This is a genomic window from Pseudomonas sp. (assembly GCF_002796985.1).
Lineage (GTDB): Bacteria > Pseudomonadota > Gammaproteobacteria > Pseudomonadales > Pseudomonadaceae > Pseudomonas.
The window spans coordinates 1-56,570 of sequence record NZ_PEKX01000003.1; the positions used below are offsets into that span (position 1 = coordinate 1).

The 56,570-nt window shown below is 64.3% G+C and carries 51 protein-coding genes (1 of these 51 running past the window's edge); 18 read left to right on the forward strand and 33 right to left on the reverse strand.

Going from position 1 to position 56,570, the window contains the following annotated elements:
• The first annotated feature begins 1,506 nt into the window (after positions 1 to 1,506).
• Positions 1,507 to 2,505, forward strand: a complete 999-nt coding sequence (locus CTR55_RS02495; RefSeq protein WP_296283968.1) for a nitronate monooxygenase — start codon at positions 1,507 to 1,509, stop codon at positions 2,503 to 2,505.
• Between the two features lie 86 nt (positions 2,506 to 2,591).
• Here the strand turns inward: CTR55_RS02495 and CTR55_RS02500 are convergent, their stop codons facing one another.
• From CTR55_RS02500 to CTR55_RS02525, 6 genes are all read right to left on the reverse strand, one after another.
• Complete coding sequence (locus CTR55_RS02500) at positions 2,592 to 3,011, reverse strand: hypothetical protein (protein ID WP_296283969.1); 420 nt, start codon at positions 3,009 to 3,011, stop codon at positions 2,592 to 2,594.
• 416 nt (positions 3,012 to 3,427) lie between these two features.
• Positions 3,428 to 4,660: an MFS transporter gene (locus CTR55_RS02505; RefSeq protein ID WP_296283970.1), complete on the reverse strand. Its 1,233-nt coding sequence runs from the start codon at positions 4,658 to 4,660 to the stop codon at positions 3,428 to 3,430.
• A gap of 71 nt (positions 4,661 to 4,731) precedes the next feature.
• The gene (locus CTR55_RS02510) at positions 4,732 to 6,042 is read right to left on the reverse strand and encodes an outer membrane beta-barrel protein (RefSeq protein ID WP_296284084.1); all 1,311 of its coding nucleotides are present in this window, start codon (positions 6,040 to 6,042) and stop codon (positions 4,732 to 4,734) included.
• Between the two features lie 178 nt (positions 6,043 to 6,220).
• Positions 6,221 to 7,987: an FAD-dependent monooxygenase gene (locus tag CTR55_RS02515; protein ID WP_296283971.1), complete on the reverse strand. Its 1,767-nt coding sequence runs from the start codon at positions 7,985 to 7,987 to the stop codon at positions 6,221 to 6,223.
• A gap of 167 nt (positions 7,988 to 8,154) precedes the next feature.
• Positions 8,155 to 9,060, reverse strand: coding sequence for a VOC family protein (locus CTR55_RS02520; RefSeq protein WP_296283972.1), 906 nt, complete (start codon positions 9,058 to 9,060; stop codon positions 8,155 to 8,157).
• A 74-nt stretch (positions 9,061 to 9,134) separates the two neighbouring features.
• Positions 9,135 to 9,968, reverse strand: a complete 834-nt coding sequence (locus CTR55_RS02525) for a fumarylacetoacetate hydrolase family protein (protein ID WP_296283973.1) — start codon at positions 9,966 to 9,968, stop codon at positions 9,135 to 9,137.
• Between the two features lie 171 nt (positions 9,969 to 10,139).
• Between CTR55_RS02525 and CTR55_RS02530 the strand changes: the two genes are divergently transcribed.
• On the forward strand, positions 10,140 to 10,856 hold the full coding sequence (locus CTR55_RS02530; protein ID WP_296283974.1) for an FCD domain-containing protein: 717 nt from the start codon (positions 10,140 to 10,142) through the stop codon (positions 10,854 to 10,856).
• Between the two features lie 22 nt (positions 10,857 to 10,878).
• Here CTR55_RS02530 and CTR55_RS02535 read toward each other — a convergent pair whose 3' ends face one another.
• The 11 genes from CTR55_RS02535 to CTR55_RS02585 all read right to left on the reverse strand — a co-directional run bounded on the left by CTR55_RS02535 (position 10,879) and on the right by CTR55_RS02585 (position 21,553).
• Complete coding sequence (locus CTR55_RS02535; protein WP_296283975.1) at positions 10,879 to 11,790, reverse strand: LysR substrate-binding domain-containing protein; 912 nt, start codon at positions 11,788 to 11,790, stop codon at positions 10,879 to 10,881.
• Positions 11,791 to 11,831: 41 nt separating this feature from the next.
• A complete protein-coding gene (locus CTR55_RS02540; RefSeq protein ID WP_296283976.1) occupies positions 11,832 to 12,782 on the reverse strand; it encodes an HlyD family secretion protein in 951 nt (316 codons plus the stop codon).
• A 2-nt stretch (positions 12,783 to 12,784) separates the two neighbouring features.
• On the reverse strand, positions 12,785 to 12,991 hold the full coding sequence (locus CTR55_RS02545) for a DUF1656 domain-containing protein (protein WP_296283977.1): 207 nt from the start codon (positions 12,989 to 12,991) through the stop codon (positions 12,785 to 12,787).
• On the reverse strand, positions 12,975 to 15,137 hold the full coding sequence (locus tag CTR55_RS02550) for an FUSC family protein (RefSeq protein WP_296283978.1): 2,163 nt from the start codon (positions 15,135 to 15,137) through the stop codon (positions 12,975 to 12,977). Before CTR55_RS02550 ends, CTR55_RS02545 begins: the two co-directional genes overlap by 17 nt.
• Before the next feature lie 8 nt (positions 15,138 to 15,145).
• Positions 15,146 to 16,570, reverse strand: a complete 1,425-nt coding sequence (locus tag CTR55_RS02555; protein ID WP_296283979.1) for an OprD family outer membrane porin — start codon at positions 16,568 to 16,570, stop codon at positions 15,146 to 15,148.
• An 11-nt stretch (positions 16,571 to 16,581) separates the two neighbouring features.
• A complete protein-coding gene (locus CTR55_RS02560; RefSeq protein WP_296283980.1) occupies positions 16,582 to 17,523 on the reverse strand; it encodes a pirin family protein in 942 nt (313 codons plus the stop codon).
• A gap of 58 nt (positions 17,524 to 17,581) precedes the next feature.
• Positions 17,582 to 17,980, reverse strand: coding sequence for an OsmC family protein (locus CTR55_RS02565; protein WP_296283981.1), 399 nt, complete (start codon positions 17,978 to 17,980; stop codon positions 17,582 to 17,584).
• 79 nt (positions 17,981 to 18,059) lie between these two features.
• The gene (gene ycaC, locus CTR55_RS02570) at positions 18,060 to 18,686 is read right to left on the reverse strand and encodes an isochorismate family cysteine hydrolase YcaC (protein ID WP_296283982.1); all 627 of its coding nucleotides are present in this window, start codon (positions 18,684 to 18,686) and stop codon (positions 18,060 to 18,062) included.
• 51 nt (positions 18,687 to 18,737) lie between these two features.
• Complete coding sequence (locus tag CTR55_RS02575; protein ID WP_296283983.1) at positions 18,738 to 19,427, reverse strand: hydrolase; 690 nt, start codon at positions 19,425 to 19,427, stop codon at positions 18,738 to 18,740.
• A gap of 107 nt (positions 19,428 to 19,534) precedes the next feature.
• Entirely contained in the window at positions 19,535 to 20,401 is an 867-nt protein-coding gene (locus tag CTR55_RS02580; RefSeq protein WP_296283984.1) for a pirin family protein, read from the reverse strand.
• Between the two features lie 120 nt (positions 20,402 to 20,521).
• Positions 20,522 to 21,553, reverse strand: a complete 1,032-nt coding sequence (locus tag CTR55_RS02585; protein WP_296283985.1) for an AraC family transcriptional regulator — start codon at positions 21,551 to 21,553, stop codon at positions 20,522 to 20,524.
• A 110-nt stretch (positions 21,554 to 21,663) separates the two neighbouring features.
• On the opposite strand from CTR55_RS02585, the gene CTR55_RS02590 reads away from it, so the two are divergent.
• From CTR55_RS02590 to CTR55_RS02625, 8 genes are all read left to right on the forward strand, one after another.
• On the forward strand, positions 21,664 to 22,599 hold the full coding sequence (locus CTR55_RS02590; protein WP_296283986.1) for an oxidoreductase: 936 nt from the start codon (positions 21,664 to 21,666) through the stop codon (positions 22,597 to 22,599).
• Positions 22,600 to 22,843: 244 nt separating this feature from the next.
• A complete protein-coding gene (locus CTR55_RS02595; RefSeq protein WP_296283987.1) occupies positions 22,844 to 23,863 on the forward strand; it encodes an iron ABC transporter substrate-binding protein in 1,020 nt (339 codons plus the stop codon).
• A gap of 69 nt (positions 23,864 to 23,932) precedes the next feature.
• On the forward strand, positions 23,933 to 25,471 hold the full coding sequence (locus CTR55_RS02600; RefSeq protein WP_296284085.1) for an iron ABC transporter permease: 1,539 nt from the start codon (positions 23,933 to 23,935) through the stop codon (positions 25,469 to 25,471).
• Positions 25,468 to 26,541 (forward strand): ABC transporter ATP-binding protein, encoded by a 1,074-nt coding sequence (locus CTR55_RS02605; RefSeq protein ID WP_296283988.1) that lies wholly within the window; start codon positions 25,468 to 25,470, stop codon positions 26,539 to 26,541. Before CTR55_RS02600 ends, CTR55_RS02605 begins: the two co-directional genes overlap by 4 nt.
• A 147-nt stretch (positions 26,542 to 26,688) precedes the next feature.
• Complete coding sequence (locus CTR55_RS02610; protein WP_296283989.1) at positions 26,689 to 27,459, forward strand: hypothetical protein; 771 nt, start codon at positions 26,689 to 26,691, stop codon at positions 27,457 to 27,459.
• 25 nt (positions 27,460 to 27,484) lie between these two features.
• Entirely contained in the window at positions 27,485 to 27,922 is a 438-nt protein-coding gene (locus tag CTR55_RS02615) for a hypothetical protein (protein WP_296283990.1), read from the forward strand.
• Positions 27,923 to 27,999: 77 nt separating this feature from the next.
• Positions 28,000 to 28,665, forward strand: coding sequence for a response regulator transcription factor (locus CTR55_RS02620; protein ID WP_296283991.1), 666 nt, complete (start codon positions 28,000 to 28,002; stop codon positions 28,663 to 28,665).
• On the forward strand, positions 28,641 to 30,005 hold the full coding sequence (locus CTR55_RS02625) for an ATP-binding protein (RefSeq protein ID WP_296283992.1): 1,365 nt from the start codon (positions 28,641 to 28,643) through the stop codon (positions 30,003 to 30,005). The genes CTR55_RS02620 and CTR55_RS02625 overlap by 25 nt, the downstream gene beginning before the upstream one ends.
• Before the next feature lie 190 nt (positions 30,006 to 30,195).
• Here CTR55_RS02625 and dapA read toward each other — a convergent pair whose 3' ends face one another.
• Both dapA and epsC read right to left on the reverse strand, forming a co-directional pair.
• Positions 30,196 to 31,062 (reverse strand): 4-hydroxy-tetrahydrodipicolinate synthase, encoded by an 867-nt coding sequence (dapA, locus tag CTR55_RS02630; RefSeq protein ID WP_296283993.1) that lies wholly within the window; start codon positions 31,060 to 31,062, stop codon positions 30,196 to 30,198.
• Positions 31,063 to 31,404: 342 nt separating this feature from the next.
• Positions 31,405 to 32,358 (reverse strand): serine O-acetyltransferase EpsC, encoded by a 954-nt coding sequence (gene epsC, locus CTR55_RS02635; protein WP_296283994.1) that lies wholly within the window; start codon positions 32,356 to 32,358, stop codon positions 31,405 to 31,407.
• A 352-nt stretch (positions 32,359 to 32,710) separates the two neighbouring features.
• Between epsC and CTR55_RS02640 the strand changes: the two genes are divergently transcribed.
• On the forward strand, positions 32,711 to 33,307 hold the full coding sequence (locus tag CTR55_RS02640) for a GNAT family protein (protein WP_296283995.1): 597 nt from the start codon (positions 32,711 to 32,713) through the stop codon (positions 33,305 to 33,307).
• Positions 33,308 to 33,314: 7 nt separating this feature from the next.
• Here the strand turns inward: CTR55_RS02640 and CTR55_RS02645 are convergent, their stop codons facing one another.
• From CTR55_RS02645 to CTR55_RS02685, 9 genes are all read right to left on the reverse strand, one after another.
• Positions 33,315 to 34,817, reverse strand: coding sequence for an aldehyde dehydrogenase family protein (locus tag CTR55_RS02645; protein ID WP_296283996.1), 1,503 nt, complete (start codon positions 34,815 to 34,817; stop codon positions 33,315 to 33,317).
• Positions 34,814 to 35,866: a phosphotransferase gene (locus CTR55_RS02650; RefSeq protein ID WP_296283997.1), complete on the reverse strand. Its 1,053-nt coding sequence runs from the start codon at positions 35,864 to 35,866 to the stop codon at positions 34,814 to 34,816. Before CTR55_RS02650 ends, CTR55_RS02645 begins: the two co-directional genes overlap by 4 nt.
• A 4-nt stretch (positions 35,867 to 35,870) precedes the next feature.
• On the reverse strand, positions 35,871 to 36,215 hold the full coding sequence (locus CTR55_RS02655; RefSeq protein WP_081518261.1) for a cupin domain-containing protein: 345 nt from the start codon (positions 36,213 to 36,215) through the stop codon (positions 35,871 to 35,873).
• 118 nt (positions 36,216 to 36,333) lie between these two features.
• A complete protein-coding gene (locus CTR55_RS02660) occupies positions 36,334 to 36,714 on the reverse strand; it encodes a cupin domain-containing protein (RefSeq protein ID WP_296283998.1) in 381 nt (126 codons plus the stop codon).
• The gene (locus CTR55_RS02665) at positions 36,707 to 38,011 is read right to left on the reverse strand and encodes a glycosyltransferase (protein WP_296283999.1); all 1,305 of its coding nucleotides are present in this window, start codon (positions 38,009 to 38,011) and stop codon (positions 36,707 to 36,709) included. Before CTR55_RS02665 ends, CTR55_RS02660 begins: the two co-directional genes overlap by 8 nt.
• Before the next feature lie 50 nt (positions 38,012 to 38,061).
• Entirely contained in the window at positions 38,062 to 39,141 is a 1,080-nt protein-coding gene (locus CTR55_RS02670; RefSeq protein WP_296284000.1) for an ABC transporter ATP-binding protein, read from the reverse strand.
• A complete protein-coding gene (locus CTR55_RS02675) occupies positions 39,134 to 39,940 on the reverse strand; it encodes an ABC transporter permease (protein WP_296284001.1) in 807 nt (268 codons plus the stop codon). Before CTR55_RS02675 ends, CTR55_RS02670 begins: the two co-directional genes overlap by 8 nt.
• On the reverse strand, positions 39,933 to 40,805 hold the full coding sequence (locus tag CTR55_RS02680; protein WP_296284002.1) for an ABC transporter permease: 873 nt from the start codon (positions 40,803 to 40,805) through the stop codon (positions 39,933 to 39,935). The genes CTR55_RS02675 and CTR55_RS02680 overlap by 8 nt, the downstream gene beginning before the upstream one ends.
• Before the next feature lie 89 nt (positions 40,806 to 40,894).
• Positions 40,895 to 41,944 (reverse strand): spermidine/putrescine ABC transporter substrate-binding protein, encoded by a 1,050-nt coding sequence (locus tag CTR55_RS02685; protein ID WP_296284003.1) that lies wholly within the window; start codon positions 41,942 to 41,944, stop codon positions 40,895 to 40,897.
• A gap of 188 nt (positions 41,945 to 42,132) precedes the next feature.
• Between CTR55_RS02685 and CTR55_RS02690 the strand changes: the two genes are divergently transcribed.
• From CTR55_RS02690 to CTR55_RS02700, 3 genes are all read left to right on the forward strand, one after another.
• Positions 42,133 to 43,065 carry a GntR family transcriptional regulator gene (locus CTR55_RS02690; protein ID WP_296284004.1) on the forward strand — a complete coding sequence of 311 codons (933 nt, stop codon included), beginning with the start codon at positions 42,133 to 42,135 and terminating at the stop codon, positions 43,063 to 43,065.
• A 98-nt stretch (positions 43,066 to 43,163) separates the two neighbouring features.
• Complete coding sequence (locus tag CTR55_RS02695; RefSeq protein ID WP_296284005.1) at positions 43,164 to 44,450, forward strand: glycosyltransferase; 1,287 nt, start codon at positions 43,164 to 43,166, stop codon at positions 44,448 to 44,450.
• 157 nt (positions 44,451 to 44,607) lie between these two features.
• Positions 44,608 to 45,492, forward strand: a complete 885-nt coding sequence (locus tag CTR55_RS02700) for a DMT family transporter (protein WP_296284006.1) — start codon at positions 44,608 to 44,610, stop codon at positions 45,490 to 45,492.
• On the opposite strand, the gene CTR55_RS02705 is transcribed toward CTR55_RS02700, so the two are convergent.
• The 3 genes from CTR55_RS02705 to CTR55_RS02715 form a co-directional block, all read right to left on the reverse strand.
• Positions 45,485 to 46,822, reverse strand: coding sequence for an MFS transporter (locus CTR55_RS02705; protein ID WP_296284007.1), 1,338 nt, complete (start codon positions 46,820 to 46,822; stop codon positions 45,485 to 45,487). The two genes, CTR55_RS02700 and CTR55_RS02705, sit on opposite strands and share 8 nt — an antisense overlap.
• 322 nt (positions 46,823 to 47,144) lie before the next feature.
• Positions 47,145 to 48,224: a C45 family peptidase gene (locus tag CTR55_RS02710; RefSeq protein ID WP_296284008.1), complete on the reverse strand. Its 1,080-nt coding sequence runs from the start codon at positions 48,222 to 48,224 to the stop codon at positions 47,145 to 47,147.
• Between the two features lie 145 nt (positions 48,225 to 48,369).
• Positions 48,370 to 50,106 (reverse strand): amidohydrolase, encoded by a 1,737-nt coding sequence (locus CTR55_RS02715; RefSeq protein ID WP_296284009.1) that lies wholly within the window; start codon positions 50,104 to 50,106, stop codon positions 48,370 to 48,372.
• A 119-nt stretch (positions 50,107 to 50,225) separates the two neighbouring features.
• On the opposite strand from CTR55_RS02715, the gene CTR55_RS02720 reads away from it, so the two are divergent.
• A complete protein-coding gene (locus tag CTR55_RS02720; protein WP_296284010.1) occupies positions 50,226 to 51,140 on the forward strand; it encodes a LysR family transcriptional regulator in 915 nt (304 codons plus the stop codon).
• A 243-nt stretch (positions 51,141 to 51,383) separates the two neighbouring features.
• Here CTR55_RS02720 and CTR55_RS02725 read toward each other — a convergent pair whose 3' ends face one another.
• Both CTR55_RS02725 and CTR55_RS02730 read right to left on the reverse strand, forming a co-directional pair.
• Positions 51,384 to 52,856 (reverse strand): aldehyde dehydrogenase family protein, encoded by a 1,473-nt coding sequence (locus CTR55_RS02725; protein WP_296284011.1) that lies wholly within the window; start codon positions 52,854 to 52,856, stop codon positions 51,384 to 51,386.
• Between the two features lie 222 nt (positions 52,857 to 53,078).
• Entirely contained in the window at positions 53,079 to 53,816 is a 738-nt protein-coding gene (locus CTR55_RS02730; RefSeq protein WP_296284086.1) for a nuclear transport factor 2 family protein, read from the reverse strand.
• Between the two features lie 244 nt (positions 53,817 to 54,060).
• Between CTR55_RS02730 and CTR55_RS02735 the strand changes: the two genes are divergently transcribed.
• The 3 genes from CTR55_RS02735 to CTR55_RS02745 all read left to right on the forward strand — a co-directional run.
• The gene (locus CTR55_RS02735) at positions 54,061 to 55,446 is read left to right on the forward strand and encodes an FAD-dependent oxidoreductase (RefSeq protein WP_296284012.1); all 1,386 of its coding nucleotides are present in this window, start codon (positions 54,061 to 54,063) and stop codon (positions 55,444 to 55,446) included.
• 11 nt (positions 55,447 to 55,457) lie between these two features.
• Positions 55,458 to 55,817 carry a cupin domain-containing protein gene (locus CTR55_RS02740; RefSeq protein WP_296284013.1) on the forward strand — a complete coding sequence of 120 codons (360 nt, stop codon included), beginning with the start codon at positions 55,458 to 55,460 and terminating at the stop codon, positions 55,815 to 55,817.
• Between the two features lie 307 nt (positions 55,818 to 56,124).
• Positions 56,125 to 56,570, forward strand: partial view of a lytic transglycosylase domain-containing protein gene (locus tag CTR55_RS02745; RefSeq protein ID WP_296284014.1) — the 5' portion only. It continues 379 nt past the right edge of the window; the window shows 446 of its 825 coding nt (coding positions 1-446); its start codon is at positions 56,125 to 56,127; its stop codon lies off the right edge, out of view.

Sequence of the window (56,570 nt, forward strand, 5' to 3'; positions counted from 1 at the left end):
TGTCGAATCAAGAGCTTGCAAAGCTCATGAACATTATGAACATGGCTTACCGTTTAACATAATATACATTATGCGAATCCTAGGGTTTCAGTTCCAGAGGTGAGCTGGACGTTTCGAACCTGCCGGCACTGTCGCTCGCCATGAAAAAGCGCACTCGATGCCGTGAAAAGAAAATACGCGGTGGATCAAGCGGAAACAGCTGCTACTTCATGCGGCTGGATAGCTGGCCGGGCTCAGAGCGCGCTCGCACCTCTCAATGAACGCACTCGCCCCAGGGTTGCTCAGAAAGAACGGCTCCGGTGGACAACTGCAAGCGGCAAGGCTGCGCCAGGCAGATAGTTTTTTGGCCATCATTTACTATGAAAATGAAACCTCAGTTCCTACGACTAGACCCGGATGTTGCAGATTGTTCTGAAAAATCCCCCAAGAGATATCAATCGCGTGCAGCACCCACCATGCCTCAATAATCCACCAGCCCTTGCTTGGTTTTCACGAGTTCAACTTCTTTAACCTAAGAGGCGAACTTCCAGTGGTACTTGGCTACCTGAGAACACTTCCCGAGCAAACCATGGCCATTGTTGGATACCGGCCGTGCGGGGTTTCTCAAGTCTTATGCTGACAATCAAGCAATCAAGCAATCAAGCAATCAAGCAATCAAGCAATCAAGCAATCGACAACTCGTACCGCACTATCGAGCTTCGCCTCCGGGATATCGGGGCCTTCATGGCATTTTGCCTCAGTCCGCCTGCCGATACCTGAACGAGGATTGGCATCCGTTCGCTGCCACAGTTCCAGAACGAGAACCCTGACCGCCCTCCCCTTGAGCGGCTACAAAATCTCTCAGGGCTCTGTCTCCCAAGCATTTGCAGATCGAGACCGCCGAACTCATGGCGGAGGGCGCCCCAGTTCATACGCGCCCCTTTTTTATTGTTGCCACCTCTTCTCCATGTACCTGCGAGTCTCTGACCTCGTAGGGCGCGATAATTGGAGCCCCGTGATGGGAGGTTTTCCAGAGATACCGCTAGGACCTGGTGATTTCACGTTGTGGGAAAAGGGAACAAGGCAGCAAAAATTAGCGTGCGCGACGAATTCATTGAGTTATATCTGATTAGGTGTCGTAGGCACCTAAAGTTAATTCCCCTGCCCTCCGCGCATGAGAATCTGCAAGAGGTGCGCTGCCCTTTGCCAGATCGCATGGACGTCAACCAGATCCCGAGTTGACTCATCCAGCACAGTCACCAAGCGACCTTCAGTAGTTTGCTCTCGTACAAGTGACTCCGGGATCTGGCCAGCCACAAACCAGCAAGGGTTGCGTCGACAATCGCATCTTCGTCACTGAGCTGATGCGTCGGCGGACGGGCGTTGCGGTCTTTACTGCTGAACAGGTGTTCAGCTATATGGGTGTCCCGACCGCAGCCCACGCCGAGCGAATTGGGAACACCACTGATCTCCCTCCCCGGGCGGTTCGCGCCGCCCTTCCATGCTCTTCGCCAAATCGGAGTGCCCATGCGTAACCAGCTGTTCAGAACTCGCATTACCGAGATGCTTGGTATCCGTCATCCCATTCTTTGCGGCGGCATGGGCCCCAGCGTGTCAGACGCGAGCTACGTCGCGGCTGCGGTCAACGCAGGCGGGATGGGATTTGTGGTTGCTGCCGGCTTCCCTGATCTGGATGAGTTCCGCGAACAGCTCCGCCAGTGTCGCAGCCTCACATCAGGAAAAGGGTTCGGAGTGAACCTCTACCTTTCCGGCCAGGCCAACGTTGCTGAGCGCTTGCGGCAACAGGTAAGGATTCTTGCTGAAGAAGAAGTGCTCTGTGTCGAAACATCGGGTGGAAGCCCCGAGGAAGTCCTGCCGGCGCTGCGAGAAGCGGGTATCAAGGTTCTGCACAAGGTTCCGGCGGTTCGCTATGCGCGATCAGCCGCTCGTCTTGGCGTGGACGCAGTGATCGTCGTTGGCAACGACTGCGGTGGTCATCCAGGAACCTACGGCATCAGCAGCATGGTTCAGGCAGCCCATGCACCGAAAGAGCTCTCCATTCCCGTCGTTATCGGTGGCGGGATCGGTGCGGGAAGCCAACTGGCGGCGACACTGATGATGGGGGCCGATGCGATCCTGATGGGGTCGCGGATGCTGGTAGCCGAGGAGTTGTGGATTCACCGCCAGTACAAGGAACGGCTGGTTCAGAGCGATGGCACAGAAAGCATCATCGTGAAGACCGGCCTGCGCCAACATCACAGAGTTCTGAACAATGACAGCGCCAAAGCTGTGGCCGCACTGGACGCGGCGGGAGCGAGCGATTTCGAAAGCTATCGTCCTCACGTCATGGGCATGCTAACGACCCAAGCCTACAAGACAGGGGATAGCCGCCAAGGCATGCTCGATTACGGCCCATCGATCGTATTTGCTAACGCCGTGCAAAGCGTGGAAGCCATTTTTGATTCGGTGCTTGATGATGCGCGCCATGCGATGCAGCGCCTGGAAGATCTGAGCTGCAACGGGTGATCGAAAACATCCCCAATCTGGGGCTCAAATGCTTTTGGTCATGGGTAGTAATCGGCCAATAACGGCCCTTGGCCGAGGAGCTCCCGTCAGCGCTTTATAAATGTTGCTAATAGCATGATTACGAACGCTGCCAACCAAAAATAGAAGCCGATCCCCATACCTGTGACATAGATCGATGGCGGTTCTTTGTCGCTGAATATGCGAGACACGAAGGGCGAAGTGCAGGCCACCAGCAAGCCAACAATTGCGGTGAGTTGTGCTACTCGAAAGCCCCCAGCGTAAAAGGCTATGGTGCCCAAAAGTAAAGGATTGGCGTACCAAGCCATCGACCAATACTTCCCACTCCCTATAATCGCCGACCAGCCGAAGAGCGCTACCTCCCAGCCATACATGCTAACGGGAATGCGATCCTCTCCCCAGCGTTCCTCCGTGTGAAGGGCTGGCAGTGCGAAGGAAATGGCGTAGGGCGCAAGCGCTAAGAGAATGAACATCCAAGACTGTTTCATAAAGCATTCCTCGCATAGCTTATGAGTACCAGCCTCCGGTAAGTCCAGATCAATTCATTTATAGACGCTCCGTGCTGCCTACCTACGGAATTCGACCATCCGCTTAGGGTCGGTAGCTGCCTCCTACGCCAGGCAATTAATGGCCGATAGCAGCTCTGTTAGTAGCCATGACCCAGGTTCGTCCTGCAAACGAACCACAGTCTGCTATCTGCTGTGGACAGCGGATGTAGACCAATTTCGTCCAGGGCAACGCCAGCTTTTGACCAGCGCCGCCCTGGACCACCAGAAGAGAAAGACGCTGCAGCGCACGGGTAATGCGGGCGGCGGCATGCGCATCTGCACATGACTAATGAAGAACGGGCGGTAGGCCCGGCTTCAACATGCCGACGTCCTGTCGGCACTATCCGCGAGCAACCTCAGACGGCATCACCTGCCTGCCCTTGCGCCGCCGAACGCCGTGCCGGTGCGGTTTCGCGCAGACACGCAGCTACCAGGAGCCCCAGCACGACACCGGACAGCGCCAGGTAAAGGGTCTTCTCGATGCCATAGTGCTGGGCGATGTAGCCAGCCAACGCCGGCGCGACGCCGCCGCCGAATACCTCGCCAATGCCGACGACCAGTCCGGTAGCGGTAGAAATCAGTGCCGGCGGCACCGACTCACTGGTGAGCGGTCCGACGATCATGCAGACCATGCTGAAGTTGAAGAAGGTGGTCGCGAACAGCAGCAGGAACAGCTTCATCGGCTCGGCGCCGGTATGGATCATCAGCCAGAGCGCCACACCGGTAGCGACGCACGAGATCAGTGCGACCGGCTTGCGGCCCAGGCGATCCGACAATGTCGGCATCAGCACCATGCCGCAGAAGCCGCCGAAGCCGATGGCCGACATGACGAAGCCCATCTGCTGCATGCCCAGATGCAGGTAGTCCGTCAGGTAGTTGGGCAACATCACCGAACTGACAAACAGGCTGGTGAGCATGCAGAACATGCCCACCAGGTTGAGCAGCACATTCCGGTAGCGCAACGCTGCCAGCCAGTCACTCCCGATGCTGTGCGCCGGCTCGCTCGCTGGGCGCTGGGCTACGGGTTCACGCAGGACCTTGTACAGCCCCCAGGCCAGGAGGAAACCCGGCACCGAGACCAGCACGAACACCCAGCGCCAGGATGGCACCACCAGCAGCAACTGGGTGGCGATGATGGGTGCAAGGCCCAGCCCCAGCAGCGGGAAGAACGCCTGCTGAATCCCGATGTTCATACCCAGCCGCGAGGGATGCGACGCTTCCGCGGTGGCGGCGATCGAGGTGGGTGTGAAGGCGCCCTCCGCCACGCCCATCACGGCGCGAATGAGCAGAAGCCCCCCGACACCGCTGGCAAGCCCCGAGAAGCCGGCCAGCAGGGAGAAGACGATCACCGCTGGAATGATCACCTTGCGGCGACCGATGCGGTCGGACAGTCGCCCCATGAAGATCGAGGAGATCCCCCAGGCCAGGGCGAGGATCGCGGAAATATTGCCAAGGTCCTGATAGTCCAGGCCGAGGTCACGCATCATCACCGGGTACAAGGGCAGGATGATGAAACGGTCCAGGCCGACCAGGCCGAAACCGATGGCCAACAGTGCCACGGCCTTCCATTCGTACTTTTTATCGAACATACGGGTGCTCCTCTGCCGCTATGGGCATGGATGGAATGAGCGTCGATTGTGAAGGTGGGATGCAGGTTGGATCAGAAGTACACGAGGGCTTCGACCAGGCCGGTCAACTGGGTGCGGTCGCGGCCGTTGCCGTAGACGCGGTCGTGTTCGATGGGCTCGAACCAGTCGTAACGCAGTTCGGGGCGGATGCTGATATTGCGCGTGGCATCCCAGCGAAAGCCCATCGTCAAGGCGTTGAAGTCGCCGCGGGCGTTGCTGGTGGGGAACAGCACGAAGGCATCGCGATCGCGGAAGTGCTCGCCGCGAACGGAGAAGGCAAGGTCTTTGCGATACTGGTAGGTCAGCACGCTATTGATCCCCCACCAGGACGCCCCGTCGAACCCTGGCCCCGTGACGATATCGACGGTGTCGGCCTTCCCGTCCCCGGACTGGCGACCGTAGACCACCTCGCCGCCCATCGACCAGCGGGAGTCGAAGGCGTGCCAGGCGTTCAGTGAGTGCTGCTGACGCAACTGGCCGTCGCGAGACACCAGCCGCGCCGTGGGGGCCTGGACGTCATCGAAGTCATGATTCTCCTCGTTGCCGACCATGAACTCGTAATCGATCCAGGTCTGCATGTCCGGCGTACGCCAGCGCAGCGCGCCCAGCACTGACTTGCCGCTGTTGTTGTCGCGCAGGTTGTTGCGTCCCTGCACCACGCCCAGTTCGGCGCCGAGAATGCCGCTCTCATCGTTGAGCAAACGGGTGCTGGCAAGGAATCCGGATACGGTGCTGGCTTCGGAGACGAAGGCATAGGTCTTGCTGGCGAACGGGTTCCGCGCCTCACGAATGTTCGGTGGAATCTCGTAACCGGTGGCCGGGCCGAAGATCCCGGCAATCAGGCTGAACCCCGGGCCATAGGGCAGGTACACGGAGGCAAACAGGTTCGGCGTGGCGACGAACTTTTCCTTGTCACGTTTGGCTCGCTCGGGATCGTCATCACCCGGAGAGTTGGCGGGCCAGTGCATGTCCCAGCCGAAGGTGCGCGCGAACTGACCATTGCGTCCGTACAGCGTCTCCATGCTGAAACCGAAGGACACCTCTTCGGGCTTGGGCCCCGGTAGCGGCGTGACCCTGGGCACGACGTTGGCCGCGAGCGGCTTGTCGACGAACAGGTGCACCGACGCCAGCTCCAGGCCTTCATCGGAGAACCCGGTCAGAGGCAGGTTGCTCAAACCGTCCTCGCGTTCGTCATGGGTGGATCGGTTGTTACGGGCATAGCCGACATCCAGCAAACCGGAAATCCGTATGCCGTGGTCACGCTCCAGCTCAGGGCCTAGCAACCAGCGCGCCAGAGAGCCTTCGCCCTTCTCTTCTCCTTCGGCCTGAGCGCTCAGTGCCATTACGGCGAGCAAACCGGCGCTTATGGGCATCATCACCTTGTTCAACATACCTGCCTCTTGTTCTTGTTGTTGTGGTTAGGGCGAGTCCCTTCCCGGGAGGGCCTTCGCGGGGCAAAACGCTCCCGTACCGGGCCGTGGCCGGCCCAGCGGGAAGGGACTCATGAACGGGAAGGAAAACTCAGTGGCGAGCGAGCACTGCCTTCAAGGCATCCAGCAACTGAGCCTCGGCGGATTGCGAGACGCTCTGGGCGCGCCAGGCGACATGCTTGTCGGGACGGACCAGCACGCAGCCGTCCTCGTGTATCTCACGCAGCCGCGCCCAATCGCCGTAGCTGTCGGTGTATTCCAGGCCCAGGCCGATACGGCGTACGACCAGCTCGATGCCCAGCTCCTGTGCCGCCAGCCTGGCGGCATGACGCCAGGCTTCGCCGCCGTGCCCGATGAGCAGCGTGAAGCGCCCCTGGCTGCAGATATCCAGGGTTGAGAGCTTGCGGCCCGCCTCGTCATGCAGCCAGGCATGCGGCAAGTGAGCCCCTGGCCAGGTGGTCGGGTGATAGTAGAGTTCAGGGTCCCGGCTATAGGCAGGCGCCTCGCTGCCGTCGCCCGCGACCGCGTCGCTGCGGTAGCGCTGGCCCAGCTCTACGCCATGGCAGTTGAACTGGTAGTTCTGCAGTTGAATGGCCTGCTCCAGCGCAGCGCGACGCTCACGGCCGGCAGCTGAGTCCGTGCTGAGCTCGTGCAGGCTCGCCCAACCCTCGGCCTCGGTTTGACCCGGCTGGAAGCCAAGGGCATTGGAGATCGGCAGCATGTTGCGCACGCTCTCCATGGCGCGGTCCACCACCTGGCAGCCCACCGGCTGGCGCTCCTGGCTATAGGTCTCGAGCAATCCCGTACCGGCTTCACCCTTGAGGACCATGGCCAGCTTCCAGGCCAGGTTGTAGGCATCCTGTACCGAGGTGTTGGTGCCCAGGCCGTTGGCCGGCGGATGACGGTGCACGGCATCGCCACAGCAGAACACCCGCCCTTCGGAATAGTGGCTGGCAACCACATGGTTGATCTGCCACTTGCTGGTGGCAAGCACTTCCACGGGGATGTCGGCGTCACCGATGACCCGACGAGCCCGTTCGATCACCGCGGCTTCGCTGAGATCCGGCTCACCCTGTGCGGGGTCGTACATGAACAGCATCACCCATTCGTTCCACGGACGAACGCAGATGAAAGTACCGCTGCCCACCCAGTAATCATTGCCCGGCTGCACCATCCAATAGAGCACGCCAGGGCGGCTTTCGCAGTAGCGGCGCAGGTCTGCGCGCAGCCAGACGTTCACCGCACAACCCAGGCCCATCTCGCCTTCCAGCGGGATGCCGAGCAACTCCATCACCCGGCTGCGCGCACCGTCGGCGCCGATCATGTAGCGGGCGCGCACAGTGAACTCGCATCCGGTGCCGCGATCGAGAACGCGTGCGGTGACCCCCTCGGCGTCCTGGGTAAAGTCCAGGAGCTCATGATTGAAGCGCATCTCGCTGCCGGCGCGCAGTCCCTCGTTAGCGAGAATCGGCTCCATCAGGTGCTGGGGGATGTTGCACATGGCCGACGGGCTGGCCAACTCATAGTCGGACTTGCGCTCGATGGCGTTACCCCAGGTCAGCAAACGGCCGAACTCCTGCCCACTGAAACTGGTGGCCCAGACATTGTTGGCCATCAGCTCATGGGGACTGGCGGCAGCGACCACCTGCGATTCGACACCAGCGTCCCGGAACACTTCCATGGTGCGCTGGTTGGTGATGTGCGCCCGCGGGCTGTTGGCAGTCCAGCGATACTTGTTGATCAGCAGGTTGCGGATGCCGTAGCGCGACAGCAGCAAGGACGCCGTGAGGCCGGATGGACCACCTCCGACAATCAGGACGGGGACTTCGATGACCTCGGAGGTGTTTTGCAGTTTCATGGTTGTACTCCGCACTCTTGTTCTTGAAATCGGAAAGTTACCCACCCAGGCGGGCGCTATTGCCTGCGCCCTCTCTCCAGGACCGGGCAAGCCGAACCCGCGCCGCGTGCCGGAAGGCAATCAGCGAATACGAAAGGATGGGCGTCAGGAGGTTGCTGGCGTGCCGGTCAGCCGCCTGCCTCGGTGTTCAGGATGAAATAGTCGGGAACGAGCGGCCCCCAGAGATACAGCGAACTCTCTGCGGGAAAGTCTCCCGCTGGCCACTCACTCCCGGCTTCGATGAAGTCCATTTCCGTGGAGTACTCGCTGAACGAGCCCCACGGGTCGCGGACGTAATGGAAGTAGTTGGAGCCCAGGCAATGCCTGCCCGTGCCCCAGCCTTCGACATACCCGGCGGCGGCCATCTGCTCTGCCCCATTGCCTACGTCGTCGATGGTCGGGACATCCCAGGCTGCGTGGTGGAATCCCTTGGCGCTACTTTTGGCGAAGGCTATCAGGTGGTGATCGCACCCATGCCGCGCATGGGTGAAGGCAATGACGTCCTGGGAGCGGTCGGAAAGCTTCAAACCCAGCGCCTGCTCATAGAAAGCCACAGCCCGCGACACATCCGGAGAAAAGAACAGGACATGGGACAGGCGCTTTGGCCGGACCTGGCACACCCTGTCCCGGCTACCCACGCCACGCAGTTCGCGAACGCCCTGGACTGCCTCGGGGCGCGCATCCGGCATGGTCTTCGCGCCCACCCGGACCTGTATCAGATTGCCGTCCGGATCACGGAACCAGAAGCCGCCGCCGTCACCCTCTTCGAATAGCGCGCCGCTACGCTCCACCTGCTCGCGCAGTCTGGTGAAGTCGGCCTCGAAGCAGTTGAAGCTGATCCAGGCCAGCGATTTGCTCGGCCCCGACAGCATGCGCGCCCAGCGATGCCCGTCGGCAGCCGAAATGTCCAACTGCCCCTCCTGCTCCTGCACATCCAGCCCGAAGTGCTCGAAGAAATGCCGGGCCTGCTGCAGCGAAGGCACATACAGCGCGTAATGATCGATCGAATGTACGCCACGACTCGTGATGCCCATGATCGCCTCCCTCATCTTGTTGTAATCAAAGCCCCAGGGAGGGGGCTTCGCTGTTCATCGGTAGTGGCTACGGCTCAGGCCTCGTCGACCACTGGATTGACCAGCCGGCCGATACCTTCGATGGACACTTCCACGACATCCCCGGCCTTGAGGTAGACCTTGGGGTCCATACCAAATCCGACACCGGCGGGAGTGCCACTGACAATCACATCGCCGGCCTCCAGGGTCACCGCTTCGCTGAGGGTGGAGATGATGGTGGCGACGTCGAACAGCATGTCCTCGGTGTTGGCCGACTGCACGACCCTGCCGTTGACCCTGGTTTGCAGCAGCAGGCCCTTGCCGCCGGGCGGCAGTTCATCTGCGGTAACCAGGTCGGGGCCGAAAGCCCCGGTGTCATCGAAGTTCTTGCCTACGGTCCATTGCGGCGACTTGAACTGGTACTCCCGCACGGAGCCCTCATTGAACAGCGCATAACCAGCCACGCAGTCCAGGGCCTTGTCTTTCGGGATATGCCGGCCGCCACGTTTGAGCACCACCGCCATCTCGCCCTCGTAGTCCAGCGTGTCGGAAACGCGCGGGCGCACCAGCGGCTTGTTATGCGCGGTCAGGCTGCTGTTGAAGCGCGGGAACAGGGTGGGATAGTCCGGCTGCGCATAGGGCGATTCCTTCGTGTGGTCGGCGTAGTTGAGACCGACACAGATGATTTTCCCCGGCTTGCGCATCAACGGCAGGTAGTCCTGCTCGCCAATGTCCACGACAGCCCCCTGCGCCTTCGCGCCGTAGGTGGCCAGATCCTCGCCGCGCGCCAGCAGCGACTCCAGGGTTTCCTCACCCAGCACCTTCACGCCGTCAGGAGTACGAACGCCCAGCACGGCGCGGCCTTGATGATTGAAAGACACATAACGCATGGATCAGGACCTCTTGTTGTGTTGTATGGCCACCGTCACGCAGAACGGCATGGGACAAAGCTAAACCCGGCAAAATATATCGTCAACAATAAAATATATTTTCGTAGGATTTTCTATAAAAAGCCCCGCGTGTATGATCCTTCTAACGCTGATGCATACTGGAAATCTGCAATGAACCAACCCGAACGCTGGATGGAATCGGTCGAAGGCGCCGACAAGCGCACCATGGCTTCGCAGCTCGAATCCCGTGTTCGTCAGGACATCATCAGCGGTCGCCTGGCGCCAGGCAGCAAACTGCGCCTCAAGGAGCTCGCCGACGCCTATGACGCCGGCGTGATTCCGCTACGCGAAGCGCTGTCGCGTCTGGCGGCTACCGGTTTCGTGATCGCCACCGAGCAGAAAGGCTTCAGCGTCGGGCACATCTCCGCCGACGAGATCCGGGACATCACCAATACCCGCCTGCTGATCGAGTGCCAGGCCCTGCGCTTATCCATCACACAAGGCGACCTCGACTGGGAAAGCCGGTTGATTGCCGCCCATCACCGCCTGGACCGTCTACCGGTAGTGGATGGCCCCGAGCGAATGCTGCGGGCGGACTGGGAACAGGCCCACGAAGCCTTCCATACCGTCCTGCTCTCGGCCTGCGACTCGCACTGGCTGATGCGCTTTGCCGGAATGCTCCGGGACCAGACCGCCCGTTATCGGCAGTTGTCGCTGCTGTATGTCGGCAGCAGTGATCGCGACGTGCCCGGCGAACACCGTGCTCTGCTGGACGCGGCCCTGACCCGTGATGTCGAGCGAGCCTGCAGACTGCTCACCGAGCATTACCAAACCACCACCCACAATGTGCTCAAGCATGAGCGGCTGAAGTCCTCCGCTCCAGATTGAGGGGCACCCCAGAGGCTAATGCTCATGGAGTCTCCCTGGCCTCTTCCTCGAACGTCGAGGCCAGGAAGTTGATCAGCTCACGTACTGCCGGCATAAGGCCGCGACGGGAAGGGAAAATGGCGACCACCTCTCCTCTCTTCGGAACCCAGTCGTCAAGCAGCGTAACCAGCCGCCCACGCGCCAGTTCTTCGCGCACGACATCCTCCGGCAGGAGCACTGCCCCAACCTCAGCTAGCGCCCCCTCACGCAGCACGGCAACATCGTCGGAAACCACCCTTGGACGGATATGGATAGACGCTGAAGCGCCATTCGGCCCGTCCAGCTCCCAAAAATAGTCCTGGGTACCTGCTCCCCAATAAAGGCATGGAAGGTCGGCAAGATCCGCAGGGCCCAGTGGCCAGTCGACAGGGGAAAACAAGCCGGGGGCTGCAACCAGGCAGTAGCGGCAGTGCGCGAGCTTGCGCAGGACCAGTTCGCTGCTTTCCATTGGTTGATGACGAACGCTCAAGACCAGGTCGAAGCCCTCGCTGATGATATCGACTCGTCGGTTGAAGCTCTTGACCAACAATTCCACCGTGGGGCACTGGGCCATGAACTGCGCCAGCATGGGTGCCAGGCGCGAGTCCAGCAGTGGAGTGGTGCAGGCCACCCGAATCATGCCCCGCGGTTCGGCTCGTCTGCGCTCGATCGTATCCTCGGCGGCAAAAGCCTGCTCCATCATCGCAACACAGTGGTTGTAATACTCCAGGCCAACCTCTGTGACAGAGAAGTGGCGAGTGGAACGCTGAATCAGACGAACTCCCAGGCGCTCCTCCAGCCTTGAAACGCGGCGGCTCAGGCGTGACTTGGGCAATCCCAGCACGCGGCCGGCCGACGCGAACCCGCCGTGCTCGACCACCTTGGCGTACAAGAACAGGTCGTTCAAATCAAACATGCGTACTGCCCCTCAACCACTTCGCAAAAGCCTTCCCACATCTAGTCATGGACAGTGACCGTAGCGGTGGTCCCCGCGCGCAATGGCGATGCACCGTCTGGGCGGGCGGCAAGGCGCAGGCGAACCGGTATGCGTTGCGCAAGCTTTACCCAGGTGTAGCTCGGGTTGACGTTCGCCAGCAGGCGATTGCCCGGCAGATTCTCCCGGTCGGTGATCGCATAGGCGATGCTCTCCACCGTCCCCTCAAGCTCCTCCCCACTCATCAAGGCAATACGCGCGCGGCTGCCGATCCTGATCCGCGGCAACTTGGTTTCCTCGAAGTAGCCGCTGACATAGAAGGAGTCACGATCGACCAGTGCCAGCAGCGGCGAACCCGACTGGGCGAAATCGCCCTGGCGGGTCAGCAAATTGGTCACATAGCCCGTTACCGGAGCGGTTACCCGGGTACGTTCAAGATCGAGCCGAGCCTGCCTCAGTGCCGCCTCTGCGAGCTGCACATTGGCTTGTGCCAATCCCAGGTTGGACTCTTCTCTGAGCAGATTGGCCGCGGCCACTGCCACATCGGTACTGGACTTCTCCCACTCCTCGGCCGAGATCGCCGAGCGAGACTTGAGCTGCTGTCGCCGTTGCTCCTCGCTGCGCCGCTGCTTCAACAAGGCCCGGTTGGCAACGATGGAGGCCTGCGACTGCCCGAGCGCAGCACGTGCAACTTCCACGGCACGCTGGGCATGCAACACCGCCAACTCGTAGCGGGCCGGGTCGATCTGCAGCAGCAGGTCGCCTTTGCTGACCAACTGATTGTCATGAATGGGGAGCTCGGTGATACGACCACCCACCTCGGCGGATAGGGTCACGACGTCCGCGCGTACCCGAGCGTCGCGGGTCCAGGGCGTGCGGGTGTAATACTCCCAGGCGAACCACCCCAGACTGATGGCAAGCCCCAGTACAACCAGCGTCAACATCTTGGGCAAAAGAGATTTCGATAGAGACATTTTCAGAGAGTTGCTCCCATGAATAACACCAGGGCGGCGCAAATCGCGGCGTACAGCGCCCCCTGGAACAATGCCGGATGCCAGGCAGCCGCCAGTACACCGGTTCGCCTCAGTAATGCGTCCAACACCACGAACAACGGCAAGGCCAGCAGCAGTGCTTGCGCAATCGGCGGCAGGTAGACGCCACCCAACTCAAAGTCCACGGGCATAGGTGTCCTCCTCCAGTGGCTGCGGGGCCGGCCTCTCCAGCACGGTGCGATAGCGCTGGAGTAGCAAGGTTGCAATCGACAGGGCGACACGGATCATGAACAGGCGCCGCAGCTCCTCTCGGCCGAACTCCCGATGAGCCTCATGCAGATCATCCAGGGACTGGCCAAGCTGCCCCAGTTCTCGCAGCAAACCATCCAGCTCCACCTGGCGCCGCGCGCCGATGAAGTCGGCGAGTTCCTGCAATCCCCGGTGCAAACGCAGCTTCGTCTCGTCGGGAAGGGCGGTGCTGCTCTCGCACTGGGCCTTTACCTGGGTCAAGGCTATCGCCAGCCCCGGACAGACCAGGCTGCAATCGAAGAACTCTTTCGATTCCGTATCCGTGGTCGCAGGCAACAGGCCGATCATCATCGACAGCCGGTCCAGCATGCGGCTTTCGAAGTCGAACTGCCGGTTCAGGCTCGTTGTGCCCGACACCTGCCGATATGCGTCCTCACGAGTCTGGCCGAACAGCCAGGCGATTCTCTTCTTTGCGTTGAACGGAAATACCAGCGCGAACACCACCATCGCCAGCACCCCACCCGCCAGGTATCCCCCGGCAAACTCGAACCATTGCACCGCGCTGTTGTGATAGGCCCCGACATTCTGCGGCCCGATCATCAACAGGCTGATCAGCCCGATCCCCATGCCAATGCCGGCGGTCATCGGGCTGGCCAGACCGACCGCCGACAGATACAGCAGCGGTGCCAGGCACAAGGCGAGCATTTCGAAGTCGCCAAAGGCAGGCAGGATGGCGAACTGGTAGACAGCCGACAGGCCAAGCGCTACCAGCAGTCCCCGGTTGTAGTTCTGGCTGGCCAGCAGGGGTCGGGGAAGGGTCGCCATCAGCGAGCACATGACACCAATCAGGATCACCGCGGATCGCGCCCCATCCCAAGCGGTCTCCAACCACACGAGCCCAGCCAGAAACAAAGCCAGGAATGCACGCAACGCATTCATTCCCGCCAGGCGGAAGTCCAGATGCAGCGCCTGCACGCGACCTTGCTCTTGGGGGCAACTGGCCACCCTTCCCTGCTGGATCGCCTCGTTGAGCTCGATCAGTTCGTCCAGCTGTTGCAGCAGCCGAGCTTGCTCCCATCGCAGAGTCCAGGCCAGAGAACGCATCCGCGCCGGCAACGGTTCAGTCGGGAACTCGGCCCGCTCGGCCGCCTCGTCGAAGCCTTGGTAAACGCTTCGTAGCTCGGCGCGCCGCTGCGCCGGCAACGCGACGCCCAGCTGCGCCAGCTCATCCAGACACTCCAGCTCGCGTTGGCGTAACAGCTGAATATCCAGCGGCAGTGGCCCCTGCCAATGTTCCCTGATCAATTCGCGCTGTTGCCGCAGCACTTGCAGCCGCGACACCAGCAGGACCAACTGATTGCCGAACAACTGCACGAGACTGTCGGCACTGTGCAGGTGCGGCGCATCGAAATAGAGATGGCGGCGTAGTCCCTCCAGCGCGCCGATCTCAGCGATCAGTTGTGTCTGGCGCTGGCGGAACTCGCTTTCGCCCTCCTCGGTCCTGACAGCTTCCGCGGCATGACGAGCAATCAGCTTGACCAGGCTGTCGACCTTGGCGAAGTAGCCTTTCGCGACAGCATGGGGACGCGCTGTGAGCAGGCTGACGACAGCGACGCAGGCTACCGCCAGGAGCGTCTCCGTCAGGCGAGTGATTGCCAGCATCAGAACCCCGTCGGGCTCCGGAACGGCCAGCATGGCGACGACCACGGCGGTGAAGCCACTCAACACGAACGCATGGGAATCCGTGTAGCGCAACAGCGTTCCTCCCGCCGTACAGAGCGCCAGCCAGAGGGCCAGGCTGACGATGAAAGGTATCGGCGCCTGGGGGAAAACCGCCATGAGAATGACCGCCACGGCCGCTCCGGCAGTCGTGCCAATGACCTGTGCGAAGCTGCGCTTGAGCGTCATGCCGGCCAGCGGCAGGCTGATGATGATCACGGTCATCAATGCCCATTTCGGCTGGTCCAGATCGAAGAGGAACGCCAGATAGAGGCAGAGCAAGCCGGCCACGACCGTACGCAACGCAAAGAACAGGACATTCCGGCCAGGGCGCATCGCCAGCGTGAAATAGGAAATCAGTGGGGTCATCCAGCGTCTCAGAACAGGCTGATCGGGTAATCGACTATCAGGCGGTATTCATCGGCGCTTGAATTGCCCCGCGTGTTGCCCGGTGCGGTATAGCCGTCACCCTCACGGTGGGCGGCCCAGCGCAGGGTCAGCGACAGGTCCTTCGCCGGCCCCGAAGGCACCAGGTACTTGACCGCGAGGTCGCGTTCCCAGTGCTTGGCGTGCTTGCCGTCCGGGTTGTAGATGTAGCCATAGCCGGCGCTGCCCGGATCCACGCGGGTCAGGTCCGCCTCGCCTCGCGTATAGGCGGCGATGAACTGCAGCGTCGGTGCGCCGACGAAAGTCAGGGGCGTTTCATACTGCACCCGCCAGGACTTTTCCCCCGGCCCGTTGAAGTCAGCGAACTGCTGGGAGTTGCTCAGGTACAGGAAGATCCGGTCGTTCTGCGTGAGGTAATCGAACGGCGTCCGGCCATCGACCTTCTGCAATCCGAGGGTCACGGTCTGCCCATAGGCCGTTGCCGCGAGCCCGGCGCTGTAGGTGTCGTTGTCGATCTGCCCCAGTTGGCTACTACCCTCGTCCCGCGTCTTGAAGTAATGCAGGTAGGGCTTGAGCACCAGCGTGTCGCTCACCGGGATGGCATCCGAGATGCCCAGGTAGTACTGGTTCCAGATGTCCGCGAGTTGGCCGCCATAGGCCGTAATCTGCACGCCCCAGGGGCCGTTGTAGAGGGCTCCCGCCCAGCCCAGATGCGGGCTCTCGCGATCGGCGAGCACCCCGGCCTTGTTGCGTGCGCCGTAGGCAGTGACCAGGTGGCTGTAGCCGCTCTGGTTGCGCAGGCGCGTGGACTCCACGAAGCCCCCATCCACCCAGAGGTCCTGCAGACCGTGGTTCTTCAGCGTGATGCCACGATAGGCCTGCGGAAACAGCCGGCTCGTGCCGCTGGCCACCAGCGGGTTCTCCACCAGTTGGTCCCCGGCCTTGACCAGGGTGTCGCGGTACCGGAGCTTGAGCGCAGCCCCCGCGCTGGAGAATTCTTCACCGGGCTTGAGGTTCGAGTCCAGCGGCAGCAGCCCGGCACCGCCGGAACCGCCGCCGCCATCCAGCTTGAGCCCCAGGAAGGCGTGGGCATCGACCCCCACCCCGATCGGCGTGTCGGTGAAGCCGGAGCGGAACGACAGCAGGAAACCCTGCGCCCACTCGGTGGGATCACGCCTGACCAATGCGGAATGATTGTCGCGCTGTAAGTAGTAGTTGCGCACCAGCCCGTCCAGCCGCGAGCCTTCCACCAGCCCCGGCGGAATAGTCAGCTCGACCGCCTGCCGGTCGTTGACGCCGGTGAAGATATTGTCCTTCTGCCCCAGGGAGTTGTCGGCCTGGGCAGGTAGCGCCAGGAACAGGCCGATTCCCAAAGGGCAGAACAGCCAGCGCCGCTCGACAACCCGGTTGTTCATCGTCGCAACTCTCAGGCGCGCCAGGGCAGCGGAGGCGCAACCAGGCGCGCCCCGTCGAACCCCGTTACCTCGCCGAAGCGGGCACCACCCTCCTCCCACTCGCGCTGCGCCTGGGCGATCTCCGCCTTGCTGTGCCCGACGAAGTTCCACCAGAGGAAAATCTCCTCGGCAAAAGGCTCACCGCCCAGCAGGACGGCGCGGGCACCCGCCGAGGCCTCTAGTTCAAGCGACACCAGGCCGCGCCCAAGATACGCGAACTCGTTTGCACCGAAGACCTCGCCGTTGATGCTCCACTCGCCGGTCAATGGCAGCACGCCGTATTCATGGCTCTGCTCCAGAGCCAACCGGGTACCTGCCGAATCCTGTGCGGCCAGGTCGAGCCCCATCAGCGGTGAGAAGGTACGAGCAGGCGCGCTGTATTGCCCGAAACGCCCGGCAAGCAGCGTCAGCGCGAAGCCGTCCGCCTGCCATTGGGGCAGTTCGGCGTAGTGTTCGAACATTGGCGGGCAGTCACGCTCGGCAGCCGGCAGGGCGATCCACAACTGGACCGCATGCAACTGCGCCTCGTCTGAAAGGGACTCTTCGGTATGAGTGATCCCGTGGCCGGCGGTCATCAGGTTCACCTGGCCCGGGCGGATCACCTGGACGTTGCCCAGGCTGTCGCGATGAAGCACTTCACCGGCGATCATCCAGGTGAAGGTCTGCAGGCCGATATGTGGATGCGGACCGACGCGCAGCCCGCTCCCGGCGGTGAAGGCTGCCGGCCCGGCATGGTCGAGGAAGCACCAGGCTCCGACCATGCGCCGCTGCCGGGAGGGCAGCAGCCGATTGACGGGAATACCGCCGCCGACCTCGGCACTGCGCGAAACCACCCGCTGAATGGCCCGCACGCCGTTGCTCATCGGGCAGTCGGTGGAATGTGACAGCTCGCATTGGGTTTCGTGTGTACTCATCATCAGATCTCCCTGGCTATCGGGAAACTCACGACCTGGGCTACCGACTGCATGGGCTTCACCCGACCAGCTTGCTGGTGATGAGGATTTCCCCGCCCAGCACCTTGTGAATCGGGCAGGCGTTGGCGATCTCCAGCAAGCGCGTGCGCTGCTCGTCCGTCAGTGTCCCGGCCAGATGGATGTCGCGCCCTATCTCCGTCTGCCCCGCCTGCTCCCGCAGCACGCTCAGATCCACATCGACGGACTCAAGCGGCATACCCTTGCGCTGCGCGTACATGGCCACCGTGATGGAGGTGCAGGCGCCCAGCGCGGACAAGAGGAGCTGGTGAGGCGTCGGCCCGGTGTCGCCACCGCCCAGGCCCGCCGGCACATCGCCGAGCCACTCATGCTCGCCATCGCTCAATTTCACCTGGAATGCCACGCCTGCAAAAGACGCACGGACTGTCGGTACTGCCATGGAAACTCCCGAATTCAATGTCGACCTTTCCAGGCCGGGCGAGGCGTCATGCACCCTGGCATGGCGCCTCGCAGCTGGATCACTTGCCTGCGGTAAGCAGGCTGAAGCTGGTCATCAGGTTGCGGTAGTCGGGGATGTGGTTGGAGAACAGCGCCCCCAGCCCTTCGATGTCGTTGCGCCAGTCGCGGTGGAGCTCGCAGGCCACACCGAACCAGGTCATCAACTGCGCACCGGCGGCTTCCATGCGGCGCCAGGCAGCGTCTCGGGTGACTTCGTTGAAAGTACCGGAGGCGTCGCCGACCACGAAGACTTCGTAGCCTTCCTCAATGGCGGACAGCGCCGGGAAGGCCACGCAGACCTCGGTCACCACGCCGGCGATGATCAACTGCTTTTTACCCGTGGCCTTCACCGCCTTGACGAAGTCCTCGTTGTCCCAGGCGTTGATGTTGCCGGGGCGCGCAATATAGGGCGCGTCCGGGAACTGCTGCTTGAGTTCGGGGGCCAGTGGGCCGTTGGGGCCATTCTCGAAGCTGGTAGTGAGGATGGTGGGCAGCTTGAAATACTTGGCCAGATCGGCCAGGGCCAGCACATTGTTCTTGAACTTGTCCGGTTCGATATCCCGCACCAAAGAAAGCAAACCAGTCTGGTGGTCAACCAGCAGTACAGCAGCGTTGTTCTTGTCCAGACGCTTGTATTGGAAGGACATGTGGTTCTCCTTGCTTTTGGCTGAATGCCACGCCGTGCGTGGCCATGGGGATCAAGTGCGCTGGGAGTCGAGTTGCTCGTGGTTGGTCACGACGGCCTGTGCCTTCATATAGCTCTCGATCAGCAACTGGTAATGCGGGAACACGGCGCTGTAGGCCTCGGCCCACTGGGCCGCATCCGGACGGTTCCAGGTCTGCTGGACTTCGGAGCACACCGCGGCGGTGTCCATCGGCACCACGCCAGCCTGGACAATGCGCGCCAGGGTGATTTCCTGAGCCATCTTCGAGTAGGTGCCGGAAGCGTCGATCACGGCGAATACCTGATAGCCGGCGTTCACCGCAGCGATGCTGGGGAAGGCCATGCACACACTGGTGATGGTGCCGGCGATGATCAGTTGCTTGCGCCCGGTCTTCTCAACGGCGGCAACGAACTCCGCATTGTCCCAGGCATTTATTTCACCTTTGCGCGCGACATACTGGGCGTGGGGCGCGGCCTCGTGGATTTCCGGGATCAGCGGGCCATTGGGCCCCTGGGGCACGGAAGCAGTGGTGACGACCGGGATCTTGGCCAGCGTTGCAATTTTCGCCAGGGTGATGGCATTGGCCCGCAACGTGGTCATGGGCATGTCCTTGACCGTCTGGAACAGACCGCTCTGATGGTCAATCAACAGCATCGCTGCGTTATTCGGATCGATCTTCGGGATCTGGCCGTTGAAGTTGGCGACTTGTGCAAAATTGCTCATCGTTCTTTCCTCGTTCTCAGGTAGAGGGCCATCCAGGCCATAACGGCCCCACATTCCACTGCAGGGATTTATCAGGTTAGTTTTGCGCCTGACTGACACCGTGACCGTCAGTCGTCCAGTTGGCCGAAGTGCCCGCTCTCGAAGTCCTGGACCGCCTGACGGATTTCGCTTTCGCTGTTCATCACGAAGGGGCCGTAGCCGACGATCGGTTCATCGATGGGCTCGCCCGCCAGCAGCAGGATGTGTGCCTCGCCGTTCGCCTCCAGCACCACCTCGTCGCCGGCCCGGTCGAACAGCACCGTCTGGGCCTCCCGCACCACTTCATTGCCATTCACCAGCACGGTGCCGTGCAGCACCACCAAGGCGGCAGTGCGCCCCGCAACCAACGGCAGGCTGACCGGCATGCCCTGCTTGATCCGCAGGTCCCAGACATCGATAGGCGTGAAGGTCTGCGCGGCGCCCTGCCGGTCACCGAACTGCCCGGCGATCAGGCGCAGCGTGCCGGCCCCATCGGCCAGTTCGATAACCGGAATGGCGCTGTCGAGCAGGGTCTGATAACGCGGCGCGGCCATCTTGTCGCGGGCCGGCAGATTGACCCACAGCTGCACCATTTCCAGCGTGCCGCCGCTGCGCCCGAAGGCTTCCGAGTGGAATTCCTCGTGAAGAATGCCCGAGGCAGCCGTCATCCACTGCACGTCGCCAGGACCGATGCGTCCGCCGGCTCCGGTGGAGTCGCGGTGCTCCAGTTCACCCTTGAAGACGATGGTCACTGTCTCGAAACCGCGATGGGGGTGTTGCCCCACGCCCCGGCGAGCGTTCGTCGGCGGGAAATCCTGTGGCCCGGCGAAGTCGAGCAGCAGGAAGGGGCTGATGTGCTTGCCCAGGCTGTCGTAGGAAAACAGCGTACGGACCGGAAATCCGTCGCCCACCCAGTGGGGCCTGGGGCTGGAATAGACACCGAGAATCTTCTTCATTGCACACCTCCCGCAATCACTGGTGATAACGGTAGTTGCGCAACGCTGATCGCGGTAGGGCCATAAAGTGGCCCTCAGAGTTCTATTTTGCGAACACTGAATCCAGGCCTTCCGAGTCGCTTATGTTCTCCCCCGCTCCGATTGGGTGCGACGCAGTGCACTCGGGGTTTTGCCTGTCCACCGTTTGAAGGCGCGAGTGAAGTTGCTCGGGTCGGTGTAGCCGAGTTGTTCGGCGATTCGATGCAAAGGAACCTCTCCGTGTTTGAGCAATTGTCTGGCGTGCTGCTGGCGGACCGCGGTCAGCAGCAGGCGAAAGCTGGTGCCTGCCGCCTGCAGGTGGCGCTTGAGGCTGCGCTCGGAGAGATGCAGGCGGGCAGCAACCTGCGCGAGGTTTGGCGGGCACTGCGGCGAGCGTTCAAGCTCCTGACGCACGCGGCTGCACAGGCCTGCTGTCGGTGCGCCGTACAGCGCCGCTTCCCGCTCGCAGTGCTCGATGGCGCGCGCCCGTGTCGCCGAGTCGGCCATGGGCAGAGGGAGCGCGAGCAAATCCGGTGCAAAGCTGATCTGGCAGCGGGGCTGGTCGTAACGGCAAGTCGGCAGGCATGCCGGTAGCGGCTCCGGTGCCGGGAAGTCGAAATGCAATTCACAGTCCAGGTCCTGGCACCCGAGTATCCAGGTCGCGGAGCGGAACACCCCGAACAGCATCGCCTCACTGAAGTATCGGTGCAGTGGTGCAGGCAGCGGCACGTCGTTTCCCAGGCTCAGCGTGACTCGGTTGGCGTCGAGTTGAAGGTGCAACGGCAGGTTGCTCTGGAGCAACGGCATGTAGCGCAAGGCCAATTGCATGGCATCGCCGAGCGTGGCAGAGCTCATCATGGCCACACCCAGGTTGCCGTGAGCAGTCGGTGGCGTGCGCAGCGCCAACTGCAGCCCCAGGCCCGGATCACCACTCAGCTCCAGCGCGCCGGCAGCCAGGCCGGCGTATTGACGGGGCGACACTCGCCCTTCGGGGCTGGCCAACACCGTTGCATCCAGACCGAGGTCTTTCAGCAGTGCCTGCCCGTTCAGGCCGCGGTCTTCCAGCAACGCCAGCAGTATCCGAGGAAAGGCAGCCGTTACTCCGGGCAGGTCGTGATGAGTGGAGCGATGCATGGCGCAAGCCTCTGGCCCGAAATGACCAGCACTCTGGCGCAACCGCCTCTGCCGGGTCATTGGCCTGCCTGGCGATACTGGCCGGCAACTGGGTCAGAGGAGATCACCTCATGCATGCTTGGGCACACACTCATGTTCCATCCCTGGAGGGCCGCCTCGCGGTGGTCACGGGAGCCAATAGCGGGCTGGGCTGGCAGGCCGCGCGCACCCTCGCCGGCAAGGGTGCGACGGTGGTCATGGCGTGCCGTGACCAGGAGCAAGCCAGCCAGGCGCGCCTGTCGATCCTCGCCGAATATCCGCAGGCGCGACTGGAGTTGGCCCGCCTGGACCTCGCTGACCTGGCGTCGATACGCGCCTTCGCCGAGGACTTCCGCCAACGGCATTCCTGCCTGGACCTGTTGTTCAATAACGCCGGCGTCATGTTTCTGCCGCTCCGCCACACGCGCGACGGATTCGAAATGCAGATGGGCACCAACCACCTGGGGCACTTCGCGCTCACCGGCCATCTACTGGAACCCCTGCTCGCGGCGGAGCGCCCGCGTGTCGTGGGTATGACCAGCGGGTTCAATCAGTTCGGCCGGCTGCGGCTGGACGATCTCAACGCCCGGCGGGGTTACAATCGCCACCTTGCCTATTGCAACAGCAAACAAGCGAACCTGCTGTTCAGTCTGGAGTTGCAGCGCCGCGCCGAAGCCCACCGCACCCCACTGCAGAGCCTGGCCGCGCATCCCGGTTACGCGGCAACCAACCTGCAGTACGGCGCTTCGGCGCTTTCCGGCTCGCGTAGCGGCTATTGGGGGATGCGCCTGGCCAATGCGCTTTTCGCACAACCGGCAGAAATGGGCGCCCTGCCCGCGATCTCCGCGCTGACCGAGCCGCACTGGCGAGGCGGAGCCTACATCGGCCCGGACCGTTTGCTGGAAACCCGTGGCTACCCCAGGGCTGCACGCCTTCCCTCCAACGCACGCGACTCTGGGTTGGCCGAACGGCTTTGGTCGCTGTCGGAGGAGTTAACCGGGGTGCGCTACTGGTCGGCTGAACACTAGCGCAGGCGTGTCTCGCCATTGGGCTTCTATCTTCGCCCGGCTCATCACAGGGTGTGTGCGTGCCTCTTTACTCCTGGGCGAACGGCACGCCACGGCCACAGTCTCGACTGGACACTTGCCACGCTAATGAGAATGACAATTTCTTAACAGCCTTCGCGCGAATATCGCCGCCAATCTCAAGCGATGCCTGGAGCCGAATTCCGGGTTTACGCATCGTAAAAGCATCTATTTGGAGCGGCGATTGATGAAGTTGCGCGGAGCCTCGCTGGTCATTCTGCTTGCAGTTGGAAGCGCTGCATTGCTGGGTGTCGGAACAACATTCGCAGCGTCGGACGATGACGGAATCGTGGTCTACGACGCCCAGCACGAATCGCTGAGCAAAGCCTGGAGCGAGGGTTTCACCCGTGACACCGGGATCAAGGTGACGTTGCGCAAAGGCGACGACATCGAGCTGGGAAACCAGATCGTCCAGGAAGGCAAGGCCTCCCCTGCCGATGTCTTCCTGACTGAAAACTCCCCGGCCATGATGCTCGTCGATCACGCGGGCCTGTTCGCCCCGGTCGATCCCGCCACCATCGCTCAAGTCGCCGCGCCCTTCAGAACCGCGGAAGGCCACTGGGTCGGGATCGCCGCGCGCTCGACGGTGTTCGTCTACAACAAGGACAAGCTGAAAGAGTCCGAGCTGCCCAAGTCGCTGCTCGAACTGGCTGAACCGCAGTGGATCGGGCGCTGGTCCGCCTCGCCGGCCGGTGCCGATTTTCAGGCCATCGTCGGCGCCCTGCTTGAACTGAAAGGCGAAGCCGCAACGCTCGACTGGCTCGACGCGCTCAAGGCCGGCGCGCGCAATTATCGGGGCAACAACGCCGTGCTCAAGGCGGTGAATGCCGGGCAGATCGATTCAGGGGTGATCTACCACTACTACTTCTTCGGCGACCAGGCGAAGACCGGCGAGAACAGCAACAACACCGCCCTGCACTACTTCAGGAACAAGGACCCAGGCGCCTTCATCAGCCTGTCCGGAGGCGGCGTGCTGGCTTCGAGCAAACACCCCAGGGAGGCCCAGGCCTTCCTCCAGTGGATCACCAGCAAGCAGGGTCAGGCCATTCTGCGGGACGGCAGCTCGTTCGAATACGCCGTCGGCGATGGCGCACCATCGAACCCCCAGCTGGTCCCGCTGGACCAGTTGGATGCCCCGGTCATCGACGCCTCCCGCCTGGATAGCCAGAAGGTCGTCGACCTGATGATCCAGGCGGGCCTGCTCTAAGTGACAGCGCAGCAGTTCGGACCCGACTCGCGCCTGGGCAGCCGCCGCGCGCAAACACGTTTCGCTGCCTTGCGCCGTTGGCGCAACGGCTCCGGCCAGACCTGGGTGCTGGGCGCGGCGCTGCTGATTTCGGCATTTGCCCTGTTGCCGCTGTTCTTTGTGGTAGCAGCGGGAGTCCAGGGCGGCCTGCCACTCATCTCCAGACTGGTGTTCCGCCCACGGGTCGCGGAGCTGCTCTACAATACGGCCCTGCTCGTCGTGCTGACCGTTCCGCTGTGCGTGCTGCATGGCGTGGCGATGGCCTGGTTGACCGAACGCACCAGCCTTCCGGGAAGACGCCTGTTGTCGTTACTGGTGGTGGCTCCGCTGGCCATTCCCGCCTTCGTGCACAGTTACGCGTGGATCAGCCTGGCACCATCGATCCACGGGCTGCTCCCTGCGGTGCTGGTCTCGGTGATTGCCTATTCGCCCTTCATCTACCTGCCGGCCGCTGCGGCGCTGCGACGGCTCGACCCGGTTCTGGAGGATGTCGCCGAGTCGCTGGGTGAGCGGCCACTCAAGGTGTTCCGGCGTGTCGTGCTGCCGCAATTGCGCGTGGCGATCTGGGGCGGTTCGCTGCTCGTGGGCCTGCATCTGCTGGCGGAATACGGCCTGTTCGCGCTGATTCGGTTCGACACCTTCACGACCGCCATCTTCGACCAGTTCCAGTCCTCCTTCAGCGGCCCTTCGGCGAACATGCTCGCCGGGGTGCTGGCCCTGGGATGCCTGCTGTTACTCAGCCTGGAATCCGCCACGCGGGGCTCTGCACGCTATGCGCGGATCGGCGCCGGCAGCCCGCGCTCACCGAGGCAATACCGTCTGAGCGGGAGCTGTTCGGCACTCGTCCTGACCCTTTGCGCCGTGTTTACCGCCGCCTCCCTGGGGGTGCCCCTGGTCACGCTGGGCAAGTGGCTCAAGGCTGGCGGAATCGCGGTCTGGAGCTCTAACGAGCTACTGGTCTGCCTGGGCCAGACCCTGCTGCTCGGCGCCGCCGGAGCGCTGCTCACCACGATCGCCGCCGTCCCCATCGCCTGGATCTCGGTGCGCGCTCCGAGCCGGTTCCAGCGGTTGCTCGAAGGCAGCAACTATGTGGCCAGCGCACTGCCGGGGATCGTCATCGCCCTGGCGCTGGTCAGCGTCACGATCCGCTTCGCCCGGCCGCTGTACCAGACGGTCCTTACCGTGCTGCTGGCCTACGTGCTGATGTTCCTGCCGCGCGCCCTCGTCAGCCTGCGCGCGGGGCTCGCCCAGGCGCCGGTCGAGCTGGAGAACATCGCCCGCAGCCTAGGCCGCACGCCGATGCAGGCCTTGTGGGGCGTCACCCTGCGCTTTGCCGCTCCCGGAGCGGCCGCCGGGGTCGCCCTGGTGTTTCTGGCCATCGTCAACGAACTCACGGCGACCTTGCTCCTGTCGCCGAGCGGCACCTCGACGCTGGCCACCGCCTTCTGGGCGAAGACCAGCGAGATCGATTACGCCGCCGCCGCGCCGTATGCGCTGCTGATGATCCTCCTGTCCCTCCCGTTGACCGGGATTCTCTACCACCAATCCAAGCGAGTAGCAGGTCGATGAACACTCTCGAACTGAAGTCCGTTTCCCGGTACTTCGGTACCTACGCAGCAATCGAGAACTTCAGCCTGTCGGTGCCTGCGGGCGGCCGTGCGGCGATCGTCGGCCCTTCCGGCTCGGGCAAGACGACCCTCCTGCGCCTGATCGCGGGCTTCGAGGTGCCCGACCGGGGAACGATTACCCTCGATGGCGTGACCTTGGCGGACGAGACGACATTCGTTCCGGCCCACCGTCGGGGCATCGGCTATGTCCCTCAGGACGGAGCGCTGTTTCCACACCTGTCGGTCGCCGAGAACATCGGCTTCGGGCTGCCCAAGGGGATGGAGAGTCGTACCCGGCGAATCCGTGAACTGCTGGAGATGGTCTCGCTGACGGCGAGCATGGCCGCGCGCTGGCCCCATGAGCTGTCCGGCGGCCAGCAACAACGCGTTGCCCTGGCGCGGGCGTTGGCGCAGAGCCCCAAATTGATGCTGCTCGATGAACCGTTTTCGGCCCTGGACAGCGGCTTGCGTGTCTCCATGCGCAAGGCCGTCTCCAAAGTGTTGAGCGATGCCGGGGTCACCGCCCTCCTCGTGACACACGATCAGGAAGAGGCTCTTTCCTTCGGCGACCAACTGGCCGTGATTCGCCAGGGTCGCCTGGTCCAGGCTGGCGCACCGAAGGAGCTGTACCTGCGCCCCATCGATGAACAAACCGCGGCGTTCCTCGGTGATGCCCTGGTGTTTCGAGCGCGCATCCAGGACGGCTGGGCACGTTGCGCGCTCGGCAACGTCATGGCCGCCAATCCCTCTCCCAACGGGCACGCCCAGATCCTGCTGCGCCCCGAGCAGTTGCACCTGAGCCACGGCGCGGTGTTCCCGAGAAGCCCCGACGGATGTTACGGCGTGGTTGTCGGCAGTGACTTCGCCGGCGAGCGCTGCACGGTGATGGTTCAACTGGATGCGCCCCGCTCGGAGGCGCTAGCCGCAGCCGACGACCTGACGATTCCCGTGCGGGTACCGGCCATGGACTGCCCTGATCTGGGTGCGCGCGTACACATTCACATCAGTGGCGCCGCCCACCTCTTTCAATAAGGCGGGTGACGCCAGCCGCTGCCCTGGCCCGCTCGATGGTTCGTCGAGGCGCTGGGCATTTCATTCGCCACGGCTCAGTCCCAGCTAAGTATCGCCCCGTAGGCTCTCCTCCACGCCAACTGATGCGTAGCCGAGAGACGCCTCGATATGAATCCCAGCACAAAAACCTACTGGCTCAACAAGGTCCCCGAGGTGACGCTGTCCTTCTGGGTCATCAAGATCATGTCCACCACGGTGGGCGAAACCTTCGCCGATTTCCTCGCCGTGGATGCCGGGCTCGGCCTTGCCATCACCACCGCCGCCATGGCCGCCCTGCTCGCTTTCGCGCTGGCCTGGCAACTGCGCACCCGTGCCTACACGCCCTGGATCTACTGGCTGACGGTGGTCGTCGTGAGCATCCTCGGAACCCAGCTGACCGACATCCTCACCGACGTGCTGGACGTCAGCCTGTATGTCAGCACCGTAGTGTTCTCGGGCCTCCTGGCACTCAACTTCGGCGTCTGGTACGCCATCGAACGGAACCTGTCGATCAAGGAAATCGTCACGCCGCGCCGCGAGCTTTTCTACTGGACGACCGTGCTCTGCACCTTCGCCCTGGGCACGGCCGCCGGCGACCTGGCGACCGAAGCGCTGAGCATGGGCTTCACCGTCGGCGTCTTCCTCTTCGGCGCGCTCATCGCCGCAACCTTCCTGGCCTGGAAGCTCGGCGCCGATGTGGTGTTGAGCTTCTGGACCGCCTACATCCTGACCCGCCCCTTCGGTGCGTCACTGGGCGACCTGCTCACCCAGGCCAAGACCTATGGCGGCCTCGGCATGGGTGCCACCTGGACCAGCGCCATTTTCCTCAGCGTGATCCTGATCCTGGTGACGGCCGCCCAGTTGAGCGCCAACAACAACGGCAAACGCCTTGCCGAATGAATTTCACAACCTTCAAGGAATCCCCATGACCCTGTTCAAGAAAGTCGTCTGCAAAGTGGCCCTGGCCTCTGCAATCGCCCTGCTCGGCCTGGCCGCAGGCTGCTCGAAGCCCGATGAACCCAAGGCGAGTGCGAGCCAGCAGGCTGACGCGGGCCCGCGCCAGGCCACCCAGCTCGGCGACCTCTCCGAGTTCCGCAGTATCGCTGGCGAGGTGACCGCGCTGGTCGACAAGAACCAGTTGGAGCAAGGCAAGGCACGCATCAAAGACCTCGAACTTGCCTGGGACAACGCAGAAGCCGGCATCAAGCCTCGCGCCGTCAGCGACTGGCACTTGCTCGACAAGGCGATCGACCGCGCGCTGGACGCGCTGCGCGACAGTAGCCCGCAGCAAGCCACCTGCAAGGCGGCGATGGACGACCTGATGAAGGCGTTTGACAGGCTGCAGGGGACGCGCCAATCGTAAGACTCAGGGCTATCGTCTGACGATCACTCGTCCTGCGCGACCTCCGCGCAGGGCATCCATGCCCCAGAGGCTGAAGCATGCGAATACTGCTGGTCGAGGACGACACCATGATTGGCGAGGCCATCGAAGGCGCCCTGAAGGATGCCGGCTACGCCGTCGACTGGGTGAACAATGACCTGACCGCGCTTGCCGCCCTGGCCGCGCAAGCCTACGACCAGGTGCTCCTCGACCTTGGCCTGCCCGGCCGCGACGGGCTCGGCGTTCTCGAAAGCATTCGCGCGCAGGACAACCCCGTGCCCCTGCTGATCATCACTGCGCGAAACAGCCTCGACGACCGCCTGCGCGGGCTGGACGGCGGGGCCGACGACTATCTCCTCAAGCCGTTCGAGATGGCCGAACTGCTGGCACGCATGCGTGCGGTGATGCGCCGCAAGGGCGGAACCGCCGCGCCCCTTCTCGGTAACGGCGTGGTCTCGCTGGACCCGGTGTCAAAGCAGGCGAGCAGTGACGAGGCGCAGGACGTCCAGCTATCCAACCGCGAATTCGGCCTGCTCCAGGCGTTGCTCATCCGCCCTGGGGCGATCCTTTCGCGCAGTGACCTGGAAGACCGCCTCTACGGCTGGGGGCATGAAGTCGAGAGCAATGCGGTCGAGTTCCTGATCCACTCGCTGCGCAAGAAACTGGGAAGTCACATCATCAAGAACGTCAGGGGTATGGGATGGATGGTTTCCAGAGGCGAATGAAGGACTCGGTACAGTTCCGCCTCTCCCTGGCGCTGTCCGTGACCATCCTGATTGTCGCCCTGCTCGCGGGCGTCTTCGCCTTCGTGTCGGCCTACGACGAAGCGCTGGAGATGCAGGACAACACGCTGAAACAGGTCGCGGCGCTGTTCGAGCGCCAGCAGATGAGCCTGCACTACCCCACCCACACGCCGGCCATCGCCGGTGACAACGAAGAAACCCGCGTGGTGGTGCAGTACCTGGCGGACGGCGCCATTGCCCCCGGAACGAATGACAACAGCTTGCCCTTGCCACTTCCCGGCACCCTCCAGGACGGTTTTTCGACCGTCAGCGTCGCCGGCGAGGAGTTTCGCGTACTGGTCCGCACCACCGCGTCCGGCCAGCGAATCGCCATTGCCCAGGAAACCGAGAGCCGCGACCGCGATGCCCGTGAGAGCGCGTGGCGCGGACTGATTCCCTTCGTGATCCTGATCCCCGCCCTGCTCCTCGTCGTGGCCGACCTGGTTCGCAAGCTGTTCCGCCCCATTGCGGCGCTGTCGGCTGAGATCGATCGGCGTGACGACCTGGACATGGCGCCGATCGACGCGCGCCACCTGCCTACCGAAGTGCGCTCGTTCGCTCTGGCGATCAATCGACTGCTCGGGCGTGTGGCGAAGTCAATGGAGTCCCAGCGCCGATTCGTCGCCGATGCAGCGCACGAACTGCGCTCCCCTCTCACTGCGCTGTCGCTCCAGGCGGAACGCCTGGCAGCGACGAACATGTCCGAACTGGCGCGGGAACGGCTGGGCAAGCTGAGGCAAGGCATCGACCGTGGCCGCAACCTGATTGACCAGTTGTTGGCGCTGGCCAGCGCCGAGTCTTCGACCTCCACGGCTCAGGCGCCGATTTCCGTGCACAAGGTCTATCGTGCCGTGCTGGAGGACCTGCTGCCGGTCGCCGGGCGAAAACAGATCGATCTGGGCGTGGAAGGCGACGACTGCGAGATAGCGGTGAGCGAGTTCGACCTGCAGACGCTGGTCAAGAACCTGGTCGACAACGCCGTGCGCTACACCCCTCCCGGCGGAAAGATCGACCTGCTGGTGTTCCAGGAGCGCGCGGCCGTCGTACTGCAGGTCAGGGATACCGGGCCGGGCATCCCCGAGACGGAACGCGAGCGGGTGTTCGATGCCTTCTACCGGGTACCGGGGAGCGAAGAGATCGGCTCCGGCCTGGGCCTGTCGATCGTCAGGGCCATCGCCAACCGCGTGGGCGCGACCCTCGAACTGGATGACGCGGACAGCGCTTCGAAAACCGGGCTGTGCGTTTCGCTGCGGATTTCCAAAGCGCCAACGCCTGCCGCCTGAAACGGCGCGCAGTTGCAGACGCTGGGCTGACGGCGGCGCCCCGGGGCTCTCGCCGTAACGAGCTGGTAACGCGTTACTATTTTTCCAGTGTAATTTCGGTAACGCGTTACAAGCCCTGCCCCGTGCAGCATTTCGCACCCGTCATCCACGCCGGACACCCATGTCCAGCTCTCGATGAGCACCCGAACGCCTAGCCATCCAACTTACCCAGAACAACCTTCAGGCGCTCGAGGGTTGCCGGTGTGCAAGCCTGCATCGGCTCGCGCACTTCGTTGGCGATCAACCCCTGCAAAGCCAGCGCACCTTTGACGGCGGAGGGATTCGGTTCCGCGAAGGCTGCCTGCATCCACGGCAGCAGTCGGTAGAAAGTCCGTCGCGCGGAGATCACGTCGCCCTCCTCCATCTGCCGGTACATCCGCACATAAAGATCGGCGCGCACATGGGATGAAGCCGAGATCGTGCCGGCGCCACCCAGGCACAGGTTGGTGAATATCTGCAGGTCTTCCCCGGTGAGCACGTCCACTTCGCGGTCGGCGATCAGCGCCAGGGTGGTTTCCACATCGCCCGCGCAATCCTTGATCGCCGCGATGTTCGGGTGGCGCACGATGCGGCGCAGCGTCTCGCGCTCGATGCGCACGCCGGTGCGGTAAGGGATGTCGTAGAGCACCACGGGCACGCTGGCGGCATCGGCGACGGTGCGGAAGAAGGCTTCCAGCCCGGCCTGCGAGGGGCGGATGTAGTACGGCGCAGGGACCAGGACGCCCGCCACAGGGCGGCGCTGGATGTCCTGCAGCATGGCCAGCAGCTCGCGCTGGTTGTTGCCGGCCAAGCCCATGATCACCTGCTCCGCCGGCACCCATTGCAGGACCGCATCAAGCACTTCGAGCTGTTCTGCATGGCTCAGCGCCGCGGCTTCGCCGGTGGTGCCGCAGACCACGAAACCGTCGACACCCTCTTCCAGCAGCTTGCCCACCAGCCCTTGTAGCGCCGGGAAATCGACCGCGCCATCACGAAAGGGCGTGATCAGCGCCACCCAGATCCCACGAAAATTCGACATGCAAAAAACTCCTGTTGGCTGACCGTCGGGTCGCCGTCAGGGAGGGATGCGGGAATTTAGCGGGAGGGAGGTTCGACCTTGCGCTTGTGTCCTGTCAGCCCATCTGACGGGACAGCGCCCCGGTCAAATGAGCGACTGTTTCTTCGATTTCTTCGCAACGACGACGCACGCGCAAGCCTGGGCAAGGAAGCCCGAAGCGGAGAGCGAGTGGTCGTGGATGGAGAACATGAATGTCTCTATGTGCAAAAAGTTGCGCGAAATGTCTGACGGATACTGCTGAAGGAGCGAGGGGGCTGTCAGCTCCCCCGCTTCTTCCGGCGTGCCCGCGGGCAGCGCCCACTTTCAGTCCTTGCCGCAGCGGCTCTCGTCATGCTGCAGGCTGGCCTGACTCACCTGGCTGCCCGGCGGCACGCTGCGCGTCAGCCAGACATTGCCGCCAATGGTCGAACCCTTGCCGATGGTCACGCGGCCAAGAATGGTGGCGCCGGCGTAGATCACCACTTCGTCTTCGACGATCGGGTGGCGCGCCTCGCCCTTGTGCAACTGGCCGGTTTCGTCCGAGGTGAAACGCTTCGCCCCCAGGGTCACGGCCTGGTAGATGCGTACCTGTTTGCCGATGATCGCCGTTTCTCCGATCACCACGCCGGTACCGTGGTCGATGAAGAAGCTGCTGCCAATCTGCGCACCGGGGTGAATGTCGATGCCGGTGGCCGAATGCGCCAGCTCCGAGATGATCCGCGCCAGCAGCGGCAGGCCGGCGTTGTACAGGTGGTGAGCCAGGCGGTGGTGGATGATCGCCACCACCCCCGGATAGCACAGCAGCACCTCGTCCACACTGCGCGCGGCCGGGTCGCCCTGGTAGGCGGCGAGCACGTCGGCATCCAGCAGCTTGCGCATGTCCGGCAGGGCTCGGGCGAAGTCGCGGACCAGCACAACGGCGCGTGCGTCTACCCGGCTGTCAACCACATCGCCGCGCTGCCGCGCGCTGTAACGCAACTCCAGGCGGGCCTGCACCAGCAGCGCGTTCAGCGCAGCATCCAGGGTGTGGCCGACGAAAAAGTCCTCGCTCTCTTCGCGCAAGTCATTCGGGCCCAGGCGCATGGGGAACAGCGCGCTCGCCAGGCGTTCCACCACTTCCTCGATGGACTGGCGCGACGGCAGCTCGCGGCCGCCCTGCTCCGGGTGTCGACCGGTGCGGCTGCGCCATTCATTGCGGGCGCCACGCAGGTCCTCGACGATCTGCGCCAGTTGCCAGTTCACCGGGCCATTTTCGTTCAGTCGGTTGGCGTCGTTCATCGCTCGCTCTATTCCTTGGTCTTCAGGGGCATTCAATCACGTCCGCCTATCCTGATCGGTCGCGTGGCGCAGGACAAATCGCCGGAAGGCATAACCTAATGCCTTTTTCGTAGTACGAAGTGTTTCTGCAGCAACGACGAATCAGCACGGGTGTTCCCGCTATTGCCCGGCAAGGAGCGGACGGCTTACTCATCGGCACACGCGGGAAGGATCGGGGCGTTTGGACGGCCCGCGTACGATAGCTGATCCCCACGTAGACGCCGACTCCGTTCGCGACGGGCTCGGCCTGCGCCTACGAAAATCCCCCTGTATCCGGTAGGCTCCGGGTTCGTTCCACCCAGAGCCCAACAGCATGCCCGCCCTCACCTGCCCTCACCTGATCGGTCACCACGTCGAACTCCTGCCGCTGCGCGCGGAACACGCCAAGGCCCTGCTCGAAGCCGCCACCGACGGCGAACTGTGGAACCTGAAAGTGACGATGGTGCCCGGCCCGGACACGGTCGAGGGCTATATCGCCAAGGCCGCAAAGGGGTTCGAAGAAGGCAGCGTCCTGCCCTTCGCCATTCTTGACCGGCGCAGTGGCAGGATCGTCGGCAGCACCCGTTTCTGGAAGGTCGACCGCGCCAACCGCAAGCTGGAGATCGGCCACACCTGGCTCGCCCTGTCGGCGCAGCGCACGTCGATCAACAGTGAGGCCAAGCTCCTGCTGCTCACTTACGCCTTCGAGGAGCTCGACTGCGTGCGCGTGCAATTCACCACCGACGAGCTGAACGAAAAGTCCCGCGCCGCCATCCTGCGCCTGGGCGCGGTGCAGGAAGGCATCGTCCGCCATGAACGCATCATGCCGGACGGCCGCAAGCGCAACTCGGTGCGCTTCAGCATCATCGACAGCGAGTGGCCCGAGGTGAAGGCGCGGCTGCTGGAAAGGCTAGGCCGCGCCCCGACCTGACAGCCACTCAGCCCTGGTAGAACACCTCGTCGCTGTACGGGTACCACCAGGAATGAATCTGCGGCTGGTGATCGATGATCACCATCTTCGAGCGGCGGAACGCGTCCAGTCCCTGGCGGCCCAATTCGCGGCCCATGCCGGACATCTTCCAGCCGCCGAAAGGCAGCGCATCGTTGTCGATCAGCGGGTTGTTCACCCAGACCATGCCGGCTTCCAGGCGGTCCGCCGCTTCCATGGCTTCGGCCAGGTCAGTGGAGAACAGCGAGGCGCCCAGGCCGAAAGGCGAGTCGTTGGCCAGGCGCACCGCCTCGTCGAAGTCCTGCACCTTGCAGATCGCCGCCACCGGGCCGAAGCATTCTTCATGGAAGATCGCCATGGCCGGGGTAACGTCGGTGAGGATGGTCGGCTCGTAGTACCAGCCCACCGGGAACTGCGGCGGAATACGCCCACCGCAGACCAGCGTGGCGCCCTTGGCGACGGCATCGTCGACCAGGCGGATGACCTTGGCGCGGGCCGCTTCGCTGACCATCGGGCCGATCTCGGAACGCTCCAGCCCGTGGCCGATGCGCAACGCGCGGGTACGTTCGGCGAAGCGCGCAACGAATTCGTCGTGGACCTCGTCGACCACGTAGAAGCGCTCGGCGGAAGTGCAGATCTGCCCACTCAGGTGGAAGGCCGCGGTCACCGCACCGGCCGCCGCGATTTCCAGCGGCGCATGGCGGGAGATGATCATCGGGTCGCTGCCGCCGGCCTCGATCACCGCCGGCTTCATCCGTTCGGCGCAAGCTACCGCCACCGCCTTGCCGGCCGCCACGCTGCCGGTGAAGGCCACGGCGTGGGTGCGCTCGGACTGCACCAGGCGCTGTGCGGTGCTGGCATCGCCCGGCACGCAACTGACCATGCCCGCCGGCAGCACCTTGAAGTGCTCCATGAATTTCAGCGTGCACAGCGTGGTGCTTTCCGCCGGCTTGACGATGCAGGCGTTGCCCGCGGCCAGCGAGGCAGCCAGGGTCCAGCACATCAGCAGGATGGGGAAGTTGAACGGCATGATGTGCACGCTGACGCCATAAGGCTCGTAACGCACATGCTGGAACGAGCCGAGCTGCGTGGTGCCGGCTACCTTGCCGGCCTCGTCGCGGGCCATCTCGGCGTAGTAGCGGAAGATCGGCGCGCAGTTGGCCAACTCGCCCATGGACTCGGGGAATGGCTTGCCCATTTCCAGGGTCATCAGCCGCGCCACTTCGCGCTGGGTGGCCTGGTCGGTCTCGATGGTGTTGGCCAGTTGGTGGAGGATCGCCGCACGGGACTTGGCGTCCACGCGCTTCCATTCGCGCTGGGCGGCGTTGGCCGCGTCGATGGCGGCGTCCACGTCCTCGGCGTCGCACAGGGCGATGCGCCCGACCTGGGTGAGATCAGCGGGGTTGATGATGTCGCGCAGGCGATGCGTCGCCACGCCCTGGTAATTCGGGCCGATGAAGCGCAGGGGCAGATCAACGTGAAAGTCGGTCATGGAATGCTCCGCAGGGACTCGGGTGAGGCCAGGCGCTGGGCGAGCACGTCGCTCTCCAGCGGCTGGCGCCAGTTCGGCAGGTGAGTGTCGAGCAGTGCCGCCAGCGGGCGCAGCTGCTCGCTGGCGAGCGCGCGCTGGAACAAGCGCAGCACGCGCGGCAGATGCTTGAGGTAGCCGTGCTTGCCGTCGCGTTTGGCCAGGCGCACGAAGATGCCCAGCACCTTGGCGTGACGCTGCGCGGCGAGCACCTGGAAGTCGGCCATGAAGCGGCGGCCGTCCACTTCCGGACGCTGGCTGAGGTAGTGGGTGAGCAGGGTTACACGCAGTGTTTCGGGAATGTCGCGGCGCGCGTCTTCGAGCAGCGACATGAGGTCGTAGGCCGGTGCGCCGAACAGCGCATCCTGGAAGTCCAGCAACCCGCACGCCGCCACGCCCGCCCTGCCCTCCAGCAGCATCAGGTTGTCGACATGGTAGTCACGCAGCACCAGTACCTCCCGGCGCAGCGAGACGTCGCGGCAGCGCTCGGCGAACTCCGCCAGGTAACGCTCGCGCAGTTGCGCGGCGGCCTGCTCGCCCACCAGCAAGGGCGCGTACCAGTCGATGAACAGCGCCGCTTCATCGCCCAGTTTCTGCGCGTCGTAGGCCGGCATGCCCTCGGCGGCCTGGGGCCCCGCACGGTGCAAGTGCACCAGGGCGTCCACGGCGAGGCGGTACAGCGCCGCCTCGTCATGGCCGTCGGCGAGCAGCCGGGTATAGGTGGCCTGGCCGAAATCCTCCACCAGCGCCAGGCCCAGGTCGCGATCGGCGGCTACCACATTGGGTGCCGACAGCCCGCAGTCACGCAGCAACTGCGCCACCCGCAGGTACGGCGCCAGTGGCTCCGCACCGGGTGGCGAATCCATCAGCAACAGGCCTTTGCCGTCGAGGCGGAAGTAGCGCCGCATCGAGGCGTCCGCCGGCAGCGCGGTGATGGCCGCGCCGGCCAGACTTCTGCCGGCGAGGAAGGTCTCGCGGGCGGCGGCTCGGGTGGTTTCGCAAGGCAGGTTCATGGCATCACCGGATCATGTAGACCTTCTTGATGGTCTCGTGCACGGTGCACACGCCCTTCCAGTCCTTGGGGAAGAAGGCAGCGGTGTCCGGCTCGATCTCGATCACCTCGCCGGACTCGTGCACGTAGGTGCAGCGGCCTTCGAGGAAGTGGCAGAACTCATCGCTGGTGACGTGGCAGAACCACTTGCCCGGTGTGCAGTGCCAGATGCCGCATTCGGACTGGCCTTCGGGCCCCTTGTGCAGGACCACTCCGCTGACGTGGGACTCGCCCTCGAGCATGGTCGGGATCACGCCCCAGTCCTTGAGTTCGGTGACTTGCAGCGGGCGGTAGATAACGGGGGTCTTCATCGTTCACTCCTGAAGAGTCGAATCATGTAGGGCGCATAACCGCTTGCGGTTGTCCGCCGATGGAGTCGGGTGGAAATCAACGGCGGATAACGCCTGGGGCGTTATGCGCCCTACGCGCTCAGGCCAGCATGTAGAGATTGCGCAGCGTGCTGTGCACGGTGCATTCGCCAGTCCAGCCGGCCGGGAACAGCACCAGGGTGTCGGGTTCGACCTCGATCACCTCGCCCTCGTCGGAACGGTAGGTGGCGCGCCCGGTGACGAAGTGGCACAGCTCATCGCGCGGGATCGACAGCCGCCAGCGGCCGGGAGTGCAGACCCACAGGCCGGTTTCCGGGCTGTTGTTCGGGCCCTTGAACAGCAGGCGTCCGCTGGAGTGCGAGACGCCTTCCAGCGCATCGGACTGCACGCCCCAGTCCACCAGGTCGTCATACTCGCGGGCGCCGCGGATGTGCGGCGCAGTGGACTCTCCATTAAGGAAAGCAGCTTTGAACTCAGGCATGTTTCACCGCCTTGCCTTGCGCCAGTTGGTCGAGGATGCGCGCGGCATCTTCCGGGCCCTTACGCGAACGCATGTAGTCGCTGGTGCGTGCCAGGCGCTGCTGCATCACGCCGTCGCCCAGCAACTGGGCGATGTTGCGCGCCAGGTCTTCCTCGCTCCAGTCGTAGCGGTCCATGCGCAGGCCGTGGCCGCTTTCCTGGGCGCGCATGGCGTTGTCGTGGCCGTCCCAGACGTAGGGCATGACGATGGCCGGCTTACCGAAGAACAGGCACTCGGTGAAGCTGTTGTTGCCGCCGTGGTGGATTACCGCGTCGACCTGGGCGATCACCGAGGGTTGCGGGTACCAGTTGGAGACGACCACGTTGTCCGGCAGGTCGGTGTACTTCTCCAGGTGCTCACCGACGTTGAACAGTGCGCGGTACGGCAGCTTGCCAATGGTGGTGACCAGACGCTTGAGCAGCTCGACATCGCCCGAACCGAGGCTGCCGAAGCTGACATACAGCAGTGGCTTGTCGTTGTGCGCCTTGAACTGCGGAATCTCGTAGGGCTTGTCGCTGCGCACGCAGCCCTGCAGGTAGTGGAACTGCCGCGCCGGCAGCGGATGGCGGCGGGCGAACTTCACCGGGTCCGGGTAGAGCAGCAGGTTCATGTAGGGCGACTCTTCGAAGAAGGTGCCCAGCGGGTACGGGCGCTCGCCACACTCGGCGAGGAAGTCGTTGAAGTCGGCATGGATCGGCGCAATCACTTCCTCGAAGCGCTTCTGGAAACGCGCGTGGCCGTCCTTGTCGTCCACGCTCATGCCCGACAGGTACGGCGGGATGTCCGGGTCGTGCACCTCGTTCTCCGAGCAGGAAATGATCCGCACCCAGGGCTTGCCGTAATGCTTGATGGCCGGGAAGAGAATCACGTTGTCGACGCAGATCAGGTCCGGCTGGATCTTGTCGAGGATCGCCGGCAGCTCCTTCTGCGCCCACTTGGAGGTGGAGACGATGGCCTCCCAGCACTCCTTCACGTAGTTGTCGAGCTGCTCGATGGGCGCCTTGCGGAAGTTGGGGATGTGGCCGTTGATGAAGTCGGTCCAGTAGCGCGCCATCTCCTCGGCCGGCATCGGCTCGGACATGTTCACGTAGTGTTCCTCGAAGCCGTAGGCCGAATAGACCCCGGTCATCCCCGGATCGGTGAGGAACACCGCCTTGTGCCCCAGCGCCTCGCAGGCCTGGGCGATGCCCACGGAGTTGAGGGCCGGGCCGTAGGCGGCCTCGGGGAAGAAGGCGATGACCTTGCGTTCACTACTCATGGTGCTCTCCCATTAATGGTGCAGTCCCGTCAGTCTTGTTCTCAGGCGAATCAGTGAGTCAGCACGCGGGCATGCCGCGCATCCCAGCCCAGGCGCACCGGCATGCCGGTGGCAAGGCGCAGGTAGTCGTAGTCCGAGGAAGGCACGCGAACGATCAGCGGCTTGCTGGACAGCGCCGTGTTCACGTGCAGGTTGGTGTCCAGGCCGTGGTAGGCCACTTCGGCCACCTCCCCAAGGATCTGGTTGTCGGTAGCCGGCGTGGCGTCGGTAAGCACGCGCAGGCGCTCCGGGCGCAGTGCCAGGGTCACGCTCTCGGGGCTCGACTCGGCGGTGGTCTCGATGTTCAGCACCTGATCGCCGGCCTGCAGGCGATTGGTGCCGACACGGCGACCCTCGATCAGGTTGCTGACGCCGATGAAGTCGGCGACGAAGCGGTTGCCCGGGTTCTCGTAAAGCTCGCTGGGGCTGCCGCACTGGCAGACCTTGCCGTCACGCAGCACGGCCATGCGGTCGGACATGACCAGGGCTTCTTCCTGGTCGTGGGTGACCATGATGAAAGTGATGCCGCTCTCGTGCTGCAGGCGCTTGAGTTCGAGCTGCATCTTCTCGCGCAGCTTCTTGTCCAGCGCGCCGAGCGGTTCGTCCAGCAGCAGCACGCGCGGGCGCTTGACCAACGCGCGGGCCAGGGCGACACGCTGGCGCTGGCCGCCGGAGAGCTGGTCCGGGCGGCGGTTGGCCAGCGGGCCGAGCTGGGCGGTTTCCAGCACCGCATCGACACGCTGGCGGATTTCAGCGGCCGGCAGCTTCTCCATCTCCAGGCCGTAGGCGATGTTGCCGCGCACGCTCATGTTGGGGAACAGCGCGTAGGACTGGAACATCAGGTTCAGCGGGCGCTTGTTCGGCGGCAGCGGCGAGATGTCCTGACCGTTCAGGTAGATGGCGCCGGAGCTGGGCGTCTCGAAGCCGGCGATCATCCGCATCAGCGTGGTCTTGCCGCAGCCGGACGGGCCGAGCAGCGCGAAGAACTCGTTCTCGCGGATGCTCAGCGACACCTGGTCCACCGCCGTCAGACCCTCGCCGTAGGATTTGCTCACCTGCTCCAGGACGAGCAGGTCGGAAGACTTAGTCATGGGCTTTGGGCACCTTGTTCAGACGTTGGGAGGCGAACAGTGCGGTGAAGCTGACCAGCATCACCAGGGTGGCGAGGGCGTTGATTTCCGGGGTCACGCCGAAGCGGATCATCGAGTAGATCTGCATCGGCAGCGTGGTCGAGGCGCTGCCGGAGCCGGAGTTGAAGAAGGCGATGATGAATTCGTCCACCGACAGGGTGAACGCCAGCAGCCCGCCGGCCATCACGCCGGGGAAGATCGCCGGCAACAGTACCCGCCGCGCGGTGGTGAACCAGCCGGCGCCCAGGTCGATGGAGGCTTCGAGGATCGAGTAGTCGAAGTGCTTGAGCCGCGTGCGCACCACCGCGCAGACGAAGGCGATGTTGAACACCACGTGGCTGAGGATGATCGAGTGCAGCCCCAGGCTCATCTTCAGCAGGTTGAAGAAGCTCAGCAGCGCGATGGCCAGGACGATGTCGGGGATGATCATCGGCGCCATCAGCAGCGTGTCGGCGAGGTTTGCGCCTTTCTTGCCGGGGTTGTTGCGGGCACGCATCTCCACGCCGAGGGCGAGCAGCGTGCCCAGCACGCAGGCAATGAAAGTGGAAGTCAGCGCGACGATCAGGGTGTTCAGCGCCGCGTGCTGGATCGACGTATTAGCCAGCAGCTTGGCGTACCACTTCAGCGAAGCGCCACCCCATGCGGTGGGCAGGCCGCTGGCGTTGAACGACAGCAGGATCAGCACCAGGATCGGTACATAAAGGAAGGCGTACACCAGCCACAGGTGAGTACCCAGAGCGATGCCGGAAGCGTTACGCATGGCGTTCGCCCTCCGCGCCCTGGGCCCGGCGCGAGACCATGGCCTGGATGAACAACAGCAGCAGCATGATGCCGATCAGGAAGAAGCTCAGCGCCGCGCCGAACGGCCAGTCGCGCGCGGTGAGGAACTGCGCGTAGATCAGGTTACCGACCATTTGCACCTGCTTGCCGCCCAGCAGGTCGGCGGTGATGAAGTTGCCGATCGAGAGCACGAAGACGAACACCGCGCCGGCGGCCACGCCCGGCACCGACAGCGGCAGGATCACCCGGCGGAAGGTGGTCCAGCCGGAGGCGCCGAGGTCGCGCGAAGCTTCCCAGAGTTCGTTGTCGATGCGCGACAGCGAGCTGTAGATGGCGAGGATGACGAAGGGGATGTAGTTGTAGACCAGCCCCAGCACCACGGTGGCGTCGGTGTACAGCAGGTTGATCGGCTCGCCGCTGTAGCCCAGCAGGTTGAACAGGCGGTTGAGCAGGCCTTCGCGGTTGAGCAGGACGATCCAGGCGTAGGTGCGGATCAGGTAGTTGCTCCAGAACGGCAGCATCACCAGGAACAGGAACACCGCCTGCCGGCGCGGCGTGCTGCGGGTGATGGCGTAGGCTGCCGGGTAGCCGATGATCACCGCGAACAGGGTGGCCAGGCCGGCGATCTTCGCCGAGCGCAGGAGGATGTCGAGGTACAGCGGGTCCACCGCGCGGCGGTAGTTTTCCCAGGTGAACACGTAGTCGATGCCGCCATAGGCACCGCGCTCGAGGAAGCTGTAGACCAGCACCAGCAGGCACGGCAGCAGCAGGAACAGGGCCAGCCAGCCAAGGCCGGGGGCAAGCAGCCAGGCCGAGAGTTTCCGGTCGGCGGACAAAGCGGTCATGCGTAGTTCCCCCAACCCCGCTCAGGCGGGGTGCTTCAGGGTTATTCCGGAGTGAGGATCGGGGGCGCCGTCGACGCCCCGGCGCTGGCTTACTGCGCAGCCATGATCTCGGTCACGGCGCGGGTATAGGCCTTCTGCGTGGAGCCGCCGACATCACGCAACTGCTGCTGCTTGACCAGCTCCGCCGGCGTGGTGGTGAGGTTCGGGTACTTGGCCAGCAGGTCCGACTTGAGCGTTGCCATCGCCGCCTGGTTGGGCACCTTGTAGAGGATGTTCTCGGCGACCCAGGCGTGGTTCGCCGGCTCCAGCATGTAGTTGATGAAGCGGTAGGCGGCGTCGGGGTTCTTCGAGCTCTTGAGCACGACCATGGTGTCCACCCAGAGGTCGGAACCCTCCTTGGGCACCACGAACTTGATCGACTCGTTGGCCTGGGTGCCGTAGTTGCACCAGCCGTCCCAGGCGTGGGCCATCAGCGCTTCGCCCGAGGCCAGCTTGGAGTAGAAGGTGGTGTCGTCGAAGGACAGCAGGCGCTTCTTGGTGGCGATCAGTTGGTCGCGCACCGCGTTGATCTGCTCCGGATTGCCGTCGTTCACCGACCAGCCATTGGCGAGGAAGCCCGCGCCCAGCAGCCAGCGGTCGGTGGCGAGCATGGTGGTCTTGCCCTTGAGGGCGTCGGAGGGCTTGAGCAGGTCGCTCCAGCTCGAAGGCGCCGGGCTGACCTTGTCCGAGCGGTAGCAGATGCCGGTGGTGCCCCAGGTGTAAGGCACGGAGAAGTGGTTGCCCACGTCGTACTCGAGCTTCTGCGCTTCGGGGTAGAGATTCTTCAGGTTCGGCACCTTGGCCGGATCGATCTCGGCGAGCAGGCCCTGCTTGTGCAGGATCTCGGCGAAGGGCGAGGAAACGAACACCACGTCATAGCCTTCGCCGCCGGAGGCCATGAGCTTGCCCATGATCTCTTCGTTGGTGGCGTGGAGGGATTTGTCGGCTTCGAGCCCGGTGGCTTTCTGGAACTTCTCCAGGTTATCCGGGGCCATGTAGCCGTCCCAGATGGAGATCACCAGATCCTTGGCACTGGCCGTGGTGGCGGACAGCGTGAGCGCGAGGGTTGCCCCTGCGTAGAGCATGGTCTTCAGCTTCATCTTGCGCACCTGACGATTGATTGTTGTTGTGTCGACGGCAGCGGAACGAAAAGCGTACTACATGTCTTTTTTTCAAAATAAAAACCGAACCACTGGCGAAGTCAACACTTTCTTGCATTCTTGTTGCACCACCTTCGCTGTGGCATAACGGGTCGCCCTGCATCCGGGGCCTGCTGGAGAGCACTCGCTTGAGCAAGGACACCGAGAAAAGACCGCGTACCAACCACCTGGAACTGGCCCGGCGGATCATCGAGCACGCCCAGGACACGGGGCTGGGCAATGGCGACGGCTTGTCCGAGCTGCAACTGGCGCGCACCTTCGGCGTGTCGCGCACGTTGATCCGCGCGGGCCTCGACCTGCTGCTGGAACAGCAACTGGTGGCCCACGAGCCGGGCAAGGGCTATCGGCTGGCGGCCGACCCTTCCGCCCAGGTGCTCGGCCCCGCCCTGCCCCAGGCCGAGGAACAGGCACTGGCCGCCTCGGTGCTGCGCGACCGCATGGCCGGCCGACTGGGCAACAGCCTCAGCGCCAGCGAGCTGATGCGCCGCTACGAGATCGGCCGCGCCGCCGCGCAGAAGGTGCTGGCGCAGCTCAGCGAAGACCAGGTGCTGGAGCGCGGCGCCGGGCAGAGCTGGTCGTTCCGCCCACTGCTGAACAACCTCGCGGCGCTGGAAGACAGCCTGCGCTATCGCCTGATCCTGGAGCCGGAAGCGCTGCTGGCGCCCGGCTTCGACCCTGATCTGGCGCGCCTCGCGCTGCTGCGCGGCGCCATGGAAGACCTGCTCGGCGCGCCCATCGAGCGCTTCGACGTGGCGCAGTTCCGCGAGCTGGACATCGGCTTCCACGAGCTGATCGCCCAGGGCTGCGGCAACCGCTTCGTCGGCGACGCCCTGCTGCAGCACCAGCGCCTGCGACGCCTGCCCAACCTGCTGCCGATGGTCAGCGTGCACCGCCTGCAGGAAGCCCTGCGCGAGCACCTGCGGATCATCGAGCAGATCGAACGCGGCCAGCTGGAAGTCGCCGCCGACCTGATGCGCCTGCACCTGCGGCTGTCCTTTGCGCAACGCCCGCAGACCGCCAACCGCGGGATTCCGCAGTCGTTCGCCGGTGTGCGGCGCTAACTATTTTTCAATGGCGGTGTTTTTTTTAACGAAAAAATGCAGTATCAGTTTCACGCAGTGCCCGTGCGGTATCCGTGAGTAACAGCGTGGACGTGCCCATGACGCAAAGAACAAGAACCATCGCCTTCTTCCCCGAGGCCAGCTTCGGCGCCGCGCTGAACTGCATCGGCATCGCCCAGGCCCTGCGCGAACTCGGCGCGCGCCCAGTGTTCATCTGCCATGCGCACTTCCAGGGCATCTTCGCCGAGTACGGTTTCGCCGAGTACCCGCTGCAACTGGACTCGCCGCTGTCCGCCGCCGACCACCAGCATTACTGGGAGCGCTTCATCGAGCGCAACGTGCCCTATTTCGACCAGCCGCCCCTGGCGCAGATCGACAGCTACGTGGTGCCGGCCTGGGAAGCCATCATCGATACCGCCATCGAGTCGGAGAAGCCGTTGCAGCAGTTGCTCGCCCGGCTCAAACCGGACGCCATCGTGCTGGACAACGTGGTCAGTTTCCCGGCCATCGCCGCCGCCGGCTGCCCCTGGGTGCGCATGGTCTCCTGCGCGGAAACCGAGCTGCCTGACGCCGCCGTGCCGCCCTACCTGTCCGGCGCCAGCAGCCGCGATGCACAGGCCTGCACGAGCTACCGCGAGCACTACCTGCAAGCGACGAAGCCGGCTCACGAACGCTTCGCCCGCTTCCTCGCCGAGTGCGGCCACCCTGCCCTGCCCGCCGGCCAGTTCCTCGAAGACTCGCCCTGGCTCAACCTGCTGCTCTCGCCGGCGCCGGTACGCTACGAGCGCGACAAGCCGCTGCCCGCCGAGCGCTACCTGTACCTCGACGGCTGTGTGCGCAGCGAGGCGCCGTACATCCCGCCGCAGTTCCCCCGGCATGACGACGCACCGCTGATCTACGTGAGCTTCGGTAGCCTCGGCGCGGCCGACGTGGCGATGATGCGCCGGCTGATCGACGCCGTGGCGCAGTTGCCCTTCCGCTTCCTGATCAACGTCGGCGCCTACCGCGAGCACTACGACACGGTGCCGGACAACGTCTACCTCGACAGCTGGTTTCCGCAGCCGGCGGTGCTGCGCGAGTGCCAGCTGTTCATCCACCACGGCGGCAACAACAGCTTCTGCGAAGCCCTGTATTTCGGCCTGCCGTCAGTGATCATCCCGTACTGCTGGGACGGCCACGACAACGCCCGGCGTGCCGAGGAAGTCGGCGTGGCGCGCTACCTGCCGCGCTACGAGAATCCGCTGGCGGCGCTGCCCGCAGCCCTCGCCGAACTGCTCGCCGACCACGCCATGGCACAACGCCTGAGCGCCGTGCGCGAACAGATGCAAGCGTCGCGCGGTACCGAAGCGGCGGCGCGGGCGATCCTCGGCATCTGTGCCGACTGAAGACTGATTGGCACTGTCGAAGTCCCCGCGATTGGCACTCGGCGACGGACCATTCCACCCGTAAGCTGGGCTCCAGCCACCCTGGAGCCCAGCATGACAGGCGCATTCGCCGCCGCGCTTCGCTGACCCACCTTCTGCCTTGTGCCCCCGGAGTCGTATGCAACCGCGCGACCTTGCCGCCTACCTGTTCCTCGCGATTGGCTGGGGGCTGTCCTTTCTCGTGCTGCTCAAGGCCATCGCCGGGTTCGGCTGGGTCGGCGCGGTCAGCTTCCGTGCGCTGATCGCCAGCTTCACGCTGTTCGCGGTGGCCAGGTTATCCGGGCGCCGACTGAATTTCGAAGGGCTGTGGAAGCCGCTTTGCGTGGTCGGCGCGACCACCGTGGCCGGCCAGCTGATCGGCATGACCTACGCCACCCCGCGCATCGGCACGGCCATGGCGGCGATCTTCGTCGCCGGCATTCCGCTGTTCTCCATGCTCATCGGCCGCCTCTGGGGCCTGGAGCGCATCACCTGGAGTGGCCTGGGCGGGTTGGTGCTGGGCTTCTGCGGCATGGTGCTGCTGGTGGGTTTCCCGGCGGTGCCGATTACCCACGAGTTCATCCTTGGCAGCGCGGCCTCGGTATTCGGCGCCGTCTGCGCGGCCTTCGGCAGCAACTACGCGAGCCTGAAGCTGCGCACCGCCGGGCCCTGGGAAGTGACCTGTGGGGCCTTCCTGATCGGCGGGCTGCTGACGCTGCCGCTGTTGATCTGGGTGCCAGTGCCCGGCACGCCGCAGCCAGTCGACTTCCTCTTCCTGTTGATCTGCGGCTGCGTGCTCAGCGCGGTGAACTACGTCGTGTACTTCCAGCTGGTCGCGCGCATCGGCGCCACGAAGACCATCAGCGTGGAATTCGTCGTCACCGTGGTCGCCGTGCTGGTGGGCGCGCTGGTGCTGGGCGAAAGCCTGTCGCTGATGCAGGGCGTGGGTGCGCTGATCATCCTCGCCGGCTGCGCCCTGGTGCTTGGGCTGGTGCCTGGCACCAGGGCACGCGCGGTCAACTGATCGCCTGTACCGATGCCTCGACTGGCGCGGCGTCGTCGCGGTCGATCACTTCCATCGGCAGGCGCGAGGTTTCCCGCAGCAGCCAGGAGCACACCGCCACCAGCAGCAGTGCCGCCGCGCCGTACAGCGCCACGCCGAACGGGTTGCGCCCGCTGGCGATGAGGATGGCGGTGGCGATGCTCGACGCCGTGCCGCCGCCCAGTGCCGCACCGATCTGGTAGCTGAAGGAAATCCCCGAGTAGCGCATTTCCCGCGGGAACTGCTCAGCGAGGAAGGCCGGGATCGGCCCCTGGGTCGCGCCCATGAAGAAGCCCACGGCGACATAGGCCAGCAGCGCCAGTGGCAGGTTGTGCAGGCCGATCAGCGGGAAGAAGGCGAACAGCCCGAGCGCCATGATCGCCGCCCCGAAGATCATCACCGAGCGACGGCCGAAGCGGTCCGACAGGTGCCCGAAGAACGGCGCGGAAGCGACGATGGCCACCGACAGCGAGAAATCGAACAGCAGGGCGTGGCTGCTGCTGTAGCCGATGTCGGTCGCGTAGGCGAGGAAGAAGGTGCTGCCGATATAGGCGATGGTGACGTAGCCGAAGGCGATGCCGATGCACAGCAGCAGCTCGCGCGGACGACGGCGGAAGGCTTCCATCAGCGGCATGCGCGCCTCGGCTTTCAGCGCGGCCTTGGGCTGCGGTGTGGTGTTCTGCAGGCGCGCATAGAGGCCGACCAGTACCAGCAGGCCACCGAGCCAGAACGGGATGCGCCAGGCGATGCCGGAGAGGTCGTCGTCGAAGGCGAAGCTGACGATGGCGAACACCGCCGAACCGAAGATCCCGCCGATGCCGATGCCCATGCTCGTGAAGCTGCCCCACAGGCCGCGACGCCCCTTGGGTGCGACCTCGATGCCGAACAACGCCGCCCCGCCCCACTCGCCGCCGGCGGCGAAGCCCTGCACCAGGCGCAGCAGCACCAGCAGGACGGGCGCGGCCGCGCCAATGCTGGCGTGGGTCGGCAGGAAGCCGATCAGCAAGGTGCTCATGCCCATCAGCACCAGGGTGGCGACCAGCGCCTTCTGCCGGCCGTAACGGTCACCCAGGTGGCCGAACACCACGCCGCCCAGCGGGCGGGCGAAGAAACCGGCACCGAACGCCGCGAAGGCGACCAGCACGGCGGTCAGGCGGTCCATGCCGGGGAAGAACAACTGCGGGAAGATCAGCGCGGCGGCGTAGCCGTAGATGACGAAATCGTAGAACTCCAGCGCGGTGCCCATGCCGGAGACGCAGAAGGTGCGAAAGGCCGAGCGCGAGCCGGGAGCTGCGGGCGTGTGGTCGATCATGGCGGTTCACTCTTGTTTTTGTGGCAACACGAAACCCGCGCGGCGGCGGGTGGGCTGCCATGCAGGCGTTGGTTTGTAGGTGGTGATACGTAGGGCGCATAACCCGGAACGGGTTATGCGCCGGTAGTTCGGCGACGCAGACTGGGGCAGTCGGCACTCGGGCAATACCCTCACCCCAGCCCTCTCCCAGAGGGAGAGGGGGCCGTCCGTAACGGCTGACACTGTGGCTTCAACCTGCGCCGATCAGTCCCCTCTCCCTCCGGAGCGGGGACTGATCGGCGCAGCCAGGGTTAGGGTGAGGGCGCTTTCAAACACGAAAATCTCAGAACCGCAGGAACCCCTCATCCGCCATCTTCTTCGGTGTACCGGCGACGTACTCCAGCGAGCAGCCAACGGTATCCAGGCCGATGCTCAGCAGGGTTTCCCAGCGCTCGGTGTCTGGCTCGGACATGTCCGGGTGGAAGCAAACCACCGCCTGATCGCCGTCGGCGCCGCAGAAGGCGTCGGCGCGTTCGCGCAGGGCCTTGCCGGTCATGCCGGCGGTGGCGGCCTTGAGGTGATCCAGGCGCGCGTAGGTGGTGGACACGTCCGCCGTGCGCTCGCCCCAGCTCAGCTCGCCGTCGAGGAAGTGGTTGGTGTGCAGCAGCCAGCCATCTTCGCGCGGCACTACCACGGCGGTGTGCGCGGGACTCATCTCGATGCTGGCGGCACGGGCGCGCACGTCATTGCGGGTGAACACGGTCAGCACGGTGGACGCGCTGACCCGCGCCGAACGCGCCAGGTCGATGGCCTCGGTGACGCTGGTGGCTTCCTCCAGCACGCGGCGGGCGATGGCATGCACCGGCACGCCGGCGCTGCCATCGTCACTGGCGTGGTGCAGGATGTTGAAGTGCACGCCCAAGCCGGCGCTGTTCACGCCGATCTTGCCGAGCATGCCGAACTCGGTGAACAGCTTGGCCGTCAGGCCGGTGCTGCCGGTGAAGCCCAGCAGCAGGCCGTGGGGCACCAGGCTGTCGTGCCAGTCCCAGGTCTGCAGGCTGCGCGGAGCAGCCGCGCCGGCCGGGGCGTAGACGGAGGTGGAGCACTCGCCTTCCACCGGCTGCTCGGGCATCACCGCGAGGATTTCGGTGCGCGCATTCAACGCCGCCAGTTGCCACAGCGGCAAGGACACGCCCAGGGCCAGGCCTTCGACTTCCTTCGCCAGGGCCGGGCACCAGTCGGCCAGCGCCGCGAGGCTGGCTTCGCCGATGGCGCGTGCCTTGTCCAGCTCCACGCCGACCCGCGGGAAGAAGTCCAGGTACAGCGCCACGGTCTGGCGGATCTGCTCGGCGAAGGTTTCGCCGATCTGCCGGCCACGCTGCAGCGGGTCGCGGATGTCGGTGGTGAAGGTGTGAAGAATCACGGCAAGGCTCCTGTTACTACTTGGACTTATGGGGAGCGCCAAAAACGCTCCGGATCAATCAACGTGCACACGTACCGCAGCGAAACCCCTGTTTCGCCGCACAGAATCGATGGGTATCGCTTCGCTCCACCCATCCTACGAAGAGTTAAAGCGGATCGCTCGAACGACTATAGACTTCGCGGCCGGCGAACCAGGTCTTGAGCACCCGCGTGTCGCGCAGCGCTTCGGGCTTGACCGTGAACACGTCGCGGTCGAGCAGGACCAGGTCGGCCTGCTTGCCCGGCTTGAGCGAACCGATGCTCTGTTCCAGGCGAAGGGTGCGCGCGGCGTTGAGGGTGTAGGCCTGGAACATGGTCTGCCGGTCGATGTCCTCGGCGGCGTTGAGCACGCCCTTCGGGCCGACGCGCTGGATCGCCTGGTAGATGGCCTTCCACGGATCGGGCGTGGTGATCGGCCAGTCGCTGGCACCGGAAATAGTCGCGCCGTTCTTCAGCAGCGAGCGCGCCGGGTACATGTGCAGGAAGGCCATGGCGCTGACGTAGGGCTTGACCAGGTCGACGCTGTTCTCGTCGGCGGCGGCCCAGTACAGCTGCATGGCGGCGATCACGTCGAGCGCCTTGAAGCGCGGGAAGTCCTTCGGGTTGACCATCTGCAAGTGAGTGATCGAATGCGGGATGCCGCTGTGGCGATCCTTGCGCGCCTGCTCGATGCCGTTGAGCGATTCGCGCACCGCGCGGTCGCCGATGGCATGGATGTGCACCAGCCAGCCACGGGCGTCGGCAGCGCTGACCAGTTCGCCGAAGTGCTTGGGGTCGATCAGCAGTTCGCCGTACTTCTTCGAGTTGCTGTAGGGCTCGAGCATCGCGGCGCTCTGCGCCGGCACCTCGGCCACGCCGTCGGCGAAGACCTTGATGCCCGGCAGGGTCAGGTTCGTAACGCCTGCGAACTGCTGGCGCACCTTGTCCAGCTCGTCGAGGTCGGCTGGGGTCGCCTTGGAGTCGGCCATCAGCAAGGCGGCGACGTGCGCGGTCAGGCCGCCCTGCTCCGCCAGCATCTTGTAGGCCGGCAGCACGCCGACGGAATCGTTGTGGATGTCGCCACCGGGGTTCTCGTTGGCCAGGGGTTCCATCCAGGCGGTGATGCCCAGTTCGTGGTAGTAGCTTTGCGCGCCCTTCAGCGCCTTGAGCAGCTCGTCGTTACTCGCCAGCGGCAGCAGCGCCTGCACCGGGTAGAGGCCGGCATCCACCAGGAAGCCGTTGGGCTTGCCGTCGGCGCCATGGCCGAGGGTGGCCTGCTCTTCGCCCTTCAGCGACTTGACCTTGGCTGCGTCGATTCCGGCCAGATCCAACAGCGCCTGGTTGGCCCAGCCGGTGTGGTAGTCGCCGCCGGCCAGGAGGATCGGCTGCGTGGCCCATTCGCCCTGGTTGAAACGCTGCTGCAACTCGCCGAGCTCGTCCCAGTACGCCGTCGGCACGCCACCGACATAGAGGAACTGGCCACGCCGCGCGCGGCCGTCGTCACGCCACTGACGCAGCTTGCTCTCGAACTCGGCGAGCGGCAGGTCCTGGTTGTCCAGGTTGGCCTGGAGCATCTGCAGACCACCCTTGACCAGGTGGGTGTGGGCGTCGATGAAGCCGGGCATCAGCACCTGACCGTGCAGGTCGATGACTTTCGTTGCGGACTGCTGGAGCTTGAGGATCTGCGCGTCGGAGCCGACGGCGAGGATGCGGCCGTTCTCCACCGCCAGCGCCTGTTGCAGCGGCTGGCCCGGTTCGGCGGTGTAGACCTTGCCGCCGTGGAAGATGAGGTCGGCGGCGGCCATAGTTTCCATCGAGGAAAAAGCGCAAGCCGCCGACACCAGCGCCGGAATCAGTAGTTTCATCGCAGAGCCTTCGTTATTGTTGATCTGTGACGAAGGTTAAGCAAAAGCCTCGGCGGCTTTAACACTGACTTCCCGCACAACTTTTGTTCCTGTCAGGAAGCAATACCAGGAAGCAATCCATGGACAAAATGACTGCCCTCACCATGTTCGTCGCCACCGCCGACCACGGTGGCTTCAGCCGAGCCGCCGAACAGCTGGGCAAGACCCCCTCGGCGATCACCAAGGGCGTGGCGCAACTGGAGGCCGACCTGGGCCAGCGCCTGTTCGAGCGCACCACAAGGCGCATGGCGCTGACCGAGGCCGGGCACATCTACCTGGAAGGCGCGCGCTCGGCGCTGATGCAACTGCAACGCGCCAGCGAAGAAGTCGAGCAATTGCAGACCGAGCTGCGCGGCAGCCTGCGCATCGTCTCGCCGCCCTCCTTCGCCCCGGCCTTCTTCAATGCGGTGTGCTGCCGCTTTCTGCGTGAGCACCCGCAGGTGCGTCTGGAGGTGAACCTGCTGGACGAATTCGTCGACCTGGTGGAAGGCGGCTATGACATCGCCCTGCGCGACGGCCCCATCGACCTGCCGGACGTGATCGCCCAGCCGCTGCTCGAAAACCGCCTGATGCTCTGCGCCAGCCCGAAGTACCTGGCGGAAAAGGGCCTGGACGTGACGCTGGAGAACTACGAGCAGCACGACTGGCTGATCTTCCGCCACCCGCTGCTGAACCGGAATTTCTGGTGGGTGCAGAAGGACGGCGAGCGCATCCGCATCCGCCAGCCGGTGCCGCGCATCGCCAGCGACAACTACGACTTCCTGCTCTCCTGCCTGCTCGACGGCCAGGGGCTGCAATTCCTGCCGCAGTGGAGCGCACTGCCCTATCTGGAAAGCGGCGAACTGGTGGAGCAGCTCCCCGATTGCTGGCGCGACCAGAGCGCCTTCGGGCCCTGGGTGCATGTTCTCTACCTGCCGCACCGGCGCAGCACGCGCAAGGTGCGGGTGTTCATCGAGTACCTGCGCGAGCATCTGCAGGGGAAGGGATTGGTCTGACAGTGCCCCGGTTTCGCCGTATGAGCTCAACGCAGGATGGCGTGGAGCGCAGCGATACCCATCAAAGCCACACACCGACAGCATCGGTATCGCTGCGCTCCACCCATCCTGCGTATATGCAGCCGTCGGCTTTCGCTCTGGCTCTGAAAACTTCCAGAGAAACCTCCGAGCACTCCGATCGGCACGTAGGGCGGATAACCCGGAACGGGTTATCCGCTGCCTCATCACATCACCTGACTTGCCTTACTTGATGTACCAGCCCCACGGCTGGTCGCTGAGGTACTCGGTGACCTGCTTGGTCTCCAGGTAGTTGTCCAGGCCCCACACACCCAGCTCGCGGCCGATGCCGCTCTGCTTGTAGCCGCCCCAGGGCGCCTGGGTGAAGGTCGGCTGCGAGCAGTTGACCCAGACGATGCCGGCGCGCAGGCCGCGGCTCACGCGCTGGCAGCGCGACGGATCGGCAGACATCACCGCCGCCGCCAGGCCGAACTGGCTGTCGTTGGCCAGGCGCAATGCCTCGGCCTCGTCCTTGAAGCGGCGTACGGCGAGCACCGGGCCGAAGATTTCCTCGCGCCACACGGCGCTTTCCAGCGGCGCGTCGATGAACACGGTCGGTTCGACGAACCAGCCTTTATCGAGGTGCGCCGGGCGCTTGCCGCCGGTGGCCAGCTTCGCACCATCGCGCACGCCGGCCTCGATGGCCTGCAGCACCTTGGCGTGCTGGCCGGCGCTGACCAGCGGGCCGAGCAGCACGCCCGGCTCCAGGCCGTTGCCGATGGTGATGCGGCGGGTTTCTTCCACCAGGCGCTCGATCAGCCGGTCGTGCAGGCCGTCCTGCACCAGCAGACGCGAAGTGGCGCTGCACACCTGGCCCTGGTTCCAGAAGATGCCGAACAGGATCCACTCCACCGCCGCCTCGACATCCGCATCATCGAAGACGATGAACGCCGACTTGCCGCCCAGCTCCAGGCTGACGTTCTTGATGTCCTGGGCCGCCGCCTGCATGATCGCGCGCCCGGTCGGCACGCTGCCGGTGAAGGCCAGCTTGTCCACGCCCGGATGCGCCGAGAGCGGCGAACCGGCATCGCGGCCCAGGCCGGTGACCACGTTGAGCACGCCCCTCGGCAGGCCCACGGCATCGGCGGCAGCGGCCAGCTCCAGGGAGGTCAGCGGCGTCAGTTCCGAAGGCTTGAGCACGGCGGTGCAACCGGCGGCCAGTGCCGGGGCGACCTTCCACGAGGCCATCAGCAACGGGTAGTTCCACGGGATGATCTGCCCCGCCACACCGACCGGTTCGCGTAGCACGCGGCAGGCGAAACGCTCGTCAGGCAGCGCGACCACTTCCCCCTCGTCGTTCAGCCCTTCGGCGAGCTCGGCGTAGTAGTCGAAGCAACCGATGGCGTCGTCGATATCCCACTGCGCCTCGGGCAGCGGCTTGCCGTTGTCCTGCACTTCCAGGCGGGCGATGTCTTCGCGGCGGCCCCGCAGGTTGTCGGCGATGGCGCGCAGGTAGCCGGCGCGTTCCTTACCGGTGCTGCGGCCCCACTCGCCCTCATCAAAAGCCCGGCGCGCGGACTGCACGGCGCGATCCACATCCTCGCCGGTGGCAGCGGCGACTTCAGTCAGTACGGCTTCGCTGGAGGGCTCGTACACCTCGAAGCGGCCGCCTTTCGCGGGTGCCTGCCATTGGCCATCGATATAGAGCTGGTCGCGCATGCGAAGGTCTCCTGAGCGGGTTGGGATATTTGTCGGCCGAGCATAGGGAAATGGGCGCAGGATTGATAACGCGGGTGACTTGCATGCGGGCACGCGCGGAGCGGCATGCAAGCTCATCGACAGCGTTGCGGCATCAGGGCCACTCCCGTAGGAGCGGATTCATCCGCGATGACTTGAAGCCGCTCCGAAGCATCGCGGACGGAGTCCGCTCCTACGCAAAGGTCAGGCCCGCTGCTGTTCCAGGTAAGCCTTGGGCGACAGCCCCGTCTCCTCGCGGAAGCAGCGGTAGAAGGTCGACAGCGAGCGGAACCCCGCTGCCCGCGCCAGTTCATCGATGCGCGTGACGCTGGTGGCGCCGTCGAGCTGGCCGAGCAGATGGCGCAGGCGCAGCTGGTTCAGGTACTGGTAGAAGCTCAGGCCCAGCACCTGGTTGAGGAAGTAGGAAATCTGGTTGCGCGTATAGCCGGTGGCCGCCGCCACCTGGGGCATGTCCAGGTCGGGGTTGAGGAACGGCCGGGTCTGCTGGAAATACTGCTGGATATCCCCGCCGAGCAGGCTCAACTGCCGCGCGGAAAGCCCCAGGCGGCTATCGGCCATGCGCGGTTGTGGCTCGCTGGCGGGCTTCTCCGGCTGGCCAACCAGCGCGGCTTGCTCGTTGACGCGGATGATCCGGCCGTCACGCACGGTGTAGGCCTCGGTGGCGCGGAAGGACACCAGCCCCTCGGTGCCACGCAGGGTTACCTGGTACTGCAGGAAGGCCGTGTCGCCGTCCACCCGCAGCCGATCGGTGTAGACCTGCGACTCATCGCCCGCCGCTGGCATGCTGGTCTGCAGGTACTCACGCAATTCGTTCGGCGCAATCCGACGCCCCTGGAAGAAATCGTTGTACTCCACCTGCGCATCGAACAGCGCCATCAGCGCCTCGATATCATGGCGACGCCAGGCCTGGTGATAGCGCATCACCAAGGCATGGGTGGCGGCGCTCGCCGGGTCGGGCTGGAAAGTCGCGCCGTCGAGGGTGGCGCTCCAGTCCTGTTGCTTGCTCATGCATCTTCCCCTGCCAGTCTGAAGCCGGCTCGACTGCTGTTCCGGGCGTGCCCGCAAAGAGCAGCAAGCCGTATGCCTGGGCACCCCGGAACGATTACAAAACTCGGACGCGGCCCGAAGACCGCTTTTTCTTCCGACATTCTGCCGGAGTTTTCCGATGACATCCGCCCCACTTGCGCACGCCACTCCCAGACCCTTCTGGCTCGACACCCTCGATCCGACTCCCGCCGCCCCCGCGCTGGAAGCGGATCGCCGCTTCGACCTGGTGGTGGTCGGCGGCGGCTTCACCGGTCTCTGGACCGCCCTGCACGCCCGCCAGCGCTGGCCTGGCGCGAGCATCGCGGTGGTCGAGGCGCGCCGCTGCGGCGGCGAAGCGAGCGGGCGCAATGGCGGCTTCTGCGCACCGAGTATTTCTCACGGCGTAGGCAATGCCTTGCGCCGCTGGCCGGAAGAAGCTGAAACCCTGGTACGACTTGGCCGTCAGAACCTTGATGAATTCGAGGCAGACCTCAAGCGCTTCGGCATGCAGGTCGAATTCGAGCGGCGCGGCAAACTCAGCGTCGCTGCCCAGCCATGGCAGGTCGACGGCCTGCGCAGCATGCAGCGCAACTACCAGCGCTTCGACATCGACTGCGAGTGGCTGGAGGGCGCGGAACTGGCACAACGACTGGACTCGCCGGCCTACCAGGCCGGCGTCTTCGAGCCCAATTACGCGCTGCTCAACCCGGCGAAGATGGCCGCCGAGCTGCGCCGGGTATGCCTGGAACAGGGCGTCGAGGTGTTCGAGAACAGCCCGGTGCACGAGATGCACCAGCGCGGCGAGCGCCTGATGCTGCGTTGCGACCGTGGCGAGCTGGAGGCCGGGCAGATCGCCCTGGCGACCAATATCGCGCCGCCGCTGCTCGGCCACCTGAATTCCAGCGTGATCCCGGTGTACGACTATTCGCTGGTCACCCAGCCGCTTTCCGATGAGCAGCTGCGCGCCATCGGCTGGGTCGATCGCTACGGCATCGCCGATGCCGGCAACCAGTTCCATTACCTGCGCAAGACCGCCGACAACCGCATCCTCTGGGCCGGCTTCGACGCCATCTATCACTTCGGCGGCCGCCGCGATGAAGCCCTGACCCAGCGCCCGGAAAGCTTCGAGCGCCTGGCAGTGCAGTTCCGCGAAGCCTTCCCGCAGCTCGGCCCGGTGCAGTTCAGCCACGCCTGGGGCGGCATCATCGATACCTCGGCGCGCACCACGCTGTTCACCGGCTGTGTGCTCGGCGGGCGAGTCGCCTATGCGCTGGGCTTCACCGGCCAGGGCGTGTCGGCCAGCCGTTTCGCCGCGCTGAACATGCTCGATCAACTGGGCGGCGAGCGCACCGAACGCACCCAGCTGCGCATGACCTCGCAAAAGCCCTTCCCCTTCCCGCCCGAGCCGCTGCGCTACCTCGGCGTGCGCCTGGCCCAGCGCTCGCTGGCCAAGGAAGACCGCACCGGCCGCCGCGACTTGCTGCTCAAGACCTTCGACGCCTTCGGCGTCGGTTTCGATTCCTGATGGAGAACTGCATGCCCACCCTGCCCCGCCACGTCATCGACTTCGCCAACCCCGAACTCGCCCCGCAGGAGCGCGAGATCAACGACCCGGCCATCGTCGATGCGCCCTACCAGAGCCGCAGCTGGCGGCACTTCAGCGCCCCGGAGAAGAACGCCATCGCCGGTATCTGGGAAGCCGGCGTGCACCTGGAGCGCTGCGAGTGCGACTACGACGAGCTGTGCCACATTCTCGAAGGCACTGTGCGCCTGACCGACGCCGATGGCGTGGCGAAGACCTTCGGGCCGGGGGATTCGTTCGTGGTGGCGGCGGGCTTCAAGGGCACCTGGGAAAACCTCACGCCGGTGCGCAAGGTGTATTTCATTCTCGGTTGAGCGACGGGCTCGCAGGCTACGTAGGAGCGGACTCCGTCCGCGATTGACTTCGCCCAACGCTCAGACGAATCGGCGTGGTGGTGGATCGATCGCGGACAGAGTCCGCTCCTACGCAACATCCGGTTCCTCTGCGAGCTGCATCAGCCTGCGCTGCGTTCCGAAACGCCAGCAAGCCGTACGTCCCCCAAAGTTCCACGACCGTTTGAAAGGGCTATAACTAGCGAAACGAAACGGCAGGTCGGCGTTTCCCCTTGCATGGATCAGGTACTCCCCAACCTGATCGGCGCCCGCGGCGCGGAGCGGTTTGATGAGTTCCAGAACCTGGCGATGGGCTCGCAGGAGCCTTCCTGCCTGCATCGGACTGGCGCTGCTGGTCGCTCCGTTTTACGCCAACGCACTGTTCAGGTGCCAGGCCCGCGACGGCACCGTCAGCCACACCAGCCACGCCGTTGCCGGCGCGCGCTGCACTCCTCAAAGCGGCAAAGTGGGTCAGAACGGCAAGACAGGCGCGACTACCGGCGCCAGGCCGAAGGCCGCACCAGCATCCGGGCGCGGGGACGAGCCGGGCGCAGGGCGGGTTCGGGTGTACAGCTTCGTCCACAAGGGCGTTCGCCAGTATGTGAGCCGCCGCCCGGTCGGGATCTCCGCACGGGTCGATGTGATCGACGTGTATTACATCAAGGGCTGCTACCTGTGCATGGCGCCGAAGGACTTCAACGTCGCCACGCTGCGCCTGGACACCCGCTCCTATCG

Excerpts from the sequence above, each read along its gene's own strand:
- CTR55_RS02535 (WP_296283975.1), bottom strand. The coding sequence starts at position 11,790 with ATGTTTGATTTGAACGACCTGTTCTTGTACGCCAAGGTGGTCGAGCAC.
- CTR55_RS02680 (WP_296284002.1), bottom strand. The coding sequence starts at position 40,805 with ATGACCGCTTTGTCCGCCGACCGGAAACTCTCGGCCTGGCTGCTTGCC.
- CTR55_RS02700 (WP_296284006.1), top strand. The coding sequence starts at position 44,608 with ATGCAACCGCGCGACCTTGCCGCCTACCTGTTCCTCGCGATTGGCTGG.
- CTR55_RS02715 (WP_296284009.1), bottom strand. The coding sequence starts at position 50,106 with ATGAAACTACTGATTCCGGCGCTGGTGTCGGCGGCTTGCGCTTTTTCC.
- CTR55_RS02670 (WP_296284000.1), bottom strand. The coding sequence starts at position 39,141 with ATGACTAAGTCTTCCGACCTGCTCGTCCTGGAGCAGGTGAGCAAATCC.
- CTR55_RS02575 (WP_296283983.1), bottom strand. The coding sequence starts at position 19,427 with ATGAGCAATTTTGCACAAGTCGCCAACTTCAACGGCCAGATCCCGAAG.
- CTR55_RS02695 (WP_296284005.1), top strand. The coding sequence starts at position 43,164 with ATGACGCAAAGAACAAGAACCATCGCCTTCTTCCCCGAGGCCAGCTTC.
- CTR55_RS02735 (WP_296284012.1), top strand. The coding sequence starts at position 54,061 with ATGACATCCGCCCCACTTGCGCACGCCACTCCCAGACCCTTCTGGCTC.
- CTR55_RS02590 (WP_296283986.1), top strand. The coding sequence starts at position 21,664 with ATGCATGCTTGGGCACACACTCATGTTCCATCCCTGGAGGGCCGCCTC.
- CTR55_RS02655 (WP_081518261.1), bottom strand. The coding sequence starts at position 36,215 with ATGAAGACCCCCGTTATCTACCGCCCGCTGCAAGTCACCGAACTCAAG.
- CTR55_RS02605 (WP_296283988.1), top strand. The coding sequence starts at position 25,468 with ATGAACACTCTCGAACTGAAGTCCGTTTCCCGGTACTTCGGTACCTAC.
- CTR55_RS02625 (WP_296283992.1), top strand. The coding sequence starts at position 28,641 with ATGGATGGTTTCCAGAGGCGAATGAAGGACTCGGTACAGTTCCGCCTC.
- CTR55_RS02495 (WP_296283968.1), top strand. The coding sequence starts at position 1,507 with ATGCGTAACCAGCTGTTCAGAACTCGCATTACCGAGATGCTTGGTATC.
- CTR55_RS02525 (WP_296283973.1), bottom strand. The coding sequence starts at position 9,968 with ATGCGTTATGTGTCTTTCAATCATCAAGGCCGCGCCGTGCTGGGCGTT.
- CTR55_RS02500 (WP_296283969.1), bottom strand. The coding sequence starts at position 3,011 with ATGAAACAGTCTTGGATGTTCATTCTCTTAGCGCTTGCGCCCTACGCC.
- CTR55_RS02515 (WP_296283971.1), bottom strand. The coding sequence starts at position 7,987 with ATGAAACTGCAAAACACCTCCGAGGTCATCGAAGTCCCCGTCCTGATT.
- CTR55_RS02550 (WP_296283978.1), bottom strand. The coding sequence starts at position 15,137 with ATGACCCCACTGATTTCCTATTTCACGCTGGCGATGCGCCCTGGCCGG.
- CTR55_RS02615 (WP_296283990.1), top strand. The coding sequence starts at position 27,485 with ATGACCCTGTTCAAGAAAGTCGTCTGCAAAGTGGCCCTGGCCTCTGCA.
- CTR55_RS02555 (WP_296283979.1), bottom strand. The coding sequence starts at position 16,570 with ATGAACAACCGGGTTGTCGAGCGGCGCTGGCTGTTCTGCCCTTTGGGA.
- CTR55_RS02685 (WP_296284003.1), bottom strand. The coding sequence starts at position 41,944 with ATGAAGCTGAAGACCATGCTCTACGCAGGGGCAACCCTCGCGCTCACG.
- CTR55_RS02705 (WP_296284007.1), bottom strand. The coding sequence starts at position 46,822 with ATGATCGACCACACGCCCGCAGCTCCCGGCTCGCGCTCGGCCTTTCGC.
- CTR55_RS02730 (WP_296284086.1), bottom strand. The coding sequence starts at position 53,816 with ATGCGCTATCACCAGGCCTGGCGTCGCCATGATATCGAGGCGCTGATG.
- CTR55_RS02580 (WP_296283984.1), bottom strand. The coding sequence starts at position 20,401 with ATGAAGAAGATTCTCGGTGTCTATTCCAGCCCCAGGCCCCACTGGGTG.
- CTR55_RS02595 (WP_296283987.1), top strand. The coding sequence starts at position 22,844 with ATGAAGTTGCGCGGAGCCTCGCTGGTCATTCTGCTTGCAGTTGGAAGC.
- dapA (WP_296283993.1), bottom strand. The coding sequence starts at position 31,062 with ATGTCGAATTTTCGTGGGATCTGGGTGGCGCTGATCACGCCCTTTCGT.
- CTR55_RS02660 (WP_296283998.1), bottom strand. The coding sequence starts at position 36,714 with ATGCCTGAGTTCAAAGCTGCTTTCCTTAATGGAGAGTCCACTGCGCCG.
- CTR55_RS02650 (WP_296283997.1), bottom strand. The coding sequence starts at position 35,866 with ATGAACCTGCCTTGCGAAACCACCCGAGCCGCCGCCCGCGAGACCTTC.
- CTR55_RS02645 (WP_296283996.1), bottom strand. The coding sequence starts at position 34,817 with ATGACCGACTTTCACGTTGATCTGCCCCTGCGCTTCATCGGCCCGAAT.
- CTR55_RS02540 (WP_296283976.1), bottom strand. The coding sequence starts at position 12,782 with ATGTCTCTATCGAAATCTCTTTTGCCCAAGATGTTGACGCTGGTTGTA.
- CTR55_RS02620 (WP_296283991.1), top strand. The coding sequence starts at position 28,000 with ATGCGAATACTGCTGGTCGAGGACGACACCATGATTGGCGAGGCCATC.
- CTR55_RS02530 (WP_296283974.1), top strand. The coding sequence starts at position 10,140 with ATGAACCAACCCGAACGCTGGATGGAATCGGTCGAAGGCGCCGACAAG.
- CTR55_RS02675 (WP_296284001.1), bottom strand. The coding sequence starts at position 39,940 with ATGCGTAACGCTTCCGGCATCGCTCTGGGTACTCACCTGTGGCTGGTG.
- CTR55_RS02725 (WP_296284011.1), bottom strand. The coding sequence starts at position 52,856 with ATGCGCGACCAGCTCTATATCGATGGCCAATGGCAGGCACCCGCGAAA.
- CTR55_RS02720 (WP_296284010.1), top strand. The coding sequence starts at position 50,226 with ATGGACAAAATGACTGCCCTCACCATGTTCGTCGCCACCGCCGACCAC.
- CTR55_RS02585 (WP_296283985.1), bottom strand. The coding sequence starts at position 21,553 with ATGCATCGCTCCACTCATCACGACCTGCCCGGAGTAACGGCTGCCTTT.
- CTR55_RS02510 (WP_296284084.1), bottom strand. The coding sequence starts at position 6,042 with ATGGCACTGAGCGCTCAGGCCGAAGGAGAAGAGAAGGGCGAAGGCTCT.
- CTR55_RS02565 (WP_296283981.1), bottom strand. The coding sequence starts at position 17,980 with ATGGCAGTACCGACAGTCCGTGCGTCTTTTGCAGGCGTGGCATTCCAG.
- CTR55_RS02740 (WP_296284013.1), top strand. The coding sequence starts at position 55,458 with ATGCCCACCCTGCCCCGCCACGTCATCGACTTCGCCAACCCCGAACTC.
- CTR55_RS02665 (WP_296283999.1), bottom strand. The coding sequence starts at position 38,011 with ATGAGTAGTGAACGCAAGGTCATCGCCTTCTTCCCCGAGGCCGCCTAC.
- CTR55_RS02545 (WP_296283977.1), bottom strand. The coding sequence starts at position 12,991 with ATGCCCGTGGACTTTGAGTTGGGTGGCGTCTACCTGCCGCCGATTGCG.
- CTR55_RS02610 (WP_296283989.1), top strand. The coding sequence starts at position 26,689 with ATGAATCCCAGCACAAAAACCTACTGGCTCAACAAGGTCCCCGAGGTG.
- CTR55_RS02505 (WP_296283970.1), bottom strand. The coding sequence starts at position 4,660 with ATGTTCGATAAAAAGTACGAATGGAAGGCCGTGGCACTGTTGGCCATC.
- CTR55_RS02640 (WP_296283995.1), top strand. The coding sequence starts at position 32,711 with ATGCCCGCCCTCACCTGCCCTCACCTGATCGGTCACCACGTCGAACTC.
- CTR55_RS02560 (WP_296283980.1), bottom strand. The coding sequence starts at position 17,523 with ATGAGTACACACGAAACCCAATGCGAGCTGTCACATTCCACCGACTGC.
- CTR55_RS02520 (WP_296283972.1), bottom strand. The coding sequence starts at position 9,060 with ATGGGCATCACGAGTCGTGGCGTACATTCGATCGATCATTACGCGCTG.
- epsC (WP_296283994.1), bottom strand. The coding sequence starts at position 32,358 with ATGAACGACGCCAACCGACTGAACGAAAATGGCCCGGTGAACTGGCAA.
- ycaC (WP_296283982.1), bottom strand. The coding sequence starts at position 18,686 with ATGTCCTTCCAATACAAGCGTCTGGACAAGAACAACGCTGCTGTACTG.